This is a genomic window from Micromonospora sp. NPDC005206, from assembly GCF_040608175.1.
GTDB lineage: Bacteria > Actinomycetota > Actinomycetes > Mycobacteriales > Micromonosporaceae > Micromonospora.
Genome location: NZ_JBEXHU010000002.1, coordinates 284117 through 341787 on the forward strand (window position 1 = coordinate 284117; position 57671 = coordinate 341787).

Genomic DNA, 57671 nt, shown 5'->3' on the forward strand with positions numbered 1-57671 from the left:
TCCCCGGCTCGGTGCTCAACGAACACCCGATGCACCCGCTCACCCCGGCGTCCCGCGCCCAGATGGCCGAGGCCGGCGACGACCAGCCGGTCGGCTGGCTGCACCGCTCGATGCGCTACGGCGAGAAGCTGGCCACCCCGGACACCAGCGTCGGTGACCTGATCGGTGACGTCGACCCGATCCGGATCGCACAGGGCCGCACCCTCGGCGACCCGGAGACCATCCACTTCGGGCTGGTGCCCCGTACCAACCGGGGCATCTTCGCCGTCAACGAGCTGCCCGACCTGGCCGAGCGGATCCAGGTGGCGCTGCTCAACGTCCTCGAGGAGCGGGACATCCAGGTCCGCGGCTACCAGCTGCGGCTGCCGCTGGACCTACTCCTGGTGGCCAGCGCCAACCCGGAGGACTACACCAACCGGGGCCGGATCATCACCCCGCTCAAGGACCGGTTCGGCGCGGAGATCCGTACCCACTACCCGCTCGACCTGGAGTTGGAGCTGGAGCTGATCCGGCAGGAGGCCGACCTGGTCGCCGAGGTGCCGGAGCACGTCCTGGAGGTCCTGGCCCGGTTCGCCCGCGCGGTGCGCGAGTCACCGTCGGTGGACCCGCGCTCGGGCGTCTCCGCCCGGTTCGCCATCGCCGCCGCCGAGACCGTGGCCGGTGCGGCGCTGCGCCGTGCCGGTCTGCTCGCCGCGACCGGCACCCCGGAAGGACGCCCCGAGGCCGCGGTGGCCCGGGTCGGCGACGCGGTGTCGACGACCAGCACCCTGCGCGGCAAGGTCGAGTTCGAGAGCGGCGAGGAGGGGCGGGAGATCGAGATCCTGGCCCACCTGCTGCGGACCGCGACCGCCGAGACGTTCCGCGCCCACCTGGCCGGGCTGGACCTGTCCGGCTTCACCGGCCTGGTCGAGGACGGCGCGGCGATCGAGACCGGCGAGCTGGTCGGCGCCGCCGAGCTGCTGCGCCAGGTGGGCACCGTGCCCGGGCTGGCGAAGGTGCTGGACCGGCTCGGCCTGGGCGACGCGCCCACCCCGGAGGAGGCCGCCGCCGGTGTCGAGTTCGTGCTGGAGGGGCTGCACCTGACCCGCCGGCTCGGCAAGGACGTCACCGACTCCGGGCGCACCGTCTACGGCGGCCGGGGCTGACCGTGGCCGGCAACCGGTTCCGGTACGGGCAGTGGCGCGGCGGCCCCGACCCGCTCGCGCCCCCGTACGACGTGCGCGAGGCGGTGGACGCGGTCGGCGCCGAGGTGCTGGCCGGCGGCAGCCTGCGGGAGGCACTGCGCGACCTGCTGCGCCGTGGTCCGCAGGGGCGTGGCGGGCTGGACGACCTGGCCGCCCGGGCCCGCCGGCTGCGCCGGGAGGCGCTGCGCCGGGGTGACCTGGACGGCGCGGTGACCCGGGCGCGGGCCCTGCTCGACCAGGCCCTCGCCGCCGAGCGGGACGAGCTGCGCGGCCGCGACGACGATGGCGCGCGGTTCGCCGAGTCGGTGCTGGACAACCTGCCCCGCTCCACGGCACGGGCGGTGGAGGAGCTGGCCGGCTACCAGTGGGCCAGCGCGGACGCCCGGCAGTCGTACCAGCAGATCCTCGACCAGCTTCGCGGCGACGTGCTCGGCCAGCGCTTCGCCGGCCTGCGCGACGCGGTGCGCGCCTCCGCCGACCCGGCCGTCCAGGCGCGGCTCGCCGAGATGATGAGCGACCTGAACGACCTGCTGGCCCGGCACGGCCGCGCGGAGGACACCACCGACGCGTTCGCCGAGTTCATGCGCCGGCACGGCGACTTCTTCCCGGAGCGGCCGGAGACCGTCGACGAGTTGATCGACGTGCTGGCCCGGCGCTCGGCGGCGGGCGAGCGGCTGATGAATTCGCTCTCCGACCGGCAGCGCGCCGAGCTGGCCGGGCTGATGCGGCAGTCGCTCGGCGACCAGCTTGCCGGGGAGCTGTCCGCGCTCGACGCCAACCTGCGGGCGCTGCGGCCGGACCTGCGGTGGGGGCGCGGCGAGCGGGTCCGGGGCGAGCAGCCGCTGGGCTACGCCGACGCGGCCGGCGCGTTGGGCGAGATCGGCGAGCTGGACGACCTGCTGGACCAGCTCGACCAGGAACACCCCGGCGCCACCCTGGACGACGTGGACGTCGACGCGGTGGCCCGGACGCTGGGCCGGAGCGCCGCCGACGATGTCCGCCGGCTGCGTGAGCTGGAGCGGGAACTACGCCGGCAGGGCTGGGTGAGCCGGGACGCGGACGGGCTCACGCTGAGCCCGAAGGCGCTGCGCCGGCTCGGCGGGACCGCGCTGCGGCGGGTCTTCGCCGACCTGACCGCTGGGCCGCGGGGCCAGCATGATCTGCGTTCGGCGGGTGCCGCCGGCGAGGTCAGCGGCGGGTCCCGACCCTGGCAGTACGGCGACGAGCAGCCGTTGGACGTGGTCCGCACGCTGACCCGGGCGGTGAGCCGGGCCGGGCCGAGCGTGCCGGTGCAGCTCGCGGTGGACGACTTCGAGGTGGTGGAGACCGAGAAGCGGGCCTCTGCGGCGGTGGTGCTCTGCGTCGACCTCTCGTACTCGATGATCTCCCAGGGGCGCTGGGGGCCGATGAAGCAGACCGCGCTGGCGCTGGCGCACCTGATGGAGACGCGCTTTCCGCAGGACGCCCTGCAGATCGTCGGCTTCGGCCGGGAGGCGATGACGCTCAGTCAGCAGGAGTTGGCCGCCGTGGAGCCGGACATGGAGCAGGGCACCAACCTCCAGCACGCGCTGCGGCTGGCCGGTCGGCACCTGCGTCGCCATCCGGACGCCGAGCCGGTGGTGCTGGTGGTCACCGATGGCGAGCCGACCGCCCACCTGGATCCGGACGACGGGGAAGCGCTGTTCCACTGGCCGCCGCTGCCGGAGACGATCGAGGCGACCGTCCGCGAGGTGGACCGGCTCAGCCGCTACGGCGCCACCCTCAACCTGTTCATGCTCGGCGACGACCCGGGCCTGCGCCGCTTCGTCGACGCGGTGGCCCGGCGCAGCCGAGGCCGGATGTTCACCCCGGACACCGACGACCTGGGCGAGTACGTGGTCAGCGACTACCTCCGCTCCCGCCAATCCCGCCGCTAACCCCCGCCCGGCGGGGTTGACTGGGGGTGTGGAGAGCGGGGGGCTGCGGCGGGCGTACGACGCGGTGTTCGCGGAGATCGACGGGGCCGGGTTCGGGCCGCCGCCGGAGGGGCAGCTCAGCGCCGAGCAGATCGTGGCGCACCTGGTGGCCAACGACGAGCTGATGATCCAGGCCACCGAGGCGTTGCTGGCCGGGTCGGCGTTCGCCTACTACGACCTGGACGACATGCACCGTCCGCAGCTCGACGCGCTGGTCGCCGAGCAGGGTGGCCTGCGTGGCCTGGCCGCGCTGCTGCACGGCACCAGTGACCGCCTGTGCGAGCTGGTCGACCAGCTCGGCCTGGCCGCGGAAACCCCGGTCGAGACCCACCTGCGGGAGGGCTTCGACCTCATCGTCGAGGACACGCTGCCCTGGTCGCGCACCCTCGACCTGCACACCCGCGTCCACCTCCCCAAACACCAGGCCCAACTCCACATGCTCCGCACCTGACCCCCGTGGGCGGGTGGTCGGGCGTCAGCTCCTGACGGGCTCGGCGCGGGGGTGGAAGGTGCGGCGGTAGGCGGAGGGGGCCACGCCGATGCGCTGGTGGAGTTGCTGGCGCAGGGCGGCGGTGGTGCCGAAGCCGCAGCGGTGGGCGATCTGGTCGACGGTGAGGTCGGTCGTCTCCAGCAGCAGTCGAGCGTGGTCGGTGCGCTGTTGGAGCAGCCACTGCGCGGGGCTCAGCCCGGTCTCCGAGCGGAAGCGCCGGGTGAAGGTGCGCACGCTCATCCGGGCCTGGTCGGCCAGGTCGCGCAGCGCGATCGGTTCGTGCAGCCGCTGCCGGGCCCACTCCCGGGCGCCGGCGGTGCTGGTGTCGGTGGCCTTCGGCACCGGCCGCTCGATGTACTGCGCCTGGCCGCCGTCGCGCCAGGGCGGCATCACGCAGCGGCGGGCCGCCCGGTTGGCCACCTCGCTGCCGTGGTCGAGGCGGATGACGTGCAGGCAGAGGTCGATGCCGGCGGCCACTCCGGCCGAGGTGAGCACCCGGTCGTCGGCGATGAACAGCACGCCCGGGTCCAGGTCCACCCGGTCGTGCAGCCGGCGGAACTGCTCCGCGTACGCCCAGTGGGTGGTGGCCCGACGCCCGTCGAGTAGCCCGGCGGCGGCCAGCACGAACGCCCCGGTGCAGATCGACATCACCCGAACGCCCCGCTCGTACGCCGAGCGCAGCGCCTCGGCCACCTCCGGCTCGACGGTGCCCGAGGTTAGCGCGCTGCCGTCGTGGATGCCCGCGACGATCACGGTGTCGGCGGTGTCGAGCAGTTCCAGCCCGTGGTCCGGGACCACCTGGAAGCCGGCGGTGCTGCGGACGGGCTGGCCGCCCGGAGTGCATATCCGCACGTCGTAGAAGGACGTCCCGTCGGCGGCCCGGGCAGTGTTGAACACCTGGGACGGGGTGCCGAGGTCCAGGCCGACGACCTGGTCGAGGGCGAGTACGGCGATCCGGTGCGGGCGTACGGTCATGGCCCGATTATTGCGCATGATGGCTTTCCGGCCACTCGTCGGTGCCGGCGGCGCCGCCCAGACTGGTCCGCGTGAGAAAGAACCGCCGCCTGCATCCCGCCTGGCTGGTCGCCGCCGTCGCCTTCGTGGCGCTGGTCGGCGCGGCCGGCTTCCGCGCCACTCCCTCGGTGCTGCTGCACCCGCTGCACGAGGAGTTCGGCTGGCCGCTGGCCACCATCTCCGCGGCCGTCTCGGTCAACCTGCTGCTCTACGGGCTCACCGCGCCGTTCGCCGCCGCGCTGATGGACCGGTTCGGCATCCGCCGGGTGGTCTCGGTGGCGCTGCTGCTGGTCGCCGCGGGCAGCGGGCTGACGGTCTTCATGACCGCCTCCTGGCAGCTGCTGCTCTGCTGGGGCGTGCTGGTCGGGCTGGGCACCGGCTCGATGGCGCTGGCCTTCGTGGCCACCGTCACCGGGCGCTGGTTCGTCCGCCGACGGGGCCTGGTCACCGGGGTGTTGACCGCGGGCGGGGCGGCCGGGCAGCTGGTCTTCCTGCCGCTGATCGCGGTTCTGGTGCGCGACCACGGCTGGCGTACGGCGGCACTCGTCGTGGCCGGAGCCGCGCTGGCGGTCGTACCCCTGGTGGTGTGGCTGCTGCGCGAGCACCCGGCGGATCTCGACCTGCCCGCCTACGGCGCGACCGAGGTCGTCGCGGCGCCACCCGCGACCGGCGGCGCGGCGACCCGGGCGCTGGGCGCGCTCGCCACCGCGGCCCGGACCCGGCCGTTCTGGCTGCTGGCCGGCGGGTTCGCGATCTGCGGCGCGACCACCAACGGCCTCGTCGGTACGCACTTCGTGCCGGCCGCGCACGACCACGGCATGCCCGAGACCACCGCCGCCGGGCTGCTCGCCCTGGTCGGGCTCTTCGACATCGTCGGCACGATCGCCTCCGGCTGGCTGACCGACCGGGTGGACAGCCGACTGCTGCTCGGCGCCTACTACGCGCTGCGCGGGGCGTCCCTGCTGCTGCTGCCGACCCTGTTCGCCGGCACCGCCAAGCCCAGCATGCTGGTGTTCATCATCTTCTACGGCCTGGACTGGGTGGCCACCGTGCCGCCGACCGTGGCGCTGTGCCGGGAGTACTTCGGCACCGCCGGGGCGGTCGTGTTCGGCTGGGTGTTCGCCGCCCACCAGCTCGGCGCGGCGGTCGCGGCGACCGGCGCGGGGCTGGTCCGGGACCAGCTCGGCGACTACGCCATGGCCTGGTACGTGGCCGGCGGACTGTCGATCGGCGCGGCCGGGCTGTCGCTGCTGCTGCGCCGGCGGCCGGGTAAGCCGGTGGCCGAAGCCGTGCTGGTCGCCGCGACCGCGCCCCGGGCCTGGAGCTTCCGGGGCTGAGGCGCCACCCACCTCGGCGGGCCGATGCCAGCCCGACGTCAGTCGACGACCCGGACGTCCTTCCAGAACGCCACCCGGTCACGCACCATCTCGGCGTCGGGCTTCGGCTCCGGGTAGTACCAGACCGCGTCCTCGCTGGTGCTGCCCTCGTGCTCGAGGGTGTAGTAGGAGGCGGTGCCCTTCCACGGGCAGACGGTGTGCGTCGCGGACTCGCGGATCAGGTCGTCGCGCAGGGCGGAGCGGGGGAAGTAGTGGTTGCCCTCCACCAGCACGGTGTCGTCGCTCTCGGCGACGACCAGGTCGTTCCACACAGCTTTCGGCATACGACCCAGACTAGGCCGTGGCACCGACGGCGGCAGCGGTCGCGGCGGCTCAGCGGGTCGGTTGTGGATCGGTGACGTCGGCCACGGTGGCCGCGAGCGCGGCGATCGCGGTGTCGGCGTCGACCGCGACGGCGAGGCCGCGCTCGCCGGCGCCGAGGGTGATCTCCCGGCCGCGCAGCCGCTCGTCCGCGATCACCGGCCAGGCGGTGCTCGCGCCGAACGGGGTGATGGTGCCGCGCTCGTAGCCGGTGGCGGCGAGCGCGCCCGCCGCGTCCGGCATGGAGAGCCGGTGCACCCCGAGCAGGGTGCGCAACTTGGGCCAGGAGATGACCCGGTCGCCGGGGGTGAGCACGAACAGGTGGTCGTCCGCGCCGCGGCGGACCACGATCGTCTTGACCACGTCCGGGACGGCCACGCCCTGGACGGCGGCGGCCTCCGCCAGGCTGCCGACCGCGCCGTGCGAGATCAGACGGTAGGGCAGGCCGGCGGAGTCCAGGGCGGTGATCGCGGGCGACGGCATGCCCGCCACGGTAACCGTCGGGCCTGGCACCGGACGGGAAATGGCCACCGTCGACATCCCACGGTTTCCGGGGTACGGGCGTAAGGTGATCACATGCGCGCTGAGCGTGTGGATCACTCCTTTGACCATGATCAAGCGGTGGACACGCTGCGGCGGTCGTACGCCGCGGTGCCCACGGGCGAGCCTGTCCGGCTCGCCAAACGCACCTCCAACCTGTTCCGCCCCCGGTCCGCTCCCCGGACCCCGGGCCTCGACGTGAGCGGCCTCGGCCGGGTGCTGTCGGTCGACCCGACCGGGCGCACCGCCGACGTGCAGGGCATGTGCACGTACGAGGACCTGGTCGACGCGACGCTGCCGCACGGGCTGATGCCCCTGGTGGTGCCGCAGCTACGCACCATCACCCTGGGTGGGGCGGTCACCGGCCTCGGGATCGAGTCGACCTCCTTCCGCAACGGCCTGCCACACGAGTCGGTACGGGAGCTGGACGTGCTCACCGGCTCCGGCGAGATCATCACCGCCCGGCCGGAGGGCGAACACGCGGACCTGTTCACCGCGTTCCCCAACTCCCTGGGCAGCCTCGGCTACGCCACCCGGCTCCGCATCGAGCTGCAACCGATCGGCCGGTACGTGGCGTTGCGCAACATCCGGTTCACCCGGCTGGAGGCGCTCACCGACGCGATCGCCGAGGTGACCGCGACCCGGTCCTGGGCCGGCGAACCGGTCGACGCGATGGACGGGGTGATGTTCAGCCCCGGCGAGGCGTACCTGGTGCTGGCCACGTTCACCGACGCGGCCGAGCCGCCCAGCGACTACACCGGCCAGGCGATCTACTACCGGTCGCTGCGCCAACGCACCCGTGACGTGCTCACCGCGTACGACTATCTGTGGCGCTGGGACACCGACTGGTTCTGGTGCTCGGCGGCGTTCGGCGCCCAGCACCCGGTGATGCGGCGGCTCTGGCCGGCGCGCTACCGGCGCAGCGACGTCTACCACCGACTGGTCCGGCTCGAGCACCGGCACCAGGTGGCCGCCCGGATCGACCGGCTGCGCGGCCAGCCGGCCCGGGAGCGGGTGGTGCAGGACGTGGAGATCCCGCTCGAACGTACCGCCGACTTCCTGCGCTGGTTCGCCGGCGCGGTGGGGATGAACCCGGTGTGGCTCTGTCCGTTGCGGTTGCGCGAGCCGGCGGGTCCCGGTTCGGCGCGGTCGTGGCCGCTGTATCCCCTCCGGCCGGGGCAGGACTACGTCAACATCGGGTTCTGGGGGAGCGTGCCGATCGCGTCCGGCGCCGCCGACGGCGACGTCAACCGCACGATCGAACGCAGGGTGTCGGAGTCGGGCGGGCACAAGTCGCTCTACTCCGACGCGTACTACGACCGGGACGCCTTCGATCGCCTCTACGGCGGCGACACGTGGCGCGCGGTGAAGGACCGCTACGACCCGGACCACCGGCTGACGGGACTGTACGAAAAGGCGGTAGCACGAGCATGAGCCTGACCGACCGAGATCAGGGGGCGGCGAGCGTCCCCGCCACCCCGCCGGCGGGGGGCCGGCATACGGGTCCGACCGTGGCGGATGTCGTCCGCGCGGTCACCGCGGGGCCGCTGCCGGTGCGGATCACCGGGTACGACGGCAGCGCCGTCGGCCCGACCGATGCCGGCATCACCCTGTCGATCCGTACCGAGCGGGGGTTGTCGTACCTGCTCACGGCCCCCGGCGACCTGGGCATGGCCCGGGCCTACGTCAGTGGTGACCTGGCGTTGCAGGGGGTGCATCCGGGCGACCCGTACGAGGCGCTGCGGGTGCTCAAGGACGAGCTGCGGCTGCGCCCACCGTCGCTGGCCGATGGGCTGACGCTGGTCCGGGGGCTGGGCTGGGAGCGGCTGCTGCCGCCGCCGGCCCCGCCGCAGGAGGCGCAACCGCGCTGGAAGCGGGTGATGAACGGGCTGCGGCACTCGCGGGTGCGCGACAGCACGGCGATCTCGCACCACTACGACGTCTCCAACGCCTTCTACGAGAAGGTGCTCGGCCCGTCGATGACGTACACCTGCGCGGTGTTCCGGTCTCCGGAGGACACGCTGGAGCAGGCCCAGGCGGCGAAGTACGACCTGGTCGCCGGCAAGCTGGCGCTCAAGAAGGGGATGCGGCTGCTGGATGTGGGCTGCGGCTGGGGCGGCATGGTGCGGCACGCCGCGCGCGAGTACGGCGTCAAGGCGCTCGGGGTGACCCTGTCGAAGGCGCAGGCCCAGTGGGCGCAGGCCGCGATCGAGCGGGAGGGGTTGACCGAGCTGGCCGAGGTGCGGCACCTGGACTACCGGGACGCGCCCGCGGAGCAGTTCGACGCCATCTCCTCGATCGGGTTGACCGAGCACATCGGGGTGCGCAACTACCCGGCCTATTTCGGGGCTCTGCGCGACCGGCTGCGGCAGGGCGGCCGGCTGCTCAACCACTGCATCACGCGGGCGGACAATCGCGCGCCGCACCGCTCCGGCGCGTTCATCGACCGGTACGTCTTCCCCGACGGGGAGCTGGCCGGCCCGGGTCGGCTGATCAGCGAGGTGCACGACGCCGGACTGGAGGTGCACCACGACGAGAACCTGCGCCAGCACTACGCGCTGACGCTGGCCGCCTGGTGCCGCAACCTGGTCGAGCACTGGGACTTCTGCGTCTCGGAGGTGGGTGCGGGCACCGCCCGGGTGTGGGGGCTGTACATGGCCGGGTCGCGGATGGCGTTCGAGCGCAACGGCATCCAGCTGCACCAGGTGCTGGCCACCCACAACGGCCCGGAGGGCCGGAGCAGCTATCCGCTGCGGCCCGACTGGCTGCCCTGACCGTCGCCGCCTGAAGCCGCGCCGAAAAGTCGGCGCGGCTTCTCGCGAAGCGATTGACAAACAAGTTTTGTACGTACAAACTGATTTTGCCATGAGAGACGTCCTGTACCTGGAGCAGATCGAGCAGGCCGAGGTCCTGCTCAAGCCGCAGCGCGTCGAGGTGCTGCGGCAACTGGCCGAACCGCGCACCTGCACCGAGGTCGCGGCCCGACTCGACCAGACGCCGCAGCGCGTCTACTACCACGTCAAGCAGCTCGTCGCGGCCGGCCTGGTCGAGCTGGTCAACGAGCGCAAGGTCCGCGGCATCACCGAGGGCATCTACCAGGCCGTCGCCCGCTCCTACTGGCTCTCGCCCCGGCTGGTCGGCCGGATCGGGCTGCGCCGGGCCCGTGACGAGCTGAGCCTGGGCTACCTGCTGGACCTGATGGAAGAGGTCCAGGCCGACGTCGCCGCCCTGGACCGGGCGGCGCCCGAGCTGCCCTCGATCGGGGTCTCCGGCGAGATCCGGGTGCCGGCCGAGCAACGCCAGCAGTTCCTGCACGACCTGCAAACCGCACTTCAGGACCTGTTCACCCGCTACGGCGGCAGCGAAGGGGATGCCTTCAAGCTCGCCGTGGCCTGCTATCCGAAAGGGAACGACCATGAGTGAACCATTGAAGGTGCAGGCCCGCCTCTCGGCGCCCGTCGGACGCGTCCGCCAGGCCCTGACCGACCCGGCCGAGCTGCGCCTCTGGCTGGCCGAGCACGCCGAGGTCGAGCTGCCCGAGCGGTACGAGTTCTGGGGCCGGTACACCCCCGAGGGTGACGCCCCGCACCAGCGGCTGCTGCACGCCGACGACCACACGCTGCGCTTCACCTGGCTGCTGGACGGGGTGGAGACCACCACCGAGTTCCAGCTGACCGCCGAGGGCGCGGACAGCACCGTGCTGACGCTGACGCAGAGCCACTTCGACTTCGCTGAGGCGATGAGCGGCTCCAGCATCCGCGGTGTGTTCCAGACCTACTGGGCGCTGGCCGTCGCCAACCTGGCCGCCCACCTGGAGGGCCGGCCGCTGCTGCCGCGCACCGACTTCACGTCCGCCGACCTGCGCGGCGAGCTGGTCATCGCTGCCCCCGCCGACAAGGTGTGGCAGTCGCTGACCGACTCCGAGCAGGCCAGCGCCTGGTTCGGCTACCCGATCGGCATCGAGCCCTGGGTCGGCGGCCGGTACGCCATGGGCGGCTTCGACGCCGGGTACGCGGCCAAGGTGGTCGACCTGGAGCCGGGCCGGAAGATGTCCGTCGACTGGGGACCCACCGGCGTCACGACCTGGGAGCTGGCCGAGTCCGGTGGCCGGACCACGCTGACCTTCGTGCAGAGCGGCTTCGACGAGGGCAACCCCCCGTACGCGGCCTGGAGCGGGTCGGTGTCCGGCCTGGCGGAGCTGCGCCGCTTCCACGAGGTGCCGGACTGGCAGCCGATCTGGCTCGCCGCCGACGTGCCCGGCCTGGAGCCCGAGGCCACCGCAGCGGCCAGCTGACGCGGTAACCGCTCCCGCGAGCGCCGGCCCACCGCACCACGGGCCGGCGCTCGCCGCGCTTCCGGTGGCCGCACGGGTGATTTACCGGGCCGGATTGGGTACTGACGTGCGATGTTCTTCATCTTTGGTCTCCGTACCAAGGCCGACCGTTTGGGTGTCGCACAGCAGGTCTGCCGCAACTGCGGCAACCACGCCGCGCAGGTGATCACCCGCCGGTCGACCAGGTTCACCCTCTTCTTCATCCCCCTCATCCCGATCCGCACTCGGTACGCACAGCAGTGCACGTTCTGCGGGGCGCAGTACGAGATCTCCAGGTCCGACGCCGAGCGCCTACCGGTGGGCTGAACCGCCGATGGCCCGTTTCCTGTGTTGGCTGATCGGCCGTCAACCTCCGCCTGCCGGCGCTCCGGTCCACACCGTCCCGCGCGCGCCCTGCACGCCCGGGCGGCGGAAACGCCGCCGTGCCCGCCGCCCGCTGGCCGGCACCGCGCTGCCCCGCTCGCCCTGGAACCGCTCCGCCGGCCGCTGACCACCTCCGTCGCACACCCACCTCCACCGCCCATACCGGTGGCTGGCGGCTGATCGGCCGCCTGGATCGCGGCAACGACCTGTCTCAGTTGCTGGTAGTCGCCGCCGGCCGACCCGGGGCCCGGTCGGCCGGGAGGTCTCGAACCTCGCGGCGCACCACCGCAACGAAGCGCCTGACCGCTGGAATCAGCGGTCAGGCGCTTCGTCGTTGCCTTCCCTCGAACCACCCGTGCGGCCGAAGAGCGGACCATTCGGAGCAATCCCGATGAATCTCGCTGACAGTCGGATCAGGGAAGACAGCCTGAATTAGGGAAGACAGCTCCTGTATCGGGCAAACATGGAACAATTTCACCATAGGGCGCCAACCGCCCTCGCGTGCCTGCGCCCTTGACGGGTGGTCAAGTGCCCCTGCCGATACCGGGCCCAGGCCTCGTCTAGGAGGGAACAGCAGTGATGGTGGGACGTACTCGACTCTGGGCTTTGGCGGTAACGGCCAGCGCGGCGGTGGCCGCGACCACCGTGGGAACCGCGGCCATGGGCGACGGGCGAGCCGATTCGGGCGACAAGCGCGAATCGCACGACTCGTGGGACTGGAGTGGCTCGCGGGATGAGAAGGGGCGGGACAAGAAGGAGACCGTGCGGGCGAGACTCAGCGGCTACGAGGAGGACCCGCTCACGATCTCGACGCCCGGGAACGGGCGGTTCGAGGCGAAGATCGACGAGCGGAACAAAGAGATCACGTACCGGCTGAGCTACGACGACCTGAAGGACGTCCAGCAGGCGCACATCCACTTCGGTGGGCGGCACCAGAGCGGCGGCGTCGCGGTCTTCCTGTGCTCGAACATCAAGGACGGGAAGGGTGGCCCGTCGAAGGGCGTCCAGTCCTGCCCCGAGGCTCCGGCCACGATCAAGGGGACGATCAAGCCGGATGACGTGGTCGGCCCGGCCGACCAGGGCATCGAGCCCGGTGAGTTCGACGAAGTCGTCGACGCGATCGAGGCCGGTGTCACGTACGTCAACGTGCACACCAAGAAGTACCCGAACGGCGAGATCCGGGGCCAGATCAAGACCGACGAGGACCGGGAGAAGAAGGACGAGGACCGAGACTGGGACGCCGGCGACAGCCGGGCCTGGGACGAGAGCGGCTCTGACAAGGGTGACGAGTGGGGCTCTGACAAGAGCGACGAGTGGGGCTCCAACAAGGACGACGAGTGGGGCTCTGACAAGGACGACGACTGGAACTCGGACAAGGGTGAGGACCGGGAGTCGGACAAGGGCCACGACAAGGCCGACGACAAGGCCGACGACAAGGCCGACGACAAGGCCGACGACAAGGCCGACGACAAGGCCGACGACAAGGCCGACGACAAGAGCGACGACAAGAGCGACGAGAAGTGATCCATCGGCACTCGACCGACTGAACGCCCGACCCGCATGACGGGGGTCGGGCGTTCGGCCGTGCCGGGTCCCACTGCGGTGCCGCCGTGCCCGCCGGGACCGGGAAGGCCGGGCTGCCGGGGCCGCAGTGTCGGGGACGCGACCGCCAGGGGTGCCCGGAACTCGCCGGTCGGCCCTGGCGAGGGCACGCGGGCGCTGGCTAGGCTCTCCAGGTTTGCCGGGGACCGGACCGTCCGTCGAGGTGCCCGCATGAGAGGGAGCCGGAGCGATCGTGCCGCCGCAGGACGTGAAGCAGGCCGACTCAGCGCGCGCCGCCCCGCCCCCCAGCGGCCCCGTGTCGGCCGGGGCACCGCCGGTCGGCTCTCTGCCGGACGGACCCAAACCGACGACCGTCGTACCAACCCCGGCCGGTCGCGCCGGCCTGCTCGCCGCGGCCGGTGTCGTGGTGCTGGAGGCGCTCTGGCTGGTTGCCGCGCTACCCGGCGCTGCGCTGGTCAGCGACCTGGGCGCGCTGCTGGTCGCCGGTTGGGCCACCGGCGCCTGCGCCGGGGCGGCTCGCCGGCACCCGGCTCCACTGCGCCGGTTCTGGACGCTGCTCGCGGCCACCATGGCGCTCGCCGCGCTCGGCCGGGCGATCTGGACGGCGCAACGGGTCGGCGGCGGGGACCTGCCGCACACGCCGCTGGTCGGGGCGGTCTTCACCGCCGGCATCCTCACCGGCACCGCGGCGCTGCTCTGTTCACCCTCCGCGCCCCGGACCGCCGTCGGGCGAGCCCGGGCGCTGCTGGACGGGGTGATCGTCGCGCTGGCCCTGGTGCCGATTGGCTGGGTGCTGGTGTTCCGTGGCGTCGCCGCCGCCGAGCTGGCCGACCCGGCCCGCACGCTGGGACTGCTCTACCCGATGTTCGACCTGATGCAGCTCACCATCCTGGTCGCGGTCGCCGGCCCGGCCCGAACGCTGTGGCGGCCGATGAGCGTGCTCGCGGCCAGCCTCACCATGCGGGTGGTCGCCGATGCCGGGTACGTCTCGCTGGTCGCGCGCGGCGACTACGCCGCCGGTCATCTGATCGACCTGTGCTGGCCGCTGAGTTACCTGCTGATCGGCCTGGCCGCCGGGTACCCGCCGCCGCCGGACTGCGACGGCACCGACGAGACGGCCGAGTCGCCGCCGCCGTGGTGGCGGGTGGCGTTGCCGTACCTGCCGGCGGGTGGGGCGATCATCGCGGTGGTCCTGGCCCGCCGGCCCACCGGGCAGGCCCCGCAGCTGCTCTTCGTGACGATGATGGCGCTGGTTGCGGCCCTCGCGGTACGCCAGGGGCTGGCCGCCAACGAGAACCTGCGGCTGGTGGCCCGGCTGCGCCGGCTCGCGTACGGCGACCAGCTCACCGGTCTGCCCAACCGGCTGTTGTTCAACCGGCGGCTGCGCACAGCCCTGCGCGACGGCCGCCCGGTGGCCGTGCTGCTGCTTGACCTGGACGGGTTCAAGCAGGTCAACGACCGGTTCGGGCACGCCACCGGAGACACCCTGCTCACCGGGTTGGCGGCCCGGATGCGGACCGCGGTCAACGGTGACGGCACCATCGCCCGGCTCGGCGGCGACGAGTTCGCAGTGCTGGTCCACGGCGACCGGCCGGTGCCGCCGGAGCAACTCGCCGAACGGCTGCTGGACGCCCTGCGACCCTCTGACGGAGACGAGGACGTCGGCGTGCATCCGTCGGCGAGCATCGGCATCGCCGAGTACGGCCCGCAGCACGCCTCCCACACCGACCTGCTGCGCGACGCCGACATCGCCATGTACGCGGCCAAGGCGGCCGGGAAGTCCGCGTACCGGACGTGCACCCCGGCGCTGCGCGAGTCGGCCGTGTCCCGGGCCGAGCTGATCGCCGACCTGCGCCGGGCCGTCGACGAGGAGCAGTTGCACCTGGAGTTCCAACCCATCGTCGACCTGGCCACCGGCGCGGTGCGCAGCGCCGAGGCCCTGGTGCGCTGGCGGCACCCCCGGCTCGGGACGCTGCCGCCGGCCCGTTTCCTGCCGCTGGCGGAGGAGACCGGGCTGATCCTGCCGATCGACCGCTGGGTCATCTACGAGGCGTGCCGGGCCGCGGCGACCTGGCGGGACCGGGCACCGGAGGCGACCATCGCGGTGAACATCTCCGCGGCGCACCTGCGCCGGCCGGACCTGATCGCCACGGTCACCGAGGCCACCGCCGACGCCGGTCTGGCGCCGCGCGCCCTGACCCTGGAGCTGACCGAGTCGGCGCTGATCGAGGGGACCGAGGCGGTGCTGGAGCGGCTGCGCCAGCTCCGGGAACTGGGCATCGGCATCGCCATCGACGACTTCGGCACCGGCTACCCGTCGCTGAGCTACCTGCACCGCATCCCGGCCACCGAGCTGAAGATCGACCGTTCGTTCGTGGCCCGGCTGGGGGCGGACGAGCGGGCGTACGCCACGGTGGAGATGGTCACCCGGCTGGCCGGCGCGTTCGACCTGGCGGTGGTCGCCGAGGGGGTGGAGACCGAGCGCCAGCACGCGGCGGTCACCGCGATCGGTTGCCCACGCGGTCAGGGCTATCTGTACGGGCGGCCGGACGGCCCCGGGACGGTGGGTCAGAATCGGCCTTGACCCTGACGTAGCGGCAGGCGGGAGCCTGGTTCCCGGAAGGGAGGGGAACCATGGCGCACACGGTGGGTCAGGTCGCGAAGGTCGCCGGCGTGACGGTACGGGCGCTGCACCACTACGACGAGATCGGGTTGCTCTCGCCGAGCGGGCGAACCGCGGCCGGCTACCGCCGCTACGACGACGCGGACCTGGAACGGTTGCAGCTCGTCCTGTACTACCGGGAGCTGGGTTTCCCGCTTGAGGAGATCGCCGCCATCATCGACGACCCGGCGGCCGACCCGGCCGCGCACCTGCGCCGCCAGCACGAGCTGCTGACGGTACGGATCAAGCGGTTGCAGGAGATGGTCACGGCGATCGAGTTCGCGATGGAGGCGAGCAAGTTGAACATCCAACTCACTCCGGAGGAGCGGTTCGCCGTCTTCGGCGACTTCAATCCCGAGGAGCACGAGGCCGAGGCCGAGCAGCGCTGGGGCGACACCGACGCGTACCGGGAGTCGAACCGGCGAGCGTCGCGCTACACCAAGGACGACTGGCTGCGGATCAAGGCGGAGAACGAGGACTGGGGCCGACGGATCGTCGCGGTGCTGGCCTCGGGCGCCCCGGCGGACGGCCCCGAGGCGATGGAACTGGCCGAGGAGCACCGGCAGATCATCGGCCGCTGGTTCTACGAGTGCTCGTACGAGATTCACACCGGGTTGGCCGACATGTACCTGGCCGACGAGCGGTTCACCCGGCACTACGAGGACATCGCCCCGGGGCTGGCGGCGTACCTGAACGAGGCGATCCACGCCAACGCGATCAGCCGCGCCTGATCGGCCGGGAGGCGACCGGAAACAGGGGTCGGTGCGGTCCGGCTACTCTGGCCGGACCGCACCGCGGTCAGCGTCGATCGGCCACCGGCCGGCGGGCGCGCCGCTCGGGGGAGATGACCGTGAACAAGCCGAAGCTGGTCGCCGCGGGCGCCGTCCTGGTCGTGGCGATCGCCGCCGGGGTGTGGGCCCTGGTCGCCGGGGGCGACGAGCCCGACGCGGGTCGCCCGGCGGCCGGCGCGTCACCCGCCCCGGCCGCGACCGACCCGGTCAGCGTGCTGGTCGCCGCCGCGACGAAGATCGACCAGCAGACCTACAAGCTGACCCTGGGCGCCGGCGCGGAGGCGGGCGGGGACGGCACGGTGGTGCTCTGGGATCCGAAGGCGCGGCGCGGCCTGGAGACCACCTCGCTCAAGGTGCCAACCGGCGAGGTGAAGATCGAGCGCCTGACCACCGGGCCGGACGTCTACGTGCGGGTGACCGCGCCGGACCGGCGGGTGCCGGTCTGGGACGGCCGCACCTGGTGGCACGTCGGTGCCCCCGGCGCGCCCGCCGCCAAGCAGGGCCTGGACAACACCCGGCTGGCCGGCACGTTGACCGCGCCGGCCCAGGTCCGACAGACCGGTGCCCGGGAGTACGCCGGCACGCTGGACCTGCGCGAGAGCGGCGCGGTGCTGGGCAGCGGGGTCGGGGCCGTGCTGGGCGACCGGGCGGCGGCGGTGCCGTTCACCGCCACCGTCGACGAGCAGGGGCGGCTGGTCCGCTACCGGATCGAGCTGGCCAGCGAGCAGTCGCAGACCGCGCAGCTGGACCTGACGTACTCGGACTTCGGTCTGCCGGTGACGGCGGAGCCGCCGGCGGCCGACCTGGTCGGCGAGGACCCGCCGGCGAACATCCCCGGCGCCTGAGCCCGGCTCATTCCTCATAGGCCCCGTCCGTCGGGGTGACGAGGTAGTCGTAGACGGTGCGGGCCATCCGGCGGACCGTCTCGTCGCCGGTGTCCATCGGCCCGGCGGTGAGGAACGCGACGGCGGTCTCCGAGCCGGGGATCAGGTAGTAGCCGACGTCGTGCGAGGCGTCCGGCAGGTCACCGGTCTTGTGCGCCACCGGCACCCCGGGCGGCAGCGCCGCGGGGATCTTGGTGTTGAGGGTCTGTTCTCGCATGAAGCCGATCATCAGGTCGCGGGAGGCGGGGGTGAGGATCTCGCCGTCCCAGACCGCGCCGAGCAACGACACCACGTCGTCGGGGCTGGTGTAGTTCTCCTCGCCGCGCTGGGCCGCCGCGCTGTCGAGCATTCGGCGGGCCAGGATGGTGGACCGCTGGTTCATCGAGTCGATCAGCGCGTTGACCGGGGCGAACCCGCCCAGGTAGGTGATCAGCACGTTCGCGGCGATGTTGTCGCTGTACTTGATCAGGTACTGGGCGAGCCGGTGCAGGGTGACCACCTGCGGGAACGTCTCGAACTGCAGCTGACCGGTGCCGCCGACCACGTCGGCTGGGGTGACCAGTACGCCGTCGTCGAGGGAGACCTGTCCACAGTCGACGCGGCGGAGCAGTTCGACCAGGATCCACAGTTTGATCACGCTGGCCGCCTTGGGGCGGAGCGAGCCGTTGACCGCGATCTGCTGATCGCCGTACTGGCCGGACAGGTCCCGGACGGTGACCCCGGCAGGGTTGAGGCTCGCGTCGGCGACCACCCGGGCGAGTTGCCCGCTGAGCGGGAACAGCCGGGCTCCCGCGACCGGATCGGTGTGCGGCTGTGGGCTGGTGACCACCACGCCGGTCAGCTCGGTCGGCGGGTGGTGGTGCCGGGTCACCGCAAGCGTGCCCTGACTCCGCCCGATCAGCGGCACCCGGTAGCGGTAGCTCCTGCCCTCGACGGTGACCTCGCCGGTGGCGACCCCGGCGGCGACGCGCATGTCCGGGTCGGCGACCCGGCCGGTGTCGCCGTCGCAGGCGCGGTACCGCACGGTGTGCCCGAGCGAGTCCACCGCGAACACCCCGCCGGGGAACGACAGCCAGGACACCTCGCTGGTCGGCGCCCGCTCGGGCGTCGGCTCCGCCCCGGGCTCGTCCCCCGGGTCGGCTCCGTCCGCTTGCCCGACCCCGTACCCCGGCTCGCCCTGGTGTTCCGGCCCTGGGCCGGGACCGTCCGCGGTGGCCGGCCCGGTCGTCGCGACCATGATCAGCGCGACCGCCGCGATCAGCCACTTCCGGGGTACGCGGGTGGAGGGGACCAGCCGAGAAGATGAGTGCTTCTTGTCGCTTTTTCTCACGTTTGCACGATATGGAGCGTGGGCGGCGGGTGGGGTCGTCGGGATCGGCGTCACCCGTCCGGGCGGTTGTCAGGTCGGTGGCGCCGTGGGGAAGCGCTCCGTGGGCAGGCTGGGCGCGAGCCGGCGCATGGAGAAGAACGTGGGCGCCAGCGCGTCGTACAGTTCGGCGAAGAGCGGCAGCAGCGCCGCGTACGTGGCGGCGGCGGCCGGGTCCGGGCGGACGGTCTCCTCGATCCGCGCCAGGTCGGTGGCCACGTCGATGCTGGGGATCAGGCCCAGCGCCTGCATGCCGAGCAGGGCCGCGCCGAAGCCCGACCCCTCGGGCCCGGCCGGGAAGCTCACCGGCAGGCCGAGCACGTCGGCGAGCATCTGCCGCCACAGGCCGCTGCGGGCGAAGCCACCGCCGGCCCGGATCTCGCGGACCTCGTTGCCGGCCGCGCGCACGGAGCTGAGCACCAGCGCGAGCTGCTGGCAGACCCCCTCGAGCGCGGCCCGTATCAGGTGCTCCCGGCGGTGCGCGTGGGTCAGCCCCACGTACGCGCCGCGCGGTAGCGCGCTCCAGTGCGGCGCGCGCTCGCTGTGCAGGTAGGGCAGCATGATGAGCCCGCCCGAGCCGACCGGCGCCCGGGCGGCCAGCGCCACGAGCTCCTTCTCGGAGCGCTCGCCCAGGTCCGGGGCGAGCGCCTCACCGGCCCAGCGGAGCACGATGCCGCCGTTGTTGATCGCGCCGCCGACGACCCAGCGGTCCTCGGTCAGCGCGTAGCAGAACACCCCGCCGAGCGGGTCCACGCCGGGCCGTTCGACCGTCGCCCGCATGGCGCCGCTGGTGCCGATCGTGCAGGCCACCATGCCGGGGCGCACCGCGCCGAGGCCCAGGTTGGCCAGCGGCCCGTCGCCGGCGCCGACCACCACCGGGGTGCGCTGCGGCAGGCCGGTCGCCGCGGCGGCCTGCGGGGTGAGTCCGGGCAGCACGGTGGTGGTGGAGACCAGTTGGGGCAGCTGGTCCTCGGTGATGCCGGCGATGGCCAGCGCCTCGCTGTCCCACTCCAGCCTGTGGATGTCCATCAGGCCGGTGGCTGAGGCGACGGAGTGGTCGGTGACCAGCGCGTCGCAGAGCCGCAGGAGCACCCAGTCCTTGATGCCGACCCAGTGGGCGACCCGTTCGAAGAGCTTCGGCTCCTGCTCGGCGAACCAGAGCAGCTTGGGCAGCGGCGACATCGGGTGCATCGGTGTCCCGGTCCGCCGGTGCAGGGCCAGGCCGGACGGCACCGCCCGCAGGCGCTCGGCCTGCCGGGTGGCTCGCGCGTCGGCCCAGGTCAACGACGGGGTGAGCGGGTTGCCGGCCGGGTCGAGCCCGATCAGGCTGTGCATCGCGGAGCCGAACGACAGCCCGACCACCGGTTCGTCCAGCTCAGCCACCACCACGCGGATCGACTCCAGCACCGCGTCGAGGATGAGGTGCGGGTCCTGCTCGGCGTACCCGGGCTGCGGACCGTCGAGCGGGTAGCCGACCGACTGGCTGGCGAGCTGTCGTCCGCCGGTGTCGTACGCGACGGTCTTGGTGCTGGTGGTGCCGACGTCGACGCCGATCACCACCCCGGGCCGGATGCTCTGCGGCACGATCGTCACCCCCTCCGCACGGCGGTGTCGCGGCGTCGCCACCCGGCTGCGGCTGACGTTACCGAGACAGCGGCCGGCGGCACGCCGGACCGCATGAACGTCGGCAGCACTATCGCCCTATCGTGCTGTTTGATCCGCCGATCGGCTACTTCGCCCCTTTCTGGCGTGTCCGGGTGGCGCGCCGCCGCTGTTAACACGTGTGACACCCCGGTTGGTGGCCTGCGCGGCGAAGGAGTCGGCGTGGCAAAGACTGATTCGACGGGTTCCACATGGCGGTACCGGTGGGCGCACCGGCAGAACGTTCGGCGGGTCAGCACGTTCCGCGGCGCGGAGGCGGCGTGGCGGCGACGCGACGACGAGTTGCGCCGGCTGCGCGCCCTGGCCGCTGACTTCCAGGGCTCCGCGGCGGCCGGCGCCGGCCTGCCGCTGGAGCTGGCGGGCGACGAGGTGGTGCTCTGGGCGCTGCCGGCCGCGCAACTGGTCGAGGTGCGGCACAGCACGGTGCTGCCCGCGCCGGATCTCACGGTCGCCCCGCCGTCCGGGCCGCTGCGCCCGCGCCGCCCGGACGGCGTCCGGTTCACCGACGCCGGCATGGCGGTGATCACCAGCCGTCGGCTGGTGCTGCTCGGTGGTCGCGGCCGGCGCGACTGGGCGTACGGCAGGATGACCGGCCTGGCCCACGACCCGGCGGCGCCGGTCACCCTGATCCAGGTGCTGGACCGGCGGCGTACCTCCGGGCTGATGCTGCCCACCGACGCGGCGGCGGACTTCCGGTTCAAGCTCACGCTGGCGTTCGCCGACGCGATCGAGCAGCGCCCCACGGTGCTCGCCCAGCTCGACGAGCTGATCGCCGAGCACGCCCAGCTCAAGCCGTTCCGGCCGGCCGCGGCCACGCCCGCGCAGGCCCGGCTCTCCGCGCTGGTGCCCGGTGGGCGGCGGACCGTCGCGGTGGCCGCGGCCGTCGCGCTCCTGGTGCCGGCGGCGCTGATCGAGTCGGACCCGTCGGACCCGACCGGTGGCGCCGAGGTCGCGGTCGCCGCCACCCACGCGCCCACCCCCAGCGTGGTCCCCGCGCTGGTCCGCCCGGCGGCCACACCGCCGGCGCCCCGCACATCGCCGAAGCCGGTCAAGGCACCGCGCCCGTCGCCAACCGCGACGCGCGACCCGCGCTGCGGGGCGCCGGTGAACCCCCTGGGGTACGACTTCTGCGGCGGCACCCGCATCCGCCGGCCGGCCGCCGAGGTGTGTGACTGGTTCGACTGTGTGCCGCAGTTCTGGGCCGGCCGGGGCTACCTGGTGCAGTGCCGTGACGGCTCGGTCAGCCTGACCGGCGGCCGGTCGAACGCGTGTGCCGAGCACCGAGGCGTGCGGCGAACTGTGACAAAGTGACCGTTTAATACCGATTTCGGTACTGCCGTCGCCTTCGGTCGGCCAGAATCATCGGGTGGAGATCCGGTCCGACGACGGCGCCCGGGTGCGGATCCGCCCGGTCGGCTACCAGCCCGGCATCGACCCGCCCGACGACACCGACCGGGCCGCGCCCGGTTGGCGCGACTGGCTGCTCATCGAGGTCGACGCCCGCACCGCCGACGGTCAGACCTGGTCGCACCACTACCCGAGCCTGATGGTCGAGGAGGCCCGCGCGCTGAGCGGCTGGCTGCGCGGGCAGGCGAAGGCGGCCGCCGGGTCGAGCCCGGCACCGGCGATGGTCCGTTTCACCGAACCCAACCTGGCCCTGCGGAGCCGGGTGATCCGCCGCCGCCGGCTGGAGCTGATCGTGGAGTTCTCCGCCGAGTCACTGCCGCCGTGGATGCGCCGGCCGTCCACCGCGATCTACCCGTTGATCCTCACCGTCTCCGCCGACGTTCTGGCCGTCGCCGCCGAGCAGTGGACCGAGCACTGCGAGGCGTACCCGCCGCGCGCGCCGTCCCGATTCCCGGCCCGAGGTCCGATGCCCGGCCCGCTCGGCTAGAGTGATCTTCGTCAGCCACGAGAGGAGGTGAGCCCGGTGATCGCCAACCGTCATTCCTGGGCGCTCTTCTCGGCCATCCCCCTCAGCTGACCTTCCGCGTCGGGGAGCGCCCTCCTGTTCGGAGGACCAATGACCTTCTCCCCGTTCCGTATCGACGTATCCGATGCGGTCCTCGACGACCTGCGGGCCCGGCTGGCCCGTACCCGCTTCACCGACCGCAGCGGCCACCAGCCGTGGCAGGGCGGCGCCGACCCCGACTACCTGCGGGACCTGGTGTCCTACTGGCGCGACGGGTTCGACTGGCGGGCCCGCGAAGCGGAGCTCAACGCGTACCCGCACCACCTGGCCGTCGTCGGCGGCCGGAAGCTGCACTTCCTGCACGTCCGCGCGGAACGTCCGGCCGGCGCGCCCGCGACGCTGCCGCTGATCCTCAGCCACGGCTGGCCCAGCAGCTTCGTCGAGATGCTGCCGCTGGTCGACCGGCTCACCGACCCCGCCGGGCATGGTGGCGCCTTCGACGTGGTGGTGCCGTCGCTGCCCGGCTTCGGCTTCTCGGAGGTACCCGACGAGCCGGTGACCCGGGCGATGCTCGCTCGGACGCTGCACGAGTTGATGACCGACGTGCTCGGCTACGAGCGTTACGGCGCCTTCGGCGGGGACGTCGGCGGGGTCGTCACCGGCTGGCTCGGTGCTCTGTACCCGGAGCAGGTGGCCGGCATCCACATGATCCATCCACCGTTCCCGGCCAGCTTCGACGCCCGACCGCTGTCGGCGGCCGAGCAGGCTTACCTGGACGCCGAAGCCGCGTACGACGAGACCGACGGCGGTTACAGCGCCATCATGGGCACCCGGCCGGACACTCTCGCGGCGGCGCTGGTCGACTCCCCGGTCGGGCTGGCCGCCTGGCTCGTCGACAAGTACCGGGACTGGAGCGACAACCACGGTGACCTGGCGAACAGCTTCGACCGGGACACCCTGCTCACCATCATCACGCTCTACTGGGCCACCGGCACGATCGGCTCGTCGTTCCGGCAGTACGTCGACTTCGACCACAACACCCCGCGGCCCGACATCACCGTGCCCGCCGCGTTCACGGTGAGCACCGAACCCTCGCAGGCCAACATGCCCCGCTCCATCGCCGAGCGGGCCTGCACCGACATCCGGCACTGGAGCGAACCCGGACGGGGCGGGCACTTCATGCCGCTGGAGGAGCCGGACCTGCTCGCCGGTGAGCTGAGGCAGTTCTTCACCTCACTGCGTCCGTAGTGACAGGTGGCGGAGCCGGGTCGGTCGTCGGCCCGGCTCCACTCTTGGTCTGTCACGCCCGCAAGCGTCGCCCCGTCAGGTCTGTATGAGAACAATCGTGCGGTCCGCCGCCGCCCTGCTGGGCCTGGCCAGCGCGGTCGTCGGGGTGTGGGCGCTGCTCGCGCCGGCCTCGTTCAGCGCCTGGGCCGACTTCCCGCCACACCGGCACTTCGTGCACGACATCGGCGCCTTCCAACTCGGCATCGGCGTGACCCTGCTGCTCGCCACCATCTGGGCGGACGCGCTCACCGTGGCGCTGGCCGGCTACGCGGTCGGCGGAACGGCCCACACGGTGGTGCACGTCGCCGACCGCAATCTCGGCGGCACCACCGGTCAGACCGTCGCGATCGCCGGCGCCGTGGTGGTGGCCGCGGTGGCGTTCGCGTACCGATGGCGGGAGCGGGGCTGGGTGCTCGGCACGGTCTCGCAGTCCAGCGCGCCGGAGCTGACCCCGTTCGGCGGGCAGAAGACGGTCCTGCTGACGACGTACCGCCGCGACGGCCGCCCGGTCGGGACGCCGGTGAGCATCGCCGTGGCCGGCGACCGGGCGTACGTGCGCAGCTTCGAACGAGCCTGGAAGACCCGGCGCATCGGCAACAACCCGACGGTCACGGTGGCCGCCTCGACCGCCCGCGGCGTGCCGACCGGACCGGCGGTCCAGGCCACCGCCCGCCGGCTGACCGGCCCGGAGTACGACGCCGCCGCCCGCACGCTGCGCCGCAAGTACCCGCTGCTGCATGGGGTGCTCGTGCCACTGATGCACCGCCTCGGACGGCGTAGGACCGGCCGGACCGTCCACTTCGCGATCGTCCCCGCTGACGCCACGGCACGGCTTGGGGTGCTCTAGCTCGTCAATTTTCTCCTTTCGGGAACAAAGGGAAGCATCGATCCCGTCCGCGTTGCCTGTCCCGTGGATGAGCGGTTGTACCGCGTGTGACCGTGACTTCACTGGCATGTTCCCCTTGGCGGATTGCCTGGGCCGAGCGCGAGAACCAGCGGCGACGGCGCGAGTACCGCAGCGAGACCGACGCCTGGCTGCGACGCAACGACCACCTGACTCGGCTGCGGGTCGAGGCCGCCGGGTTCCTCGGGTGCACCCAGCCGCGTACCGGCCTGCCGGTGGACCTCGACGACGACGAGCTCGTCTTCCGCGTACTTCCCATCGCGGAGCTGGTCGAAGCCGAGGCCCGGCACGTCGCCGGCCTGCCGACGCCGGGTCCCGCCACCTTCGCCGACACACCCGCCGGCCCCCTGCCGAACGGCCTGCGGGTCGTCGACGCCGGCATGGCCGTCGTGACCAGCCACCGGGTGGCGTTCGCCGGGGGCGAGCGCCGGCGCGAATGGCGGTACGCGGACCAAGCCGCCGCCGCCCACCACCCCGACGTCCCGCTCACTCTGCTGCACACCACCGACCGCAGCCCGCTCGCCGGGCTGCTGGTGCCGGCCACCGCAGCGGTAAACGCCCGCTTCTACCTCACCCTCGCCATCGCCGTTGCCGCCGGAGAACGCGCCGCCGTCACCGCGCAGCTCGACGCCCTGCTGGACGCCCACCAGCGCACCCGGCCAACGCCGCTGCCGTTTGCTGTGCCGGAGGAGGCGCCGTTGACGGCGCTGCGCCCCGGTCGCCGGGTGGTCGCCGTCGCCACCGTCGCGATGGTGGTGTTCGCGACACTGGGCCCCGGCGCACTCGGGCCCGGGCAGGCAGGCACCGTGCAGCGGGCAGAAGAGACCGCTGTCACCACCCCAGACGCTCCGACGGCTGTCGACGTCCTCGTCCCGGCCCTTCCCGTCGGCCCGGTGGCGCCGGAGCGGGGGAGGGCCGAGTCGGTCGCCCGTACGGTGCCGGCCCGAACCATCGGCGGCGCGCCGTACGCCCCACCGAGCACGACTTCCGCGCGGCCGGCGGCCCCGGTTGCGCCGGCACCGTCCACCGCTGTGGGCCCGCCGACCGCTGAGGGCCCGCCGACCGCTCCGGGCCCGTCCGCCAGTACGGCGCCGACGCCCGGGCCGGCTTCGACCACGGACCCGCCCCCGGTGAACCGCTCGATCATGCCCACCGCATCGCCCACACCGACCGCTCCGGCCTCGCCCAGTCCATCGCCGTCGCCGGACGCCGCCCTGCTCACGCTCTGCCTGGATCCCCTGCAGCTGCCGCTGCTGGACCGGCTGCTCTGCCCGCCGACCGAACCCTGACGCGTCGGTCTGTCGGCCATTGTGCGTGGCTCAGCCGGTGGCGTCTTCGTGCGTGGCTCGGCCGGTAGCGCCTTTGTGTGGGGCTCAGCCGGTGGTGCCGAAGTCGGGGACGGTGATGGTGCCGTCCTCGCCAAGGGGGAAGCCGGGGTTCCAGGCGATTTCCCACACGTGACCGTCCGGGTCGGTGAAGTAGCCGGCGTAGCCGCCATAGAAGGTCTCCCGGGCGGGCTTGGTCGCCTCCGCGCCGGCGGCCACCGCCGCGGCGATCACCTCGTCAACCTCTGCTTGTGAGCGGACGTTCTGCGCCAGGGTCACCCCACCGAAGCCGTCGGTGCCCTGATCGTCGATGCCCGCGTCGGCGGCCAACTTGTCGCGGCCCCACAGCACGACCGCCAGGCCGCCGGCCTGGAAGAACACCGTCTCCTCGACCTCCTGGCCGCGCCAGCCGAGGTGTTCGTAGAACGCTCGTGCCCGTGCCACGTCGGTGACGCCGAGGGTGACCAAACTGATCCGTTGTTCCATGTCGGTAGGTCCAATCACTCCGGGGTGTGGCAGACGGCTTCGACGTTGTTGCCGTCCGGGTCGCGGACGAACGCGGCGAAGTAGGTCGGGTGGTACTCCGGCCAGACCCGGGGCGCGTGCAGCACCTCCGCGCCGGCCTTCACGGCGGCGTCGTGGAACGCCTGGACGGCGGCTCGGTCGTCGGCCGTGAAGGCGAGGTGTAGTTCGCGGGCCTCGTCGGGGGTTTCGGTCGGGCCCAGCCAGAAGTCGGGACGGTCCCGGCCGTAGCCGATGACGTTCGGGAACTCCAGGAGGCGGCGGCCGGCGAGCGGGGCGAGCACGGCGTCGTAGAAAGCGGCGCTGGTCGGCACGTCGCGGACCTGGATGGACATGTGGTCGATCATCGCGGGCTCCTCCAAGCGTCTCCGAGTGGGCTGACGCCACGCTAGCGGCGGGGTACGACGTGTGGTCCGTGTTCGCCGTGGGTCGCCACCAGGCACCACCCCGCTCGTCGCACGGGTGCTCGGACCGGCCTATCCAGGGCTGCCGACTCCCGGGGGATTCCTACGACGCCGCCGTTGCCTGCTCGGTCGGCGGCGCCGCGACCGGCCGGATCCTTGGCCGCGCCAGGGCGCTCGGCCACCAGGTGCGGGGACCGATGTGCAGCGCCAGCGCCGGGACGAGCAGGCTGCGGACCAGGAACGTGTCGAGCAGCACCCCGACGCCGATGATGACCGCCGTCTGCACGGACGGCACCAGCGGCAGCACGCTGAGCGCGCCGAACGTGGCGGCCAGCACCACGCCCGCGCTGGTGATCACCCCGCCGGTCACGGTCAGCGCATGCAGCACGCCCTGCCGGTGCCCGAGCCGCGCCGTCTCCTCCCGAGCCCGGGTGGCGAGGAAGATGGTGTAGTCCACGCCGAGGGCGACGAGGAACAGGAACGTCTGCAGCGGAATCCCGACGAAGAGTTTCGGGTAGCCCATCGCGTCGAGGATCAGCCCGGCCGCGCCCATCGCCGCGGCATAGGACAGGACCACGCTCGCGAGCAACAGCAGCGGCGCGACCAGCGCGCGCAACAGCAGCACCAGGATGACGAAGACGACCGCCAGTACCAGCGGCACCACGACCCGGTTGTCCCGGCCGACCGTCCGCTCCTCGTCGAGCAGGTACGCGGTGTCCCCGCCGACCAGCGCCTGCGCACCCGGCACGGCGTGCACCGCGGCGCGGAGCCGGCCGACCGTGTCCAGCGACGCGTCGCTGTCCGGCGTGTCGGCCAAGACCGCCGCGATGCGCACCCAACGCCCGTCCGGCGAGCGCTCCGGCTCGCCCACCGCGGCAACCCCCGGCACGGTACGGGCGGCGGCCACCACCTGGTCGGTCGGGCCGGCGGCGGCCAGGATCTCGGCGGGTGCGACGGCTCCCCTCGGGTAGTGCGCCTCGATCATCCGCTGTCCGGTGACCGAGCCGACCTCCTTGGTGAAGGACTCGTCATGCGGCATGCCGATGCTGAGGTTGCCGATACCGAAGCTCAGGGCGACCAGCGCCGCCGCCGTGCCCAGCCACACCGCGCGGGGCCGCCGACCGACGAAACCGGCGATCCGGCGCCACACTCCGTGCTCGGTCGCCACGTCGAGCCCGACCGCGTCCGGTGCGAAGCGCGGCACGAACGGCCAGAACAGCCACCGCCCGAAGATGACCAGCACGGCCGGCAGCAGGGTGGTCATGGCGAGGAATGCCGCGACGATCCCGATCGCGCCGACCGGTCCGAGCCCCCGGGTGGACGGCAGTTGCGCGGCGAGCAGGCACAGTAGGCCGATCGCGACGGTCGCCGCCGAGGCGGCGATCGCGCCGATCGACCGTCGCAGCGCGACGGCCATCGCCGCGTGCCGGTCGGCGTGCCGGCGCAGTTCCTCCCGGTAGCGGGCGATGAGCAGCAGGGCGTAGTCCACGCCGACACCGAAGACCAGCACGGTCAGGATGCTCTGGCTCTGGAAGTCCACGGCCAGCCCTGCGTGCCGGGCCAGCAGGTACACCACGGCGCTGGCGAGTTGGTTGGCGACCGCGACCGTGATGAGCGGGATCAACCACAGGACCGGGCTGCGGTACGTGATGAGCAGCAGCAACGCGACGGCGGCCGCGGTCGCCAGCAGCAGCGTGCTGTCCATGCCGGCGAACGCGTCGAAGACGTCGTCCTCGCCGCCGGCCGGGCCGGTGAGCGCGGTCCGCAGGCCGGCCGGCGCGTCCGTACCCAACTGCTCCTTGACCTCAGCCACCGCGTCGGCCCGCTGGTCGGCGTCCCCGCTGACCGGGAAGGAGACCAGCAGCGCCTGCCCGTCCTCGCTGACCACCGGCGGGGGCACCTGGCCGCCGTCGGCGTACCGGTCGAACGCCGTGCGGTCGGCGTCGACCTTGGCGCGGTCGGCGTCGGTGAGCCCGCTCTCGCGGACGTAGACGGCGACGGCCAGGGGCTTCTGCGAGTCCGGGAAGGCCTCCTCGGCCCGCTGCGCCGCCCGGCTGGCTTCGGCGGTGGCGGGCAACGCGCCGAGGGTGTCGTTGTCCTGCACCTCGGTCAGCTTGATCGCCAGCGGCCCGGCCGCCGCGACGAGGACGAGCCAGAAGACGAGCATCACGTACTTGCTGCGTCGGCCGGACGGCATTGCGGCCAGTCGGTGCCGCGCGGTTTCCTTTTGCCTGGTCATGCCTTCGATCCTTCGGCCGTCGCAGGTGGAAGGCAGGGGTGGCAGGTCCCGAAGGCAGGTGGTGGTAGCACCACCGATTCCGGTGGCGCATCGGGCGGAGAATGACGCCGTGGACCGCTCCGTACGCTCGACCGTCTGGCAGCAGATCCGGCCCGGCGCGCTCGCCGCCGTGCAGGGCCTGGCTGTGGCCCTGTTCAGCCTGACCACCAACGTGCTGCTGTTCGCGCTGTCGGTGGTCTCCCTCGCGCTCATCCCCGCCCTCGGCATCGGGTTCGCCCTCTTCCCCGCAGTGACCGTGCTCGTACGGCTGTCGCTGACGCTGCAACGGCGCCTGAGCCGGTCCGCCGGCGTGCCGATCGCTTCGCCGTACGCGCCGGTGCCCGCCGGCGCGCGGCTCGGCACCTGGCAGCGGTTCCGGTGGGTGGTCTCGGACCCGGCGACCTGGCGGGACCTCGCCTGGCTGATCCCCGGCGCGGTCACCGGCGGCGCCTGCCTGCTCGCCTTCGCGCTGGCCACGTACGGGCTGGAGGGCGCCCTCTTCGTGCCGCTGGTGCTCTACCTGAGCATCGACTGGTACGGCTACGGTGTGTTCTGGCCGATGGACAACCTCGCGAAGGCGTGGCTGGCCGCGCCGCAGGGCTGGCTGATCCTCACCGGCGGGCTGGCCGTCGCACCGGGGCTGCTGTGGCTGCACTTCCGCTTCGCCGGTTTCTTCCTCGCCCCCACCCGGGCGCAGGAGCTGGCCCTGCGGGTCCGGCACCTCGCCGCCACCCGCGCCGACACCATCGACACGCAGGCCGCCGAGCTGCGCCGCATCGAACGCGACCTGCACGACGGTGCGCAGGCCCGGCTGGTCGCACTGCGGATGAGCATCGGCCTGGCCGAGCAGCTCATGGCCAACGACCCGGCACGGGCGGCGCGACTGCTCAGCGAGGCGCAGGAGACCAGCGGCCACGCCCTCGCCGAACTCCGCCACCTCGTCCGCGGCATCTACCCGCCCGCACTCGCCGAACGCGGCCTCAACGGGGCGGTGCGGGCACTCGCCCTCACCGTCGCGCCGCCCATGGACGTGGACGTCGACCTGGACCTGCCCGGCAGCCCGCCCGCGGCGGTCGAGTCCGCGGCGTACTTCGCGGTGGCCGAGCTGCTCACCAACGTGGCCAAGCACAGTGGCGCCCGGCGCGCCTGGGTCTCTCTGGTGCACCGGGACGGTGTGCTGCGCACGGAGGTCGGCGACGACGGGCGCGGCGGCGCCACGCCGGACGCAGGGACCGGCCTGGCGGGCGTACGACGCCGTCTGGCAGCCTTCGATGGCACGATGACCGTGACCAGTCCGCCCGGCGGACCCACCGTCGTGACCATGGAGCTGCCGTGCGAGTTGTCATCGCGGAGGACCTTGCCCTCCTCCGGGACGGGCTGACGCACATCCTCCACGCGAACGGACACCAGGTCGTCGAGGCCGTCGCCGACGGACCGTCCGTGCTGCCGGCGCTCACCCGGCACCGCCCCGACATCGCCGTCGTCGACGTGCGCCTCCCACCCACCTTCACCGACGAAGGCCTGCAAGCCGCCCTCGCGGCCCGGATGCAGCTGCCCGGGCTACCGATCCTCGTGCTGTCCCAACACGTCGAGCAGCTGTACGCCCGGGAACTCCTCGCCGACCGCAACGGGGGAGTCGGCTACCTACTCAAGGACCGGGTGTCCAACGTCGGCCAATTCATCGACGCGCTACGCCGAGTGGCCGGCGGCGGGATGGTGATGGACCCGGAGGTGGTCACCCAACTGCTGGCCCGTACCTCCGGCATGCAGCCACTGCGCGACCTCACCGCCCGGGAGCGGGAGGTGCTGGGTCTGATGGCCGAGGGGCGGTCGAACGCGGCGATCGCGGGACGGCTCTTCGTCACCGAGAAGGCCGTCAGCAAGCACATCAACAACATCTTCAGCAAGCTCGGGATGCCACCGTCGGACGACGACAACCGGCGGGTGCTGGCGGTGCTCGCGTACCTCAACGGCTGACGCAGCTACACCTCTTTCGCGGCCGGACCGGTCGACGCCCGGGCGCGGGCGTTGCTCGCCCACCTCGCCGCGCGCAGGTCGGCTGACCAGGGAACGCGGAGGGCCGGCCGCTCTCGACCGGCCCTCACAGAAATCGCATGAGGATTGGCGGTGCTGTTTGTCCCCGGCAGTAGCCCTTGCGAAGGCCCGCTACTTGAGATGGAACCGTTCATCGACGGCGAGGGCCGCCAGCTGCGGCACGGAGAACGGCAGCGTGGTCAGCGCCGGCGGGTCGTCGCCGAGCTTCGCGCGCTGTGCAACGTAGACCACTACACCGTCCGGGTGCCGGTACGCCGCCCACTGGTCGAACCGGTCGTCGCGGCCTGGCCGGATCACCACCCCGACCTGTGCCGCACCGACGCCACCAGCTGGCAGTCGCCCTGCATGCCCCAGAACTGCTGGGCCAGCGCGCACGGCTCGGCCGGTAGCCGGTTGCCCACGGTGTGCACCTCGACCAGCAGGCGCCCCATCCGTTCGCCTCTAGCCAGGGCGGCCGAGGCCATGTAACTCCACCCGTCCACGCCGTTCACCTTGGCGTCGAACTGCGCCTGGTGGGCCCGCAACAGCATCTCGTCAGCGGGCTGGTTCGCCGGGTTTTCCGGCGCGGTGTAGCCGCGGGCGGGTAGTTGACCAAGCTGGGTATGCCGCCGTCCGATGACAACAATCGACGGGTGTTCCCCGTGCTCGCGTACCTGAACAGCTGAAACTCGCCGAGCCCCCGGAGCCCAAGCATCCGAAAAGGAGTGCCACGCGACGGTAGGCTGCACAGTGGGTAGCGAAGCCTGCCCGGCAGAGTGACGGGCGGGTGCCCTGGGCGCTCCAGGCCCCCGACGTCGGTGGTGCCGAACACTCGGGGGAAACCATGTTCGAGCGGCTGGGCAGATTCGTTGTGGGCAGAGCGTGGTGGGTGATCGCCGGGTGGGTGCTCGCGGCAGCCGCCATCATCGCCACCACACCGTCGCTGAGCGATATCACCTCCGCCGATCAGGAAAGCTTTCTGCCCCGCTCGTACGAGTCCGTGCAGGCCACCGAGCTTGGGCAGAAGGCGTTTCCGCAGCAGGCCACCGCGACGGCGATCATCGTGGTCAAGCGCGCCGACGGGCAGAAGCTCAGGCCGGCGGACGAGGCGAGGGTGGGCCAGCTCGCTCAGTCGCTCAAGGTCAAGAACATCCCGCACACGTCCGGCTACCTGACAGGTCCGCTCGCGGTCGCGCCGGACAAGTCGGTGCAGATCATCAATGTCGGGCTCGATGCCCCCACCCCCGACGATCCGGCGCTGCTCGACGCCGTACGCGATCTGCGGTCGGACATCGGCCCGGAGCTGGCGAACAGTGGGCTGACCGCGGGCGTGGCCGGCGACGTGGCGAGCTTCGTCGACAACGAGGACACCTTCAACAGTGCCTTCGCCGTGGTCGGTGTCGCGACGATCATCCTGATCATCGGACTGATCCTGATCATCTTCCGCAGCCCCATCGCCGCGCTGCTGCCCGTGGTGGTCGTCGGCGTCGTCCTGAGCATCACGACGGGTCTCGTCGCCGCCGCGGGCAAGGCATTCGATCTCAGTGTCAGTCAGGATTTGCAGACGATCCTGCTGATCGTGCTGTTCGGCATCGGCACCGACTACATCCTGTTCCTGCTCTTCCGCTACCGGGAGCGGCTGCGCGCCGGTGACGACAAGCGCACCGCGATGATCGTCTCCGTCCAGCGGGTCGGCGAGGTCATCACGTCGGCCGCCGGGGCGGTCATCGTCGCGTTCCTCGTGCTGCTCCTGGCCTCCCTGGGCTTCTTCGGCTCGCTCGGCCCGGCGCTCGCGATCGCGGTCGGCGTCATGCTGGTCACCTCGCTCACTCTCGTCCCGGCGGTCGTCTCGCTGCTCGGTCGTTACGTCTTCTGGCCGTCGAAGGCGTGGCAGCGTGCGCCCAAGGCCACCTTGTCGCACCGGCTCGGCGCCGTCGTCGGGCGCCGGCCGGCGCTCGTCGCGGCGGCGTCCGGCGTCGTCCTGGTCGCGCTCGCCGCGGGCGTGCTGGGCTACAAGGCCGACTACGACTTCAGCGCCGGCTTCCCGCAGGACACCGAGTCGGCGAAGGCCGCGAAGGACCTGCAGCGCGGGTTCGCCGCCGGTGCGCTCGCCCCTACCGAGGTCTACCTGACCACCAGTAACGGGTCGCAGCTGACCGAGCAGCAGGTCAACGACTTCGCGGCGGCTGTGGCGAAAGCCCCGGGTGTGGGCCAGGCGCAGCCCCCGGAGCGCAGCACCGACCCGAGTGTGGCCCGGGTCAACCTGCTGCTCGACGAGAACCCGGTCTCCAACGAGGCGATCACCCTCGTCCGCGAGGACCTGCGCGGTGCCGTGCACGCGGCGGCCCCGCCCGGCACCCGGGCGCTGGTCGGCGGGACCACCGCGATCTTCGCGGACATCAACTCGGCGAACAACCGCGACCTGTCGGTGATCCTGCCGGTCGCGGCCGGCCTGATCGCGCTCATCCTCGCGCTGCTGCTGCGCAGCCTGGTCGCGCCGATCTACCTCGTGATCGCGGTGCTGCTCAACTTCGCCGCCACGCTGGGCGCCACGGTCTACCTCTTCCAAGGGCTGCAGGGCGAGCCCGGTGTCACCTTCCAGCTGCCGATCATCCTCTACCTCTTCGTGGTGGCGATCGGGACGGACTACAACATCCTGATGATCGCCCGACTACGCGAGGAGGCGCGGGAAGGCAACGAGCCGCACGAGGCCGCCGCCATCGGCGTGGAACACGCTGGCCCGACCGTCGCGGCAGCCGGGCTGATCCTGGCCGGGACGTTCGCGGTGCTGCTGCTCGCGCCGATCTCGTTCCTGCAGCAGATGGGCTTCGCGGTGGCGATCGGCATCGTGCTGTCGGCGTTCGTCATGTCGATGTTCTTCGTTCCGGCGTTGACCGCGCTGATCGGGCACAAGGCGTGGTGGCCGGGGCACGGCGACGAGCGGCGGGTCAGCGGGCCGCGCACGCCGCCGGAGCCGGCGACCGTTGCGAAGGAGTAGCGCGAGTCGTCAACGCGCAGGGTCTCGACGCGGTGCGCGCCGAGTGGCGGGCGGCGGCATGCGGACCCCGGCGAGGCGGTGTGGCCGGTGTGTTCACCGCCGTCAGGTGTACCGGTGACCGGGAGGGGTATCCGCGCCCAACTGCTGCCTCGCGGCGTGCTGGCTCGGATGCCGGGGGCCGGACGCCCCAGCCTGCGTCCGCCCCGGACCCGACGGGTTGGCATCACCACGATGCCGGCCCGTTGACCGTGCCCAGTGCCGATGGAGGAATCGTGACCGGGCTGCGTACCGACCTGTACGAGCTGCGGATGGCGGCCAGCTACCTGCGCCGGGACATGGTGGAGCGTGCGACGTTCAGCCTGTTCGTCCGCCGCCTACCGCCGCAGCGTGGCTTTCTGGTGGCCGCCGGGCTGGCCGAGGCGCTGGCGTTCCTGGAGGGCTTCGCGTTCGACGAGGGTGAACTCGGCTACCTGCGCGACACCGTCGGGCTCGACGAAGCGACGCTGGCAGCGCTCGCGGGGCTGCGGTTCACCGGTGATGTCTGGGCCGTGCCGGAGGGCCGCGTGGTGTTCGCCGACGAACCCCTGCTGGAGATCACCGCGCCGATCGCCGAGGCGCAGCTGGTGGAGACCGGCGTGCTGAACCTCATCACCTTCCACACCACGATCGCCAGCAAGGCCGCCCGATGCCGCCTCGCGGCCGGCGACGCGCAGCTGGTCGACTACGCGTTCCGCCGCACCCAAGGCATCGAGGCCGGCGCGGCCGTGGCCCGGGCGTCCGCGATCGCCGGCTTCGCCGCGACCAGCGACGTCGAGGCCGCTCGACGGTACGGACTGCCGCCGTCCGGGACCATGGCCCACTCGTACGTCGAGGCGTTCCCCGACGAGCGCGCCGCGTTCCGCGCGTTCGCGACCGACTTCCCGACGAACCCGGTGTTCCTCGTCGACACCTACGACACGCCCGCCGGAGTGCGAGCCGCCGTCGAGGTCATCGCGGAGTTGGGACTGACCGGCCCGGTGGGCGTGCGGCTCGACTCCGGAGATCTCGCCGCGCTCGCCGTGCAGACCCGCGCGATCCTCGACGACGCCGGGCTGACTCAGGCCCAGATCCTGGCCAGCGGCAGCCTCGACGAGGATGTCATCGCGGCGCTCGTCGCCGCGGGCGCACCGATCGACGCGTACGGCGTCGGCACCCGCATGGGCAGCTTGTAGGCGCCGTCCCTGGACAGCGCCTACAAGCTGGTGGCCGTCGGCGACCGGCCGGTGCTCAAGCTGTCGCCCGGCAAGGCCACCCTGCCCGGTCCCAAGCAGGTCTTCCGCGATGCCACCGGTGCCAGCGGCGACGTGGTGGGGCTGCGCGACGAACCGCCGCCGGGCGACCGCGAGCCGCTGCTCGTGCCGGTCATGCGCGGCGGCCGTCGCCTGGCCGTCGCCGACCCGGCCGGTGAGGTACGCGCCGCGCGGGGCCGGTTCGACGCGGACCTCGCCTGGCTACCGGACCCGGCACGTCGGCTGGCGGACCCGGCGCCGCTCACCGCCTCCGTCAGCCCGGCCCTCGCCGCGCTGCACGAACGGGTGGCCCCGCAGGTGGCGCGCGGCGGGACCTACTGACAGCCAGGCCGGGCGGACGCGTCGGGGCGGTCATCGCGGCGGGCCCGTGGCAGCCCCGGGCTGGCGCGTCGGCGCCAGCCCGGAGCAGCGTTCGCGCTACCGCAAGGCCAGCACGGCCAGGTAGCCGAGGTGGTCCGATGCCCACCGGCCGTCGGGGGTCTGCCGCTCGGTGCCGAAGATGAGGCTCGAGACGGGAACGACCGCCCCCCGGAACAGGACCATGTCGATGCGGTGTTCGACGGCGTCGGCGGGTTGGTTCAGGTCGTCGCCCAGACCCGCGGTGTAGCCGGGTTCGTCAGGGTGCAGGATCTGCCACGTGTCCCGCATCCCGCCGGCCACCAGCGCGGCGTAGGCGAGCCGGTTCTCGGCGACGGGCAGGTCGGGGCCTGTGTTGAGGTCCCCGGCGAGGAGGACGTCACCCGGTGCCGTGGCGAGGGGGCCGGCCAGCAGCTCGCGCGCCTGCAGTACCCGGACACCGGCGTGGAAGGCCTCCAGGTGGGTGTTCACGAACCGGAACGGGCGTTGCCCGTGCACCACGTCCACCGCGGTCCAACCGCGGGTGCTGGTCACGGTCCCGTTCGTTGCCGCGAGCGTGAAGGTGAGGTTGTTGGTGAAGGTGCCGGACGAGGAGTCGGTCACCTTCACCCGCCCGCCGTGACGCACCAGGATCACGTCGCGCATCGTGAGCCGTACGTCGAGGAAGTGCGGCGCGCCCGCCGGCGCCTCCAGATCGGCCTCGGTCTGTACGACCGCGACGTCGTACGCGTGACCGGAGCGGCTCAGCTCGCCCATGAGCAGCGCCAGGTAGTCGTAACGGATTTCGGTGGCAGGTGCGGGGTCAGCGAACGTGCCGGTGCGCCACAGCGCGACCTCCTGCAGTCCTACCAGGTCCGGCTTGTTCTCGGTGATCTCCCGGGCGAGCAGCTTCGCCCGGGCGGGAAAGTCGACCAGGTCGACGTGGCCCAACAGCGCGGAGTTCGCGGCCAGGAACGCCCCTGGGGTCGGCGCGCCGATGGATGGCGTCAGATCGCCGCCCAGATAAAGGTTCCGGGTCATCACGGTGACCTTGGACTGTCCTTCGGCGTGGACGGGTGCGCCGAAAACGCCGAGGCTGACCAGGGCGATGGCGACTGCGAGGGTGACCCTCGCCGTTCGCCAGGAGGTGGTGTGTGTCGGGAGCATCCTCTTCGATCCTCTCTCCCGGCGACTACGCCGGCGTCGGACGTGAGATCGATCCGGTGGTGCGGATGGGGACGCGTGAGGCGGCGTCGCGACCTGTCGGCGGGGCGCGGCCCGAGGCGGTGCGTGCACCGTATCGCCGCGCGGCGATCGGAGACAGCCGCGGACATCGGCGGTTCGGCCCCACCCGCCAACCGGTACGGGTACTCGACGGTATCCACGGAACCAGCCGAACCGGTCGTCGGCTACGGCGTGTCCTGCGCCGCCGAGCGCCGTTGTACCGGGTGGACCCGGAATCCCTTCGCGATGAGAGGCGACCCGGTGGCGACGGACGGGACGGCGGTGGGCTGGCGGGCCCGGTGGGTCAACCGAGAGAACGAGCGGCGGCGCACGGCGTACGAGACCGCCGTCGAGGCGTGGCGGCGACGCGACATCGAGCTACGGCAGTTCTGCGCGCGGGCCGAGGAACCGGAGCCGCGGGCGGAGACGCCGGTGGGGCTGCCGGTGGCCCTCGACCACGACGAGGAAGTGGCCACCGTGCAGTCCGGCGCGGAACTCCTCGAGGTGACGGCTCGGCACACCGCCGGCTTGCCCGCACCGGAGCTGGCCGTCGTTCCCCTCGGGGACTCGGTCCGGTTACGCGGGTTGACGAAGGGCGTCGCGGTGGTCGACGCCGGCATGGCGGTGGTCACCGACCGGCGGCTGATCCTCATCGGGCGCCTCGGGGTCCGGGAGTGGCCGTACCGGCAGCTGACCGGGGTGGCACACCATCCGGCGGAGCCGTTGACCCTGCTGCACGAGCACGGGCCGGGCAGGATCCGGGGAGTACGGGTACCGCCGACGGCGGCGTCCGACTTCCGGCTGCGACTCACCGTCGCGTACGCCGAGGCCGTCGGGGAGCGGGACGCGCTCCTGGACCGGCTCGACGAGGCGGTGGTGGCGCACTGGCGTACCCGGCCGGCGGCACCGACACCGGCCACGCCCGTCGAGGCCCCGGCCGCCGCCCGCCTCGCCCGTCCGGCGCTGGTCGCCGCCGTCGCGGTCCTGGTCGCCCTGGCGGGGGTCGTGGGCGCGGTCCGCTGGTCCGCGACGGACCGCCCGGTGGTCGGAATGGACTTCGACGGCCGCACCGGCGCGGCCTCGACCGACCCGGATGACCCCTCGCCGACCACCGCCGTCGGCGCGCCGCTGAGCTCCACCGCTCCCACCGCTGGTCCGCAGCGGGACGCCACCACCGCGCCCGGCACGTCCGGTCCCGTTACGGCGCCGGGGCCCGGTTCCGGGCCGGTCACCTCTCCTGGACCGGGCCCGACCGATGGTGCCTCACCGACCAGACCCTCCGGGTGGCCGTCGGCCAGCAGCACCGGTGTCGGTAGCCCGAGTCCGTCCACCGGCTCGCCGAGCCCGACCCCGGTGGACCTCTGCGGCGCACCGCAGAACCCGTACGGCTACAACTACTGCGGCGGCTCCTACATCAACGACCCGGCCGCGGACGTCTGCGACTGGTTCGACTGCGTGCCCACCTTCTGGAACGGCAAGGGCTACGTGGTGCAGTGCGACGACGGCCTGGTCAGCATGACCGGCGTACGAGGCGGGCCGTGCGCTGACCACGGTGGCACCCGACACCCCGTGTACGCCTGACCCGTCCATGCCCTCACCCTGTCCCGGCGTCCCAGTAGACGTGCCGCAGCCCCGTTCGGCGTACTTCCACGCGGTTCGCCAAGGTAGGCCGGTGACGACGAGGGCGAGCGGGGTGGCCCGACGTCCGGGTCGGTGGTGGCGTCGGCCAGCGCCGGGCGGTGGTCCCCGGCCGCGAGTGCCTCCAGGCCGAACACTTCCGTCGCGAAGTGGTATAGCCCGGCGTCGAGCCCGGCGACCTCGCTGGCCACCGCGTACATCTCGAGGGGGTGGAGATTGCCGGCCGAGGGGGCGGCGCGGAACCAGAGGTTGTCTCCGGCGGTTCGGGTGACGCCGGCTGAGTAGAACAGCAGGCGGGCGAGGAGTTCGCGGTCGATGGTCGGGTTGCTCGGCGGTACCCGTCCGGACAGGGTCACCGCGGCCGGCGCCCCGGTCGGCGGTAGGTCGCGGGGCAGGGGGTGCACCGGCGTCCCGAGGTGGCGTTTGAGCGGCTGGGGACGGTTGCTCGGGTCCATTGGGACGAACCGCGGGACACCCGGCGGCCGGCCGCCGCGACACTGGTTCGTCTGGTGGTGGTAGAGCCGGGTCACCTCGCCGGCGCGCATCCGCCGCGCATACCCGCCGGCGCATGGCGTATGCCCGAACGAGCGCGGTGCCGGGCGCGGCAGCCGTCAGCAGTCCGCACCCGCAGCGCAGCCGCCTAAGTTTGGTGGCAGTGGATCACTTGGCCGTTGTGCCGCCGTGTGGCGATCCGAACAACGACGGCGGCTGAGGCTGAGCGAGGACTGAGACCCACCACCCACGCCCGCGATGGCGACAGATCCACTCGTCCCCGACTCACGCTCGTCCATTCGATGAGATCCCCGTCCCGCCAGGTGGCCAGATCTAGGTTTTTCGCCCATGACTGGGCGGACCAGGCGGACTGCGAGCAATAGGAACGGACTGGCTAACACTCCACCGGACTGACGTCAAGGCTCCGTGGCCGATCCGCGTGAAATTGGGGGTTGACTCGACGGTGTTCGCGGGGCGTACTGGATACACGTTCCCGCACTGCCGGCTGGCGCGGTCGGCCAGAAAGAGGCGGGCAGGCACTCCCAGAGTCGGGTTGCCTGCTCTTGTTCGCGCCGACGGTGCTGGGACCGTCGAGAGAAGGAGGCCCCACATGAAGGATCGTTCGTCGGCGAGTTGAGCCGCCGCACCACCATGGCGCTTGTCGAGCGCTGCCGGTGGCGAGAGTCCTGACCCCTTGTGGCTCGGCTTGGCCGTCCGCCCCCCGTGTCCGCCTGTTGACCGCAGCCTGCTGTGCCGGTTGTGGCGACGCCTGCTGCCCTGGTGCCTGCCCCTGCGTATGACAGGAGGGGTTCCGCCCGGACGGGCGTCAGTCGGCAGGTCGCGCCGGCCCAAGCCCTGATCCGAGCGGGCCTGGACTGCACCCCACATCGCCCGCACCTTGAACATCATTCAACTGGAGCACGAACATGACATCAACCCACATCAATCACACGAAGCCGACTGCCAGGTCGGTCCGCCCCTGTACGACGACGGTAGTCAAGATTGCACACGTGCTACCTCACCATGGGAGGTGGGCCGTTGGCGACAACTGAACAGCGATCCCACGACGTCCCCACCGATCAGCGGTCGGGGCGGGAGCGGCTGGAAAACCGCATCCAGGTGCTGATCATGTTGTTGATCGGCGGCGCGGCCGGCGCGGCCTCCTTCCGGCACGTGCATGACGTCGCGGCGGCACACGGCCAGCCGGGCTGGCTCGCCTGGGCCGATGCGGTCGTGCTGGAGTTGACCTCGATCGCCGCCGGTCTGGAACTGCGCCGCAACCGGCGCGTGGGCACCAGCGTCGCCTTCCCGGCGACCGTCCTGACAGTGGCGGTGTTCCTGTCCCTCGCCGCCCAGGTGGTGGAGGCGGAGGCGTCGGCGATCGGCTGGATCGCCGCCGCGCTGCCGGCGCTCGGCTTCCTGACGATGGTGAAGATCGCCCTCGGCCGCGCCGACCCTGCCCCACCCGACCGCACCGCCCGCCCCACGCGGGTCGCCCCAGGACCGCCGCTGGTCGCGGACGCCGCGGTCCCGGACACCCGCGAGCCGGTCCCCGCACCGCCACTGCCGGTCCCCGCGAGCACTGAAGCGGTCCGGGACTGCACCGCCGCGGTCCCCGCGCCGGCGGACCAGGACCCGGCGGTCCCGGACCGACGGGCCGAGGACACGCCGGTCCGGGACCGAGGCCCGGGGACCGCCGCGCTGGTCCCGGCCGCCCGCACCGCCGCCCGCACCCTCGACGCCCACGGAACACCCCTGTCCCGCAAGGCCCTCGCCGGACAGCTGCGCGCGGACGGGCACCAACTGTCCAACGCCACCGCCTCAGCACTCGTGCGCGTCCTGCGCGGCGAGAGCACCGCACCCGCGCCGGACCTGTCACACCGGGAGGCCGCGTGACAGAACCACAATCTGCGACCTCTGTCAGCCATAGCCGTCGCCGTGAGACCAGCACACGGGTCTGTCAGGAAGCCCGTCTCCTGACAAAACCTGACCCGACCTGGCAGAGCGAACACCGGCCCGCCCGTCACGGTAGGGCGACCAGTGCACATCTTGCTCTCCATCGCCCTGTTCGGATCCTCGAAGGAGCAACAAGCATGCTGACCCAGCTCAGCGACCCTCACCCGCGCCACCAGAGTCGTCACCGACCTGCGGCGTACTCGCTTTCAAGCCACTGTCAAGGCGGAACCGGTGTGGCCGGCCGTGTCGACGTCGGTGTCGGTCTCCGTTGCACCGTCCGCCTTGATCCTGACCCCCAAACCGACCCGCCGATCCCGCCTACAGCCCAGGTCAGGCCCCCTTTCAGGAGTGCGGGCCGGCTCCAGACACACCCTCATGTGTGGGGTGTCCCCCCAGGGGCAGCGCATGCGTAAACCGCTACTGGCTCCGGACCCGCTGCTGCGTCTACAGGCCAGCATCACCGCCCGCGACGACCGCCTCCTCGGCTGGCTCTACGACCACGGCGTGCTCACCACCGATCAGATCGGGGCCGCGCTGTTCCCGTCCGTGGACTTCGCTCAACGCCGGCTACGTCGCCTCACCGTCCTGTGTGCGACAGACCGGTTTCGACCCAACCGGGCCTACGGCGGCTCCTACCCGTACCACTACGTCCTGGACCAGCTCGGCTACGACCACGTCCACGCCCAACGCGGGCTTGGACGACCACGCCGGGACCAGGCCCGCCGCCGGAAGCAGTCCCTGACCGCCCGGCCGGACCTGCCGCACCTGCTCGGCGGCAACCAGGTCTTCATCGACCTCGCCGCCCATGCCCGCTCCCACCCCGACACGGCCCTGGACCGGTGGCAGCCCGCGTCCGCCTTCCACGAGCCCGGCGTGTTCTACCGCCGAGGCGGCAACCCGCAGATGATGGTCCACGGTCCGAGCGGACTGCCCCGCCCGGACGGCGCCGGGGTGTGGACCGAGCACGGACGGTCCGTGCCGTTCTTTCTCGAGTACGACACCGGCCGCGAACGCCTCGACATCCTCACCGAGAAAATCGCCAAGTACGAACGGCTGGTCTGCCTCAGCAACTGGGCGTGGCCGGTGCTGTTCCATCTACCCTCGGCCCGCCGCGAGGCGAACCTGCACCACCGCGTCGCCGGCATCAACCTGAAGACGGTCATCGCCACCACCACCACCGAGCTGCGTGCCGCACTCGATGCCAGCCCCGCTGACCAGGTCTGGCAACGGGCCGACAGTAGCGGCCGTCACCGCCTCATCGACCTGCCCTACACCGACACCGACCACGACGACGAGTTCCCCACCCACGCCGTGTCCGATCAAGAAGGTAGGACCGCCTGATCAGCGGGCGGATCAGGCGGCGCGTGCGGTGGCCTGGTGGCCCCACACGCCGCCGAACCCGCCCACACCCGCGCAACCCCCGGGGCGACGGCCCCCGCCCGCCGTGCGGCCCGCACTGAGGCGACGGTCCGGACCGCGCGGCGGAGGCGAGGCAGACGCCTCGCCGCCGGTCCAGGTCTGCCGGCGGCGGTCGCCAACGACAGACAGACCCCGAGACCGACCGCGCACTCACATCTAGCAACTCGCGCTGTGAGTCCCTGTGACCGGCGCACGTCTTCTCCTCCGCGGCCACCGAAGTTACAGTCCGCGGCCCTCCACCGCCGCCGACCCGCCGCCGTCTCCGGACGGAGCAGTCCAGCGATCTTCAGCTGGTACGCGCAGCGCACCGCCGGCACGTTCGGTGATCTGATGACGGCCGTGCGTCCGTACGACACGCGAGTCTTCCTCGGCAACCGGCAGGCGGTCGAGTCGCCGTAGCGGCGCACGGCATACTTCTCACCGGGCGTCGCCTGGCAGCCGATGGTGATGATCGGAACTGCCCAGTGCTCGCGTACCTCAACAGCTGAGGCGCGGCAGCGAATGCCGACTGGTTAACAGTGGTCTTTTTGGGCTTGAGCAGCGATGGCCCTAGCCTCCTTCAGGAGCTTGGCGACCTCGTCTTGATAGCTGGCCCCCTTCTTTTTCCAAGCCGCAGTCTTCACCGATACCTGATTCAGGAGATCCTTAACCTGGTCGGCATCTGGTGCGTTAGGCGGTGTGTACCCGGGCAGCGCAACTGCGGCCTGCTGAAATGCGGATAGATCATGGCCGAGCCGCGTAGCAGCGTCCTTAAGCGCTTGGATGTCGCTGGTCAGGCTGCTCAAGTCGCTGTCGATGCTGTAGGAGTCGCTCTCGACGCTGTAGGCATCGCTCTCGGCACTGTAGGCGTCGCTGCACGCCGACGACTCGTCCTGCTCCCTAGTAGCCTTCGCGGCGTTGGTCTTCGCGCTCGCCAGGTCCTGCTTTGCGGCGGTCAAGTCCCTTTCAAAATCTGAGAAGGAGGGCGGCTTCGCAAGTCCATCCCGTACGGCCGCGGCGTCCTGCGCCACAGCTTCAGCTGCCTTTGCGATCTGCTGCCGGCTTTCTTGCAGAGAAGCTGCTGCGGCTGCACTCGCCGCAACCGCCTGTCGATCTGCCAGGTTGGCATCAGCCTTCGCTTGCACCTCCGCAACCTTGCGGTTGTAGGCGTCGGTGGACGCCGGTGCGAGCGTAAGTGGGGCGGTCGAGCCGTCGTCTTGCGGCACCTGCAGCGTCAACTCCGAGCCGGACACCGTGCCGGAAAGGTTGGTGACGAATCCGAGCCCCTGGGGAAAGCTGAGGGTCATTGCCTCGCCGTCCATCGTGCCCGTGAAGGCCGCGTGCGTCGACTTCGTCGTGGTCGGGTCGGCGCTGTCCAGGCTGCTCTGGTCCAGCGTTCCCGAGAGGGTGCCTGCCTGCCGGGTAATTTGAATCATGACCGCGCTCGTGGTGTCCGCACCTACCCAAGTGTGTGGGAAGTCCCCGACTCGGTTGGTGATGCTCGAACACGATGTCGCGGCTATACCGGGCACGAGTAGCAGGGCGGCAACCAGGAGTTGGGCAGGCCCCAGACGCATTTGCACCAGCGGAACCTAGCGATCTTTCAGGCACAGGGGTAGGCCCATTCGGGCGACGAAAGTGCCAGTTTGCAGGAGAGCCTATGGACTCGCGTCACGAATCGTGCATCTCCCGCTGTCGGAGGTCATGCGGCGATGGCCCGGGCGGCGGCGTACGTGTTGGCGGGGAGCGGGTGGTGCAGCCGCCAGAGAATCCGCATAGGCCGTTCGCCGGTGTGCTCCTGGTACGTCATTGGTCCGGCGTACAGGTACGGCGGCGCGCCCAGGTCGCGGTCGGCGAGCTTGGTCTCTCTGACGAACAGGTGCACCGTCGACCCGCGCTCGGCGTGCTGGATGTAGCGCTGCCCGGTCCCCGACGCAGACGACGTGGTGCTCTGCGACTCCCACTGGAACAGGCTGTCGGTGATGGCCCGGTCGGCGTACATCGTGGTGGGGGAGTAGTGCTCCTCGGACTTGACCAGGGTGACGAAGAAGAGGTCCGCCTGCTCCGACTCAAGCCACTTCACTCCCTCGCGCAGCGACCCCGGGTTCGCCATTCCGAAGGCCGCGCACGCCTCGTTGCGGCTGTAGCGGGCGTGCACCCGCAGCGGTACCCGGCCCGGCTGCGGCGTGACCGTCACCCGGTGGATTCGGTCCCGCAGTACCTCGGCGACCTGGCGTAGCTCCGCGCAGCGCGCCGGCTCCCCCCAGAGCCGCTTCAGCCGGGCATCGCGCTCGGTCAGCGACACCGACGGCCCCCAGAGACTGAAGTGCAGCATGTCCAGCAGCCGTCCGCGGCCAGGGTGCTCGCCGCCCGCGACCCGCGCCAGCAGGGACAGCCGGTCCACGTCGTCGATGTGCAACATTCGCCCGATAGCCCGGCCGAGCTCGCGGTCGTCCGGCCCGGCGGTCGAGGTCTCGATGCCGGCGAGCCGCCGCAGCCCGGCCCACCCGCCGATGCTCGCCGACCGGTAGACGTCCTCGACTTCCAGGCCGGTCTCCCGCAGGAACTCGGCCAGGCTCACGTCACCGAGCTGCCGCAGCTCCGCCACCAGGCCGTTCTTCGAGGTCGGCAGGGCCGACTTCAGGTTGGCGAGCACGACCTCTTTCGCCACTCGGTCCAGCTCGACGTGGCAGCCGCTCGGCAGCGACGGGAAGCCGTCCCGGACGGCCGCCTCGACGGCCCGACGGCTGACCCCGGTCAGTGCCCGCCACCGCAGGTCGAAGCGGAAGTTGGCGTGCTGGCCGCCGATGAAGTCGAGCACCGTCAGACAGGGTTTGTCGTCGTCGAGCCGCAGCCCACGGCCGAGCTGCTGAAGGAAGATCGTCGCGCTTTCGGTGGGCCGCAGCATCAGGATCGTGTCGACCATCGGCAGGTCGACACCCTCGTTGAACAGGTCGACGGTGAACAGCACGCGGAGTTTGCCGGCCTTGAACTCCCGCAGCAGGCCGTCCCGCGTCGTGCGGTCCGCCCGCGAGGTCACCGCCGCCGAGGGTACGCCGTGCCGGGTAAACCAGTCCGCCATGAACTCGGCGTGCCCGATGCTTACGCAGAACCCGAGCGCCCGCATCCGACCCACGTCGGCCGTGTCCTGTACCGCCTTCAGCACCATTCGTGCCCGCGCGTGGTTGCCGGTGTAGAGGCCGTCCAGCTCCGCCGGGTCGTACCCTTGCCCGCGCTTCCACCGCAGGTGCGACAGATCTACGTCGTCGTGCACTCCGAAGTACTGAAACGGCGCCAGCAACTGCCGCTCCAGCGCGTCCCACAGGTGCAGCTCCACCGCCGCGTGGCCGTCGAACCACCGACGCACATCACCGCCGTCGGCCCGGTCGGGGGTCGCCGTCAGTCCCAGCAGTACGCGCGGCCGCAGCCGCTCCAACAACCGGGCGTACGTCGGCGCTTCCGCGTGGTGGAACTCGTCAACGATCACCATGTCGTACGCGTCGGGGTTGATCTCCCGGCGGTGCAGCGACTGGATTGAGGCGAAGACGTGCGTCCAGTGGGTCGGCTCCTTGCCCCCGACCAGCATCTCGCCGAAGCTGCCGTCACCCATGACCTGGCGGAACGTCGACATGCTCTGCTTGAGGATTTGCTCCTGGTGCGCGACGAAGAGCAGCGAGTCGACTTGGCCTGCCCGATGTAGCCGCCGGTAATCCAGCGCTGCCACCACCGTCTTGCCGGTGCCCGTCGCCATCACGACCAGGTTGCGGTGCCGGCCGTGCACCTGCCGCTCCGCATCCAGGTCGGCCAGGATCTCCGCCTGATACGGGTACGGCCGCACATCCAGGTTCGCGATCTGCGTCGGCACGTCGTCAGCGCGCTCACCGCTGAGCGCCTGCCGGAGCCGCTCAGCGTCCTTGGCGGCGTCGTACTCCTCGAACGCCGGGTCGTTCCAGTAGTCCTCGAACGTCGCGGTGAAGGTGTCGATGACGTGCGGCTGCTCGATGTTCGAGATCCGGACGTTCCACTCCACCCCGTCGACCAGCGCCGACTTCGAGAGATTTGAGGAGCCCACGTACGCGGTGGTGGTGCCGTTGGTTCGACGGAACAGCCACGCCTTGGCGTGCAGTCGGGTCGTCCGGGTCTCGTAGGAGACCTTGATATCGGCGCCCAGCTCGGCGAGTCGGTCGAGGGCTCGTTGGTCGGTCGCGCCCATGTAGGTCGTGGTGATGACACGGAGTCGGCCGCCGCGTCGGATCAGGTCGCGGATGGCGGGCTCGACGATGCGCAGGCCGTGCCACTTGATGAAGGCGCAGAGCAGGTCGACGTGCTCTGCGGAGGCCATCTCGTGGGTGACCTCGTGGCCGATGCGGGGCTGGTGCTTGCCGTTCACCAGGAGAGCGCCGGTGGAGATCGGGGTGGTCGGGCGCTGCGGAAAGGTCGGTTGCGCCGGCGGGGTGGGCGGGGCGGCGATGGCGTGTAGGAGGTTTTTGGCGTCGGCTACCTGGTCGTTGTGATTTGTTGCGGCCGGGCTGAGGACGGCGATGGCTTCGGCGATGCGGTTGGTCAGCTCGACCTGGTGGTGCAGCTTGTCGCCGCCGCCAGGGACGGCTTGGAGAGCGCGGCTGATCAGGGCGGCGAGGTGACGGGTGAGGGGGCCGTGTGAGTCAGCAGCGTCTAGGGCGCGGTGCTGGATCAGGGCGGGATCGACGCGGTGGAGCTGGTCGGCGAGCTGCTGGGTGATCAGGTGCTCGTAGATGCCCCGCTCAAGATCCGTCATCCCGGCAACCTAACCTTCTCGCAGGCGTCCCCGGTGCCCCGACACGAGGCGCGAACGCTAACCCGATGACTGTTCTGGCAGACGGACCCGCCCACCATCTCCGCGCGTCTCTCCTGACTCCTAGCGAGGCGTCCCACTGTTGCGCGCGTCCTGGATCGCGAGCCGAATGGCGGCGTTGATGCGCTGACCCCGGCGGCGGAAGCCCAATTCCTGCATCGCCTCCGTGATGATCTGCTCCTCTGTACGCAGACGCCCGTCGCTATTGATCCACGCCACCAAGCCGGCGAGCTGCCTTCGGCTGTACTCGGTGATGGGGGCGCCCGGGTAGAGCTGGGGCTTCGGCATGTTTCGGATTGGTTCGGTGGGAGACGGCGGGGCACTCTCCGACCGTGGCCGCACGACCGGCCGCTTGACCGACGCCGGTCGGCTCGCCTCGGCGACGGCTGCGTCGTAGGCCGCCTTCACCCGCGCGACTTCCTGGTCCCGATTCCGGAACCAGGCGGTGGACCAGATGCGATGGAAGCGCCAACCGAGCCGCTCCAGGTGCTCCTGTCGCAGCCGGTCGCGGTCGCGGGCGGTCGGCGACGAGTGGTAGGTGGCCCCGTCTGCCTCGATCGCCAGCACCATTTCGCCCGGCCGGTCGGGATGCTGGGCGGCGAAGTCGATCCGGTAGCCACTGGCGCCGTACTGAGCGACGAGTGGAATCCCGGCCGCCGTCAGCCGGTCGCGCACGTCCGCCTCGAACGGATTGAGTGTGGGCGCGGTGCCGACGGCGGACAGCCGCTCGCCCTGGCTCTCGGCGTACTCCAGGTAGCTGCGCAGCAGCTTGGCGCCATGGGCGTTGAGCTTGTTCGGGTCCAGGTCGCGGGCGCTGAACGAGCTGACCACCGTGGCACGCTGCCGCGCCCGAGTCACCGCAACGTTGAGGCGTCGGTGGCCGCCGTTGTTGTTGATCGGCCCGAACCGATACAGCATCCGGCCGTCCGGCCCTTTGCCGTAGCCGACCGACAGAATGATCGCGTCTCGCTCGTCGCCCTGCACCCGTTCGATGCTCTTAACGAAGAAGGGCTCCTTGCCCCGCTCCTGAAAGAATTCGTCGAAGCCGCCGCGGTCGATCAACGAACGACGCAGGGCCGCTTCGATCCGCTCGGCGTGCTTGATGCCCATGGTGATGACGCCCAGCGACTCGTCCGGGCGCTTTTCCGCGTGCTCCAGGATCAGTTCGACGACCCGGTCCACCTCGGCGCTCACCCGGTCGCCCGGCCCGTAGCCGAGCGGGTTGTTGTCGACCAGGACGTGGGTCAGGCAGCCCTCCGTGGCGGCGCCCGGGAAGGTGACCAGCTCGTTGCCGTTCGGCGCGTAGATGTGCAGGTTGGAGAAGGCGATTAGTCGCTCGTCCCGGCTTCGGTAGTGCCAGGCGAGGTGCTTGTTCTGTGACAGCGGGAGCGCGGTGGCGAAGGCCTGGAGCAGTGACTCCACGTCGTCGGTCAGCGCCGTCTCGCCGTCTTCGTCAGCGACGGAGTCGTCGTCGCCACTGTCGAAAAACCGGGTCGGCGGCAGCTGGTGTTCGTCGCCAGCAACCACAATCTGCCGGCCCCGCATGATCGAGGTGATGCCGTCGACGGGCTCGACCTGGCTTGCCTCGTCGAAGATGACGACGTCGAAGAGGCGCTGCGCCGGTAGTACCTGGCTCACCAGTAGCGGGCTCATCGCCCAGCAGGGCTTGACGGCCAGCAGCACCTCGGGCGCTGCCCGGAACAGCTCCCGCACGGGCAGGTGCCGGGCCTTCTTGGCGGCCTCCTTGCGGACGAGCTGTTGCTGCTCCGGGTTGGCGTCGAGCGTCGCGACCAGGTGAGCCGCCGCAGCGCGGCGGATTCGACCGGGGGTCGCTTCGATGTGCTGATGATCGGCCCGCTGGAAGTCGCTCACGGCGGCCGTGAGCAGCTCGGCGTTTAGACCCGCATAACGGGCATCGGTGAGGGCGATGTGATCAAGGATGGAGTGCAGCCAGGCGTACTCCAGCACACGCTCGGCCTCGGTGGCGCCGGGCCGGCGCTCCGCCAGCTCGGACAGTAGCGCGTGCAGATTCCACCCCAGCAACGCCGCCCGTAACTCGTTGTGCCGGGCCACCCGCTGCAACCCCAACTGGTCGCCGGCCAGGGCGGAGAGCTGTTGCTGAAGCCGCTCTGGAGCATCGGTGAACGTGGCGGGCAAAACCGCTTCCAGCACTGCCAGGGACCGGTCCAGGTGATCCGCGTTGGCGAGCGCCGCCGGCAGGCAGTTGGCCCCGCGGGGCTGGCTGCCGTTCTGGCAGCATCGCTGCCAACGGTCGCGCTGGTCGGCCACGGCGAGCAGACCGGTGTGTAGTTCTTTGCGGGCAGGCTTGTCTGGGCCGGTCCAGAGGGCGCGGACCTCCTTCAATGCCGCCCGCCGCTCCAGCCAACCGAGCGACACCATGGTCGACTTCCGGCCGCGCCGGTCGGCCGTGGCGGCGATCCAGCGGTCGAGGTCGCCGGCGAACACCTCCGGCGTGAAGCGGTCCAGCGACCCGGTGACGTCGTGGACGAGGGCGAGCAGGTCCCGCCAAGCCGTCCGAGTCTGCGGCGGTCGCAGCCCACAGTCACCGGTCAGCGTGCGCAGCAACTGTTGCGTTTCGGGGAGGATCTCGTAGGCGGTCTGCCCGGCCGCCGCCATGACCTCTGGGACCGCCGCTGTCGCCGCGACGGTCGCGGCCTGCCACGGGCTGGATGGCATGGACCGGTCAAAGGCGCCAAGACGCGCCAGCTCGCCCACGGCCCGCCAGAGCTGCTCGGCCATGGCCGGGTCCAACCGCTGAAGCATCGGCGCCCGCCAACGGAATGCCGTGCGGGCGCCGGCCCCAAGCGCGATCAGTCGCTCCTGGATTTCGTACGCCGACATGTCCCACGGCGCGTGCCGCCGGTGCAGCATGTGGCCGTGGGCGACGAGCTGCTCCCGCCGGGCGAGTAGTTGCCGGCCGAGGTCCTGCAGTTGCGGCTGCCGCTCCTGTGCGATGCGCTGCAAGCGGCTGCCCAGCGCCTGGGCCAGCTCGCGGCGGCTGGTTCCGCCGCCGTGCAGGTTGATGACGAGGTCGTCCAGGTCGACGGAGGTAAGGCGGTTGAGCACCGCGTCGATGGCGGCCCGCTTCTCGGCGACGAAGAGCGTGGTACTGCCGCGCGCGGCGAGCGCGGCGATGATGTTCGCGATCGTCTGACTCTTGCCGGTGCCCGGGGGACCCTTGATGACGAGATGCTGGCCGGCGACGACCGCGTTGATCGCGTAGCTCTGCGAGGAGTCGGCGTCCAGCACCAGGAACTCGTTACCGAGCGGGACGGTGTCCGGAGTCGCGGGAGTGACCGAGACCGGTGAGGCCAGCGAGGTGCCGGCCGCGACGTCGCCGGCGAGCGCGGCGATCACATCGCTCTCGGCCAGCAGCTCGCCGTTCTTCTCGATGTCCTGCACCATCGGCAGCTTCTCGTAGAGGAACGTGCCGATGACCTGCGTCGAGGCGGCGACGAACTCCGGCACCCGCGATGCCGCACGATTGAGTCGGGTGAGCAGCTCGCTTGGCGCGAAACCAGCTTCGGGCAGCTCGGCCAGTAGCTCGTCCTCGGTGATGGTCACGCCGTAGTCACGGGCCAGCTTGAACAGCAGCACCGGGTTGACGATGGGCGAGGCTTCGACCCGTAGCCGGAAGTCGGTCTCGGTAGCGGTCGTCGCGTCGATCTGCAGCGGGTGCATGATCACCGGTGCGCGGGGTGTGCGGTCCGGCTCACGCCAGCTCGCCATGCCGGTGACGACGTAGCCGGCGTCGAGACCGCGCTCCTCGGACAGCTCGCGCATCTTGGCCCGGATGTTCCGAAGGCGGCGCTGCGCGTCCGCACGCGATTCCTGAAACGGGAAGAGCTGGCCGAGGGTCTGCGGCTTGCCGGAGAGCAGCCGGATGACCGCCGTCGGGTCGGCGGCGGCCAGGGCTAGCGTGCCGGCCTTCAGATCGCGGTAGTACAGCAGCCGGTTGTTGCCGGAGGTGTCGATCAGCGACTTGGCCCAGCGGTCCGCGGCCGCTGCCACTCGCCGCAGGCGCTCCACGTCAAGCATCCTCATCGACTCCCCGTTGCCGCACGACCTGCTCCGCGGCGAGGTCGCTGATGATTGTCGCCACCATCTCCCGCAGCCGGCGCAGTTCCCCTGCGGTGAGACCCAGTTCGTAGCAGTGGTGGTGCCCGGCGCGGGACAGCGCCGACCAGGTGTATCCGGCCCGCAGCCGGCGTACCGCCTCGGGCAGCCGGTTGTCGTGGGTGAAAACCACGACTTGGCGGGTCTCCGCCAGGCTGGCGAGCACCTGGGCCAGGCCGTCGACCTTCGACGGGTCCATGCTCTGCACCGGGTCGTCGATAATGAGGAACCGGAACGGGCTGTCGTCGGCGCAGGCGCGAGGCAGGAACACGGACAGGCCGAGGGCTTGGAGCTCGCCCTGGCTCATGACGGCCATCGCGGAGGTGGTGGTGCCGTCGACCCGGGCGGGGAAGGAGATTTTGCGGTGTGTGTTGGTGCCGTCGAGCCGCATCCCGCTCAGTTCGACGTTGCTCTCCTGACGGAGCTCGTCCCAGATCTCCTGCGAGCGCTGGGCGAAGGGTTCGAACCGTTGGTCTCGCAGCTCCGCGATGGCAGTTTTCAGCCAGTCCCGTGCGGCGTTGACCCGCTTGAGCTTTGCGTCGTTCTGCACGCCGACTCGCGCCCGATTCAGCCAGTCCTGCAGCGAGACGGCATGCTCACGCCAGGCGTCGTGGCGCTGTCGCAGCCAGGCGCTCGTCTCATCCTGCAGTTCGGTGAACGCCTCGAGCATCGGCGGATAGGCGGCCCGGAGGTGCGCGGCGAGCTGGTCGGAGGAGAGCTGGGCTGCGGCCGAGCGCAGCTCGTCCGCTTTCGCGCGGAACCGCTTCACCACATCAGGCTGGTCGAGCGCGCTGGCCAACGACTCGAGGTCGTCGCTGCTGATTCGCCGGTCCAGGTCGAGCAGCCGCGCGGCCCGAGCCTGCGCCTCCTGGAGCCGCCGGTACCCTTCCTCGACAGCGACGGTTTCGCGCTGGATCTGATGGATGGTGTCGCCGGCGCGAGTGCGCCAGGCGGCGTCCAGGGCGCCAATTCCGCAGACGGGGCACGGGCGGTCGCCGTGTTCGTCGTGGAAGGTGACCGCCATCCGGAGCAGCTGTGCTGCCTGCTCGGCCGTGCCGGCGCGGGTAGCGGAAAGGTCGGCGACGTGCGCCGCCGCTGCGGTGAGCTCATCGGCCACCTCGGTGGCGTATGCCGCGTCGGGCAGCGCGACTGCGACCAGGCGGCGGGCCGCGACGGCGACCGGATCGTTGGTGTCGCTACCGGCGTCGGCGAGCAACTGGTCGAGTGCCTCGAGGTCGGGAGCACGCTTCGCGAGGAGCGCGACTGCCGCCTGCGCCCGCTGGTCGTCGACGCCAACGAGCGCGGTACGCAGCGCCTCCCGCGCCGTCTTGACGGCCGAGACCTGATCACTCAGATCCTTGCGCATTCGCATCAGCCGCTTGTCGGCGTCGACGATCGGGTCCATGCCAAGAATCGGGGCCATGGCGTCGAAGAGCCCACTGGCGTGGAGGTGACGAGCCGAGCGAGGTCGCTCGCGGTGAGGAACGGACGGTAGGCATCGAGGGGCTGCTGCCACCCCAGTTCCGCGGTGTTCGCGTAGCGGTTCCCGTCATCTGCCAGGACCTGGCCGACCCCCTGGTGCGCCCCGGTGTGGTCATCGCGCCAGGAGCGGCGTACTCGAATGGGTTTCGCGGCTCCTTCGGCCCGCAGCATGACCTCGATCTCGCAGGGCGAGCCGCAGTGCAGGTTGCGCCAGCCCTCTTTGAAGACGCTGTTGCGATCGGCCCAGCGCGCGCTTTCACCGGTGAGGGCGAGCTCCACGGCCTCCGCATAGCTCGACTTGCCAGAGCCGTTTCGGCCGACAACGAGGGTGAGGCCGGCGTGCGGCCGCAGCCGGAGGCTCTGCTGTGGACCGACGCCCCGGAAACCGGCGACGGTGATGGACTCCAGGTAGAGCGGCTGGGGACGGGGCCGAGTGGAGGGATCCCGCTCCGGCAGGTCGACGGGCTCTCCGGCGAGGACTGCGGCGAGTTGGTCGTCCCCGACGTATGCGGCGAGCACAAGATCTACGACATCGTCGGCGACGTTGTCCTCAGCTAATCGGCCGAAAACCTGGTCAAGTAGGGACTGGTCCGGGGCCATACGGGTCTCCCTTCCAGGCACGACGCTAAGTATTGTTGCGTCAGCAAACAACCCGCTCGCGGGGGATTGCTGGAAAACACTGGAACTTGTACCATGCCTTTCGTGGCCGAGTCCATAGAGAACCTCGAACGCCGGATCGAAGAGCTGCGAGCAGCGGTCCGCCGCGCGGTGATGACCCGCGACCCTGCACGAGCCAAGGCGATGCGGGCTGAGCTGCGAAGTGCTGAACGGGACTGGGAGCAGGCACTGACGGACCTGACCGACGAGGCAGAGCCGAACACCGAGTCGTCGAAGCCGGAAATGCCGCTGGTGCCGGTACGCGAGCAGGTGCACCACGCGCTCACCCTGCTGTCGGTGCCGGCCGCGCCGAAGCTGATCGCCGAGGTCCACGCCGCGTTCTATGGCGCGAGTGCCACCGGGATCGCGGCGAGCAAGCTCACCCACCTGCGTCGGGACGAGGAGCGGTCCTTCCGGACCACACGGCACTCCCGGCCGTACTACCTCTGCTCGGCGCTCACCGCCGAGCACCTGGCCCCGGCCCGGGGCCTGCTCGCCATCTCCACCTGGCCACTCGAGCGGCGCATCATCGGGCCGCTGAGCCTCCGTGTCGACTTTCTGACAGCCGCCATCAACGTGACGGAACGAGCGGCCAGGATGCCTGAGCAGGAGCCGGGCGTTACCCGGCTGCTCTGGCGGTTCGCGAGCACCATCCCGGGAGCAGCCGAACCACACGGGGCGGTAGACGCGGCCACTGTGGTCAAGGCCGCCCAGGCCGAACTCGACGTCCACGTGGTGGCCGACCAGTCGCAGCGGGAAGCGGCGGCCGAGCGTGCCCGCCGACAGATGGATGAGGCCGAGCAGCTCTTCGGCAGCAAGCTGCGGGTAGTCAGGGAGACGGCATGACCAACGTTGGCCAACGACTCGCCGCGATTCGGGGCGGGGGCGTCGCGAGCCGGCACAACGCCCGGACCATCGCCGCCCTGACCACGAACCCGGGCTGCGCTCGTCGGGCGGTGCTCGACTGCGCCGGCGTGGACAAGCAACGACTGGCCGCCTACGTCGACTACCCGGCCCGCTTCGGCCAGTCACAGTTCGCGATCACCCGCGGCAACGCCTTCGAGGCGCAGGTCAAGGCGAACGGCTGCGCCGAGCTGCTGCGGCTGCTGCGGGAGCGGCTCGACCTCGACATCCCGGAGGTTTCGTACGACGACTTGGAGTCGGTTGCCGGCCGCGAAAGCCAGGACGTTCGATACGCCCGGTCGCGCGCCCTGCTCACCCGGGCCGCCGCGCAGGCCGATGGAGCCGGCACGCTCTTCGATCACCCGCTGCTGCGGCTGGAGGTCGCCGGCCAGCAGGCCTACCTGGAGCCGGACCTGATCGCGTTCCAGCACGACGGGCAGTTCCACGTCGTGGAGATCAAGTCGTTCGCGGTCATCGACGGACAGGCCGACTCGGGCAAGGTGGCCGGGGCGGCGATCCAGGCGGCCGTCTACGTGCTGGCCATGCGTGAGCTGCTCGGCGAGGTCGGGTTCGACCCGGCGATCGTTTCGCATGATGTCGTGCTGGTCTGCCCGCGAGACTTCTCCAACCAGCCGATGGCAGTCCGGGTCGACGTCCGCAAGCAGCTCGCCGTACTGCGCCGGCAGCTGTCCCGGATGACCCGGATCGACACGCTGCTGGCCGACCTGCCAGCCACCATCAGCTTCGACTTCGCGCCCGACGACCACGGGGTGCCCACCCGCTCGCCGGACGCGCTGGTCGCCGCCCTCGAAGCCGTCGAGGCCCGGTACTCCCCGGAGTGCCTGGCCAGCTGCGAGCTGGCGTACTTCTGCCGGCACGAGGCCCGCGGCTGTACTGCGGCGCTGGGCAAGTCCGCGCGGGACGAGGTGGGCGGCATCGAGCGGGTGGAAACGGCTCTGGCCATCGCGCGCAATCAGCTCGCGCCGTCGGAGGACCAGCAGGAGGCGGCCGAGCTGCTGCGGGCCGCAGCGCGACTGCGGGCTGAGCTGATGAGTGGGGTGGCCGGATGAGCACCCTGACCACGTTGGCGCGGGCCGAGGCAGTGGTGGAGGGCATTGCCCAGCGGATCACCACCGTCCGCCACGTACACGTCGCCGACCGACCCCTGGTGTTCATCCCGCTCACCATGGCGGGCGAGGCCAACGCGCCGCTCGCCGCGATGGTGGGCGACGACCGGGACGATCCGACATTGCTGATCGTGCCGCAGCCCCGGAACCGGGACCAGCGGTTCGCGTTCGCCGCCGAGCTGGCGGGCGTCGTCGTCCCCTACGTCGACAGCTTCCGCAGTGACGTCGAAGCGGTGCCGACGAACAAAGGCAGGGACGTCCGCCACCGGTACGCCGATGCGCCACAGCTGCTCGTACCCAATCCCGGCGGCGTCGGCTTCACCCGGCTCTTCGGCCGGTCCACCCGGTTCCGCCGCACCGACGGCGACTATCCGGTGGACCCGTCGGTGCCGCTGCTTGGGCGGTGGCTGACGTACTTCTTCGAGCGCGCCGAGCACCCCGGGTCCTCGGCTCTGGTGGCGATGACGCAGGCGCTCTCGATGCACTGGGCCACCGGACAGAGCCCCCTCGAGGACGCGCAGCTGGCCGCACTCCTGGCCTGGATCACGCCCCCGCCGGGCATGACCGGTGCCGACGCGGCCGCCGCGGCCGAGGATCCCGTGACCTGGCCGCCGGCCGGTCTGGCCACCGACCCGACCTTCGACAACGAGGTGCTGGCCCCGGCCATGGCCGCGTACGACCGGGCGGTGGCCACCGACTCGCAGGTGGCTCGGCGTCGCGACGAGCTGGAGGACATCCTGTGCTCGCAGCTCGAGCCGACCTGGCGACAGATGTGGCAGGCCATCTCGCTACTGCGGGCCCTGCCCGCCGGAGCGCACGTGCCCAAACGCTGGGCGGAAGACCGGGACGCCTTCACCAGCTTCACCGCATACCTTGACGAGGGCGGGTTCCCGCAGCCGCGCCGCGACGGAGCGGTCGTCGCGGCCAGGAAGCTGCACCGCATGGAGCGAGCGCTGACCTCGTACGACGTGCAGCGCGCCTACGACGACCCCATGGTGATGGCCGACTACCGGCTCACCGGGGAGGCGTTTGTGGGTGAGGTGACTGCCGCCCACCCGACGCGGATTGACGACAGCGGGAAGCGGCGCGCGCTGCGGCCGTGGATCGCGGTGACCACCGCCGACCCGGTGCTGGTCACGCCGGGCACGACGCTGTTCTCGCCCGAGCAACCCAGTGGGCAGAAGGCGCGGGTGATGTCGGTGGCGCAGAAGGACGACGGGACGGCCGCGGTCGTGTTGGAGTTGACCGGCGGGATGGGTCGCTCGCTCACTCCGGCCCCGGGCACTGTGCCGGAGGCGGGGAAGCGGATCTGCTACACAACGCTCAGTGACTCCTTCATGCCGCCGGGCGCCTTCCCGTCTCGGGAGGAGACGCCGTGGACCCACGGCGGCCCGCCGGCACCGTACGAAGACAGCGCACCAACCACAGAGGACGCCCACGAAGAGTGGTCGTGACGTTTCGGCCCGCAGCACCGCTAGTCAACGACCAACCAATCAGATCCGTGGGGGAGCTGAGTTGAGCAAGTTGGGCACCATCCTCGACCAGATTGACTCTGGCACCGTGCTGCTGCCCGAGTTCCAGCGCGGCTACGTATGGAACCGGGATCAGGTACGCGGCCTGATGCGCTCGCTCTACCTCGGCTTCCCCGTCGGCGGGCTGCTGGTGTGGGAGACGGAAGCCGACCACGGCTCGGTACGGGGCAGCGACCACGTAGGCGGTGGGGTGAAGCAGCTGCTCCTCGACGGGCAGCAGCGGATCACCTCTCTCTACGGGGTGGTCCGCGGCAAGCCGCCGGCGTTCTTCGAGGGGGACCCGGCCGCCTTCACCGGCCTGCGGTTCAACGTCGAGGAAGAGACGTTCGAGTTCTACGCGCCGGCGAAGATGAGGGACGACCCCACCTGGGTCGACGTCACCGAGCTCTTCGTCGACGGCATCGAACCGCAGATCGGGAACCTCACGGCGCACCCGGACACCATGCCGCACTTCGCGACGTACATGGGTCGGCTCATCCGGCTGCGGAACATCCTCGA

44 protein-coding genes and 1 pseudogene (2 of these 45 running past the window's edge) are annotated in these 57671 nt (G+C 71.5%); 29 read left to right on the forward strand and 16 right to left on the reverse strand.

Annotated elements, in window-relative coordinates:
• The 3 genes in view from ABZU69_RS03495 to ABZU69_RS03505 are tightly spaced (at most 28 nt apart) and all read left to right on the forward strand, a layout consistent with a single transcriptional unit that may run on beyond the window.
• A protein-coding gene (locus ABZU69_RS03495) for a sigma 54-interacting transcriptional regulator (protein WP_354962820.1) crosses the window boundary here: on the forward strand, positions 1–1145 show its 3' portion. It extends 316 nt beyond the left edge of the window; 1145 of the gene's 1461 nt are visible here — the last part of the coding sequence; its start codon lies beyond the left edge, outside the window; the stop codon is at positions 1143–1145.
• A gap of 2 nt (positions 1146–1147) precedes the next feature.
• Positions 1148–3100, forward strand: a complete 1953-nt coding sequence (locus tag ABZU69_RS03500) for a VWA domain-containing protein (protein ID WP_354962821.1) — start codon at positions 1148–1150, stop codon at positions 3098–3100.
• Positions 3101–3128: 28 nt separating this feature from the next.
• The gene (locus ABZU69_RS03505) at positions 3129–3590 is read left to right on the forward strand and encodes a hypothetical protein (RefSeq protein ID WP_354962822.1); all 462 of its coding nucleotides are present in this window, start codon (positions 3129–3131) and stop codon (positions 3588–3590) included.
• Between the two features lie 24 nt (positions 3591–3614).
• On the opposite strand, the gene ABZU69_RS03510 is transcribed toward ABZU69_RS03505, so the two are convergent.
• Positions 3615–4622: a helix-turn-helix domain-containing protein gene (locus ABZU69_RS03510; RefSeq protein WP_354962823.1), complete on the reverse strand. Its 1008-nt coding sequence runs from the start codon at positions 4620–4622 to the stop codon at positions 3615–3617.
• A gap of 53 nt (positions 4623–4675) precedes the next feature.
• On the opposite strand from ABZU69_RS03510, the gene ABZU69_RS03515 reads away from it, so the two are divergent.
• Positions 4676–5980, forward strand: a complete 1305-nt coding sequence (locus ABZU69_RS03515; RefSeq protein ID WP_354962824.1) for an MFS transporter — start codon at positions 4676–4678, stop codon at positions 5978–5980.
• A 38-nt stretch (positions 5981–6018) separates the two neighbouring features.
• On the opposite strand, the gene ABZU69_RS03520 is transcribed toward ABZU69_RS03515, so the two are convergent.
• On the reverse strand, positions 6019–6303 hold the full coding sequence (locus ABZU69_RS03520; protein WP_354962825.1) for a DUF427 domain-containing protein: 285 nt from the start codon (positions 6301–6303) through the stop codon (positions 6019–6021).
• A gap of 49 nt (positions 6304–6352) precedes the next feature.
• On the reverse strand, positions 6353–6823 hold the full coding sequence (locus ABZU69_RS03525) for a YbaK/EbsC family protein (protein WP_354962826.1): 471 nt from the start codon (positions 6821–6823) through the stop codon (positions 6353–6355).
• Between the two features lie 93 nt (positions 6824–6916).
• Here ABZU69_RS03525 and ABZU69_RS03530 point away from each other — a divergent pair, with 93 nt between their 5' ends.
• The 9 genes from ABZU69_RS03530 to ABZU69_RS03570 all read left to right on the forward strand — a co-directional run bounded on the left by ABZU69_RS03530 (position 6917) and on the right by ABZU69_RS03570 (position 17437).
• Positions 6917–8314 (forward strand): FAD-binding oxidoreductase, encoded by a 1398-nt coding sequence (locus tag ABZU69_RS03530; protein ID WP_354962827.1) that lies wholly within the window; start codon positions 6917–6919, stop codon positions 8312–8314.
• A complete protein-coding gene (locus tag ABZU69_RS03535) occupies positions 8311–9654 on the forward strand; it encodes a class I SAM-dependent methyltransferase (RefSeq protein ID WP_354962828.1) in 1344 nt (447 codons plus the stop codon). Before ABZU69_RS03530 ends, ABZU69_RS03535 begins: the two co-directional genes overlap by 4 nt.
• Before the next feature lie 91 nt (positions 9655–9745).
• A complete protein-coding gene (locus ABZU69_RS03540) occupies positions 9746–10303 on the forward strand; it encodes a helix-turn-helix domain-containing protein (protein ID WP_354962829.1) in 558 nt (185 codons plus the stop codon).
• Complete coding sequence (locus ABZU69_RS03545; RefSeq protein ID WP_354962830.1) at positions 10296–11174, forward strand: SRPBCC domain-containing protein; 879 nt, start codon at positions 10296–10298, stop codon at positions 11172–11174. The genes ABZU69_RS03540 and ABZU69_RS03545 overlap by 8 nt, the downstream gene beginning before the upstream one ends.
• Before the next feature lie 111 nt (positions 11175–11285).
• Entirely contained in the window at positions 11286–11519 is a 234-nt protein-coding gene (locus ABZU69_RS03550) for a zinc-ribbon domain-containing protein (RefSeq protein WP_354962831.1), read from the forward strand.
• A 663-nt stretch (positions 11520–12182) separates the two neighbouring features.
• Positions 12183–13100 (forward strand): CHRD domain-containing protein, encoded by a 918-nt coding sequence (locus tag ABZU69_RS03555; protein WP_354962832.1) that lies wholly within the window; start codon positions 12183–12185, stop codon positions 13098–13100.
• Between the two features lie 271 nt (positions 13101–13371).
• Positions 13372–15723: an EAL domain-containing protein gene (locus ABZU69_RS03560; protein WP_354962833.1), complete on the forward strand. Its 2352-nt coding sequence runs from the start codon at positions 13372–13374 to the stop codon at positions 15721–15723.
• Positions 15724–15773: 50 nt separating this feature from the next.
• Positions 15774–16532, forward strand: a complete 759-nt coding sequence (locus tag ABZU69_RS03565; protein ID WP_354962834.1) for a MerR family transcriptional regulator — start codon at positions 15774–15776, stop codon at positions 16530–16532.
• Positions 16533–16651: 119 nt separating this feature from the next.
• Positions 16652–17437 (forward strand): hypothetical protein, encoded by a 786-nt coding sequence (locus ABZU69_RS03570; protein ID WP_354962835.1) that lies wholly within the window; start codon positions 16652–16654, stop codon positions 17435–17437.
• Positions 17438–17444: 7 nt separating this feature from the next.
• On the opposite strand, the gene ABZU69_RS03575 is transcribed toward ABZU69_RS03570, so the two are convergent.
• Together ABZU69_RS03575 and ABZU69_RS03580 are read right to left on the reverse strand one after the other, a co-directional pair.
• Positions 17445–18806, reverse strand: coding sequence for a serine hydrolase (locus tag ABZU69_RS03575; RefSeq protein WP_354962836.1), 1362 nt, complete (start codon positions 18804–18806; stop codon positions 17445–17447).
• A 69-nt stretch (positions 18807–18875) separates the two neighbouring features.
• Complete coding sequence (locus ABZU69_RS03580) at positions 18876–20426, reverse strand: gluconokinase (protein ID WP_354962837.1); 1551 nt, start codon at positions 20424–20426, stop codon at positions 18876–18878.
• A 240-nt stretch (positions 20427–20666) separates the two neighbouring features.
• Here ABZU69_RS03580 and ABZU69_RS03585 point away from each other — a divergent pair, with 240 nt between their 5' ends.
• From ABZU69_RS03585 to ABZU69_RS03605, 5 genes are all read left to right on the forward strand, one after another.
• On the forward strand, positions 20667–21815 hold the full coding sequence (locus ABZU69_RS03585) for a hypothetical protein (protein ID WP_354962838.1): 1149 nt from the start codon (positions 20667–20669) through the stop codon (positions 21813–21815).
• Between the two features lie 55 nt (positions 21816–21870).
• Complete coding sequence (locus ABZU69_RS03590) at positions 21871–22398, forward strand: hypothetical protein (protein ID WP_354962839.1); 528 nt, start codon at positions 21871–21873, stop codon at positions 22396–22398.
• A gap of 129 nt (positions 22399–22527) precedes the next feature.
• Positions 22528–23664, forward strand: a complete 1137-nt coding sequence (locus ABZU69_RS03595) for an epoxide hydrolase family protein (protein ID WP_354962840.1) — start codon at positions 22528–22530, stop codon at positions 23662–23664.
• Positions 23665–23749: 85 nt separating this feature from the next.
• Entirely contained in the window at positions 23750–24550 is an 801-nt protein-coding gene (locus ABZU69_RS03600; RefSeq protein ID WP_354962841.1) for a PPOX class F420-dependent oxidoreductase, read from the forward strand.
• 92 nt (positions 24551–24642) lie between these two features.
• A complete protein-coding gene (locus tag ABZU69_RS03605) occupies positions 24643–25896 on the forward strand; it encodes a hypothetical protein (protein WP_354962842.1) in 1254 nt (417 codons plus the stop codon).
• An 84-nt stretch (positions 25897–25980) separates the two neighbouring features.
• Here the strand turns inward: ABZU69_RS03605 and ABZU69_RS03610 are convergent, their stop codons facing one another.
• The 3 genes from ABZU69_RS03610 to ABZU69_RS03620 all read right to left on the reverse strand — a co-directional run bounded on the left by ABZU69_RS03610 (position 25981) and on the right by ABZU69_RS03620 (position 29055).
• Entirely contained in the window at positions 25981–26418 is a 438-nt protein-coding gene (locus ABZU69_RS03610) for a VOC family protein (protein WP_354962843.1), read from the reverse strand.
• 14 nt (positions 26419–26432) lie between these two features.
• Positions 26433–26801, reverse strand: a complete 369-nt coding sequence (locus ABZU69_RS03615; RefSeq protein WP_354962844.1) for a VOC family protein — start codon at positions 26799–26801, stop codon at positions 26433–26435.
• Positions 26802–26961: 160 nt separating this feature from the next.
• Positions 26962–29055, reverse strand: a complete 2094-nt coding sequence (locus tag ABZU69_RS03620) for an MMPL family transporter (RefSeq protein WP_354962949.1) — start codon at positions 29053–29055, stop codon at positions 26962–26964.
• Positions 29056–29206: 151 nt separating this feature from the next.
• Here ABZU69_RS03620 and ABZU69_RS03625 point away from each other — a divergent pair, with 151 nt between their 5' ends.
• Complete coding sequence (locus ABZU69_RS03625; protein WP_354962845.1) at positions 29207–30517, forward strand: histidine kinase; 1311 nt, start codon at positions 29207–29209, stop codon at positions 30515–30517.
• Positions 30469–31113, forward strand: a complete 645-nt coding sequence (locus tag ABZU69_RS03630) for a response regulator transcription factor (protein ID WP_354962846.1) — start codon at positions 30469–30471, stop codon at positions 31111–31113. Before ABZU69_RS03625 ends, ABZU69_RS03630 begins: the two co-directional genes overlap by 49 nt.
• Before the next feature lie 189 nt (positions 31114–31302).
• Here the strand turns inward: ABZU69_RS03630 and ABZU69_RS03635 are convergent, their stop codons facing one another.
• Both ABZU69_RS03635 and ABZU69_RS03640 read right to left on the reverse strand, forming a co-directional pair.
• The gene (locus ABZU69_RS03635; RefSeq protein WP_354962847.1) at positions 31303–31488 is read right to left on the reverse strand and encodes a hypothetical protein; all 186 of its coding nucleotides are present in this window, start codon (positions 31486–31488) and stop codon (positions 31303–31305) included.
• A complete protein-coding gene (locus tag ABZU69_RS03640; protein WP_354962848.1) occupies positions 31485–31721 on the reverse strand; it encodes a hypothetical protein in 237 nt (78 codons plus the stop codon). Before ABZU69_RS03640 ends, ABZU69_RS03635 begins: the two co-directional genes overlap by 4 nt.
• A 320-nt stretch (positions 31722–32041) precedes the next feature.
• Here ABZU69_RS03640 and ABZU69_RS03645 point away from each other — a divergent pair, with 320 nt between their 5' ends.
• Entirely contained in the window at positions 32042–34168 is a 2127-nt protein-coding gene (locus ABZU69_RS03645; RefSeq protein ID WP_354962849.1) for an MMPL family transporter, read from the forward strand.
• 272 nt (positions 34169–34440) lie between these two features.
• Positions 34441–35778 (forward strand): annotated as a pseudogene (locus ABZU69_RS03650) (nicotinate phosphoribosyltransferase).
• A gap of 96 nt (positions 35779–35874) precedes the next feature.
• On the opposite strand, the gene ABZU69_RS03655 reads toward ABZU69_RS03650, so the two are convergent.
• A complete protein-coding gene (locus ABZU69_RS03655; RefSeq protein ID WP_354962850.1) occupies positions 35875–36960 on the reverse strand; it encodes an endonuclease/exonuclease/phosphatase family protein in 1086 nt (361 codons plus the stop codon).
• A 303-nt stretch (positions 36961–37263) separates the two neighbouring features.
• On the opposite strand from ABZU69_RS03655, the gene ABZU69_RS03660 reads away from it, so the two are divergent.
• From ABZU69_RS03660 to ABZU69_RS03670, 3 genes are all read left to right on the forward strand, one after another.
• Positions 37264–38598, forward strand: coding sequence for a hypothetical protein (locus ABZU69_RS03660; RefSeq protein WP_354962851.1), 1335 nt, complete (start codon positions 37264–37266; stop codon positions 38596–38598).
• 1587 nt (positions 38599–40185) lie between these two features.
• Positions 40186–41043: a DUF2637 domain-containing protein gene (locus ABZU69_RS03665; protein WP_354962852.1), complete on the forward strand. Its 858-nt coding sequence runs from the start codon at positions 40186–40188 to the stop codon at positions 41041–41043.
• A 465-nt stretch (positions 41044–41508) separates the two neighbouring features.
• On the forward strand, positions 41509–42444 hold the full coding sequence (locus ABZU69_RS03670; protein WP_354962853.1) for a replication-relaxation family protein: 936 nt from the start codon (positions 41509–41511) through the stop codon (positions 42442–42444).
• A 590-nt stretch (positions 42445–43034) separates the two neighbouring features.
• Here the strand turns inward: ABZU69_RS03670 and ABZU69_RS03675 are convergent.
• The 5 genes from ABZU69_RS03675 to ABZU69_RS03695 form a co-directional block, all read right to left on the reverse strand.
• A complete protein-coding gene (locus ABZU69_RS03675; RefSeq protein WP_354962854.1) occupies positions 43035–43937 on the reverse strand; it encodes a hypothetical protein in 903 nt (300 codons plus the stop codon).
• 266 nt (positions 43938–44203) lie between these two features.
• The gene (locus ABZU69_RS03680) at positions 44204–47278 is read right to left on the reverse strand and encodes a DUF3427 domain-containing protein (protein ID WP_354962855.1); all 3075 of its coding nucleotides are present in this window, start codon (positions 47276–47278) and stop codon (positions 44204–44206) included.
• Between the two features lie 120 nt (positions 47279–47398).
• Positions 47399–51400 carry an AAA domain-containing protein gene (locus tag ABZU69_RS03685; RefSeq protein ID WP_354962856.1) on the reverse strand — a complete coding sequence of 1334 codons (4002 nt, stop codon included), beginning with the start codon at positions 51398–51400 and terminating at the stop codon, positions 47399–47401.
• A complete protein-coding gene (locus ABZU69_RS03690) occupies positions 51387–52877 on the reverse strand; it encodes an AAA family ATPase (protein ID WP_354962857.1) in 1491 nt (496 codons plus the stop codon). The genes ABZU69_RS03685 and ABZU69_RS03690 overlap by 14 nt, the downstream gene beginning before the upstream one ends.
• Positions 52844–53554 (reverse strand): AAA family ATPase, encoded by a 711-nt coding sequence (locus ABZU69_RS03695; protein WP_354962858.1) that lies wholly within the window; start codon positions 53552–53554, stop codon positions 52844–52846. The genes ABZU69_RS03690 and ABZU69_RS03695 overlap by 34 nt, the downstream gene beginning before the upstream one ends.
• 93 nt (positions 53555–53647) lie before the next feature.
• Here ABZU69_RS03695 and ABZU69_RS03700 point away from each other — a divergent pair, with 93 nt between their 5' ends.
• The 4 genes from ABZU69_RS03700 to ABZU69_RS03715 form a co-directional block, all read left to right on the forward strand.
• The gene (locus ABZU69_RS03700) at positions 53648–54457 is read left to right on the forward strand and encodes a hypothetical protein (RefSeq protein ID WP_354962859.1); all 810 of its coding nucleotides are present in this window, start codon (positions 53648–53650) and stop codon (positions 54455–54457) included.
• Complete coding sequence (locus ABZU69_RS03705; RefSeq protein ID WP_354962860.1) at positions 54454–55584, forward strand: hypothetical protein; 1131 nt, start codon at positions 54454–54456, stop codon at positions 55582–55584. Before ABZU69_RS03700 ends, ABZU69_RS03705 begins: the two co-directional genes overlap by 4 nt.
• Entirely contained in the window at positions 55581–57095 is a 1515-nt protein-coding gene (locus ABZU69_RS03710; protein WP_354962861.1) for a hypothetical protein, read from the forward strand. The genes ABZU69_RS03705 and ABZU69_RS03710 overlap by 4 nt, the downstream gene beginning before the upstream one ends.
• Before the next feature lie 61 nt (positions 57096–57156).
• On the forward strand, positions 57157–57671 hold the 5' end (the start) of the coding sequence (locus ABZU69_RS03715; RefSeq protein ID WP_354962862.1) for a DUF262 domain-containing protein. The gene runs 1828 nt beyond the window's last position; the window shows 515 of its 2343 coding nt (coding positions 1–515); the start codon lies at positions 57157–57159; the stop codon falls past the right edge of the window.

Excerpts from the sequence above, each read along its gene's own strand:
- ABZU69_RS03510 (WP_354962823.1), bottom strand. The coding sequence starts at position 4,622 with ATGCGCAATAATCGGGCCATGACCGTACGCCCGCACCGGATCGCCGTA.
- ABZU69_RS03520 (WP_354962825.1), bottom strand. The coding sequence starts at position 6,303 with ATGCCGAAAGCTGTGTGGAACGACCTGGTCGTCGCCGAGAGCGACGAC.
- ABZU69_RS03525 (WP_354962826.1), bottom strand. The coding sequence starts at position 6,823 with ATGCCGTCGCCCGCGATCACCGCCCTGGACTCCGCCGGCCTGCCCTAC.
- ABZU69_RS03530 (WP_354962827.1), top strand. The coding sequence starts at position 6,917 with ATGCGCGCTGAGCGTGTGGATCACTCCTTTGACCATGATCAAGCGGTG.
- ABZU69_RS03535 (WP_354962828.1), top strand. The coding sequence starts at position 8,311 with ATGAGCCTGACCGACCGAGATCAGGGGGCGGCGAGCGTCCCCGCCACC.
- ABZU69_RS03540 (WP_354962829.1), top strand. The coding sequence starts at position 9,746 with ATGAGAGACGTCCTGTACCTGGAGCAGATCGAGCAGGCCGAGGTCCTG.
- ABZU69_RS03545 (WP_354962830.1), top strand. The coding sequence starts at position 10,296 with ATGAGTGAACCATTGAAGGTGCAGGCCCGCCTCTCGGCGCCCGTCGGA.
- ABZU69_RS03550 (WP_354962831.1), top strand. The coding sequence starts at position 11,286 with ATGTTCTTCATCTTTGGTCTCCGTACCAAGGCCGACCGTTTGGGTGTC.
- ABZU69_RS03565 (WP_354962834.1), top strand. The coding sequence starts at position 15,774 with ATGGCGCACACGGTGGGTCAGGTCGCGAAGGTCGCCGGCGTGACGGTA.
- ABZU69_RS03595 (WP_354962840.1), top strand. The coding sequence starts at position 22,528 with ATGACCTTCTCCCCGTTCCGTATCGACGTATCCGATGCGGTCCTCGAC.
- ABZU69_RS03600 (WP_354962841.1), top strand. The coding sequence starts at position 23,750 with ATGAGAACAATCGTGCGGTCCGCCGCCGCCCTGCTGGGCCTGGCCAGC.
- ABZU69_RS03610 (WP_354962843.1), bottom strand. The coding sequence starts at position 26,418 with ATGGAACAACGGATCAGTTTGGTCACCCTCGGCGTCACCGACGTGGCA.
- ABZU69_RS03615 (WP_354962844.1), bottom strand. The coding sequence starts at position 26,801 with ATGATCGACCACATGTCCATCCAGGTCCGCGACGTGCCGACCAGCGCC.
- ABZU69_RS03620 (WP_354962949.1), bottom strand. The coding sequence starts at position 29,055 with ATGCCGTCCGGCCGACGCAGCAAGTACGTGATGCTCGTCTTCTGGCTC.
- ABZU69_RS03640 (WP_354962848.1), bottom strand. The coding sequence starts at position 31,721 with ATGCTGTTGCGGGCCCACCAGGCGCAGTTCGACGCCAAGGTGAACGGC.
- ABZU69_RS03655 (WP_354962850.1), bottom strand. The coding sequence starts at position 36,960 with ATGCTCCCGACACACACCACCTCCTGGCGAACGGCGAGGGTCACCCTC.
- ABZU69_RS03660 (WP_354962851.1), top strand. The coding sequence starts at position 37,264 with ATGAGAGGCGACCCGGTGGCGACGGACGGGACGGCGGTGGGCTGGCGG.
- ABZU69_RS03670 (WP_354962853.1), top strand. The coding sequence starts at position 41,509 with ATGCGTAAACCGCTACTGGCTCCGGACCCGCTGCTGCGTCTACAGGCC.
- ABZU69_RS03675 (WP_354962854.1), bottom strand. The coding sequence starts at position 43,937 with ATGATTCAAATTACCCGGCAGGCAGGCACCCTCTCGGGAACGCTGGAC.
- ABZU69_RS03680 (WP_354962855.1), bottom strand. The coding sequence starts at position 47,278 with ATGACGGATCTTGAGCGGGGCATCTACGAGCACCTGATCACCCAGCAG.
- ABZU69_RS03685 (WP_354962856.1), bottom strand. The coding sequence starts at position 51,400 with ATGAGGATGCTTGACGTGGAGCGCCTGCGGCGAGTGGCAGCGGCCGCG.
- ABZU69_RS03690 (WP_354962857.1), bottom strand. The coding sequence starts at position 52,877 with ATGGACCCGATCGTCGACGCCGACAAGCGGCTGATGCGAATGCGCAAG.
- ABZU69_RS03695 (WP_354962858.1), bottom strand. The coding sequence starts at position 53,554 with ATGGCCCCGGACCAGTCCCTACTTGACCAGGTTTTCGGCCGATTAGCT.
- ABZU69_RS03700 (WP_354962859.1), top strand. The coding sequence starts at position 53,648 with ATGCCTTTCGTGGCCGAGTCCATAGAGAACCTCGAACGCCGGATCGAA.
- ABZU69_RS03705 (WP_354962860.1), top strand. The coding sequence starts at position 54,454 with ATGACCAACGTTGGCCAACGACTCGCCGCGATTCGGGGCGGGGGCGTC.
- ABZU69_RS03710 (WP_354962861.1), top strand. The coding sequence starts at position 55,581 with ATGAGCACCCTGACCACGTTGGCGCGGGCCGAGGCAGTGGTGGAGGGC.